The organism is Lelliottia sp. CFBP8978, from assembly GCF_034046055.2.
Lineage (GTDB): Bacteria > Pseudomonadota > Gammaproteobacteria > Enterobacterales > Enterobacteriaceae > Enterobacter.
Genome location: NZ_CM188253.1, coordinates 402,946 through 459,451, shown reverse-complemented (window position 1 = coordinate 459,451; position 56,506 = coordinate 402,946). Strand labels below are relative to the sequence as shown.

Genomic DNA, 56,506 nt, shown 5'->3' with positions numbered 1-56,506 from the left:
GCTCCAGAGTGCAAAGGCCACGGACGAAAGCAGCGTCAGATAGCCCAGAATCGCAACGGCAGCCATGCTGTGCACTTCCAGCGTTCCGCCTGTGGTGTAACCTCCTGCCATCAACACCATCCCTCCAATCGCCAGCTGCCAGCCGGTCATCACCGTCGGGTCCACCGTCTGAGAGATCCGCTTTCCATACAGCGTGGCGGCGGAGAGGATAAAGGCGGCCAGCACCACAAAACCATCGCCGTTCCAGACAAACGTAAAATCCATCAAGCCGCTGTTAACGTTCACCAGCATCACGCCGGCAAAACCCAGAATACAGCCCAGCGTTTTGTTATAGCTGAGCCTGTCGTTCTGATAGATAAAGTGCGCCAACAGGACGCTAAAGAAGGTCCCGGTCGCATTCATGATCGAGCCTTTCACGCCTGTCGTGTATGCGAGCCCCACATAGAAGAAAACATACTGAATTGACGTTTGGGTCAGGCCCAGCAGCGTCAGTTGCCCAAACTGGCGGGGAGTCAGTCTGGCAATGGGTTTACGCTGCGCCAGTGCGAACAGCAGCAGTAAAAGGCCGGCGAAAAGAAAACGATAACCCGCGAAAACCACTTTGGAGGGGATATCGTCAGTCGCTATCTGGAAGAGTTCGTAGCCACTTTTTATTGCCGGATAGGAGCTTCCCCACAGCAAACAACACAGCGTGGCGCAAGCATAAGCGACTTTTTTACGGGCAAATACGGGCGTAGGCAGAGCGGAGTCCATGGCAAATCTCAAAGATAAAATTGCGTTTCAATTTATTATCAGAGAATGCGCCAGGAATATCTACCATACAAGAAGAGATAGACCATTTTGGGTAGGGCTAAAAAACAAAACGCCGGCACAAGGCCGGCGCTTCAAACGCTAACAGAGTAAAAAATTACTCAGCTACAACGTTAACAACCAGTTTAGCGAACACTTCGCTGTGAACCTGGAAGTCCACTTCGTGCTCACCAGTGGTACGCAGAACGCCGTTCGGCATGCGAACTTCGCTCTTAGCCACTTCAACGCCAGCTGCAGTTACAGCGTCAGCGATGTCGCGAGTACCGATAGAACCGAACAGTTTACCTTCGTCGCCAGATTTAGACGCGATGGTAACGGTGCCCAGTGCATTGATTGCTTCAGCACGAGCGTTAGCAGCCGCCAGAACGTCAGCCAGTTTGGCTTCCAGTTCAGCACGACGTGTTTCGAAAAACTCAACGTTTTTCTTAGTAGCTGGAACAGCTTTACCCTGTGGAACCAGGAAGTTACGTGCGTAACCCGCTTTAACGTTAACCTGATCACCCAGGCTGCCCAGGTTTGCTACTTTATCAAGCAGAATAACTTGCATTACCTTATCCTCTTAAAGTCGTATTAATGGACCGTGCCCGATTACTGATGACGATCAGTGTACGGCAGCAGGGACAGGTAGCGAGCGCGTTTGATAGCGCGAGCCAGCTGACGCTGGTATTTTGCACGAGTACCGGTGATACGGCTTGGGACAATCTTACCGCTTTCGGTGATGTAGTTTTTCAGCGTTGCGATATCTTTATAGTCGATCTCTTGAACGCCTTCCGCGGTGAAACGGCAGAACTTGCGACGACGGAAATAACGTGCCATATGGCTAGTCTCCAGAATCTATCAAATCAATCTGCTCGGCATGCAGAACCATTTTGCTCAGGCCGTTCTTTGCCTTGTGGCAAGAAATGAACCCCTGAACGGTGACTGCACTGCCGACCGTTATACTGTGAGTAATGGCCTGGTTTTCGTGTCCGCTAATAATAACGGGCATTTGGCACCACGCCTGCCGGTGAAAACCGGCTTCCTCCTGCACAGAACGATGCTCAAGCACGAACTGGCAATGAGGAATTCCTGATGGGCTGACCTTACGAAGGGGGTTCCTGCACACGGTACCGGACAACACCAGACGGTTGGTCATCAGAAATTACTCTTCAGAATCCCCAGCATCAGAATCATCTGCGGTTTCGTTTGCGAAATCATCGCGACGCTCACGGCGCTCGTCTTTCGCTTTAACCATCGGAGATGCTTCGGTAACTGCGTTCTTAGTACGCATTACCATGCTGCGGATAACGGCGTCGTTGAAGCGGAAGTTAGTTTCCAGCTCATCGATCGCTTCCTGCGGAGCTTCAACGTTCAGCAGAACGTAGTGAGCTTTGTGCAGTTTGTTGATCGGATAAGCCAGCTGACGGCGGCCCCAGTCTTCCAGACGGTGGATCGTACCTTCTGCTGCAGTGATTGCACCAGTGTAACGTTCGATCATACCCGGAACCTGTTCGCTCTGGTCAGGATGGACCATAAAAACGATTTCGTAATGACGCATCGAATTGCTCCTTACGGATTATTCAGCCTCCTGTCTGGGTCAGCCGCGGCCCATGGAGGCAAGGAACGTGTTAAAGGGCGGCCGAAAAATTGACGCGTCATTCTAATTGCGAACCCCCAAAAACTCAAGCTGATTGCGCAATTAATTCGCACTAAGCGCAAAGCGGGTCTAAGTGGATGATTTAAAATTAGACACATCGGAAAGCGCTACTTTTTTGAACAACAGCATCAGAAATGGTCGCGATTGCCCACACTATTAGCGATTACACTTTAATCAGGCCCTATCCAGGTGAATAAGGAGAGGAAAACCGTCACACAGCACGCAGTCGTGGAGCGCATATCATGAAAAAAATCGTAATAGCCATTCTGGCTGCGCTTTTGCTCAGTGCAAACGCGATGGCAGCCATCAAGATCGACGGTCGACAGGCCAGAAATATGGATGATGTGCAGAGCTTAGGCGTAATTTACATAAACCATAACTTCGCCACCGAAAGTGAAGCAGATCAGGCGCTGAATGAAGAGACCGATGCATCGGGCGCAAAGTACTACCACGTCATTTTGACCCGTGAGCCCGGTAGCAACGGCAATATGCATGCAAGCGCAGATATCTATCGATAAGACTTTGACGCTAGCACCAGGAAAGCCAAAACGAGAACATAGCCATAGTTTGACTTGCCCCCTGCCCGGGGGCTTTTTTTTATCGTGACGCCGTGCCGCGTTCAGAGATGCTGGCGGAAGAACTCGACCGTGGCGTCCAGCGCCGTTGGCGTAATGCGATGCCTCACCCCCGCTTCCCATAAACAGGTCAGATTTTTATCCCGCGCTTCACCCACTAACGCCTGCTGTAATCGAAAAGTCTCCACGGCCGGCACGACATCATCCGCCTCGCCGTGCCACAGCAGCAGAGGCCGATCGGCCAGTTGCGGCAGCGCGCGGCTCACGTCCCACTCCGCAAGGGCTGCCTGCACAGTTTCTACGTCCTGCTCCAGCGGCGGGAACAGCGTCCGGGCCAGTGAGGTAAAGTATCCCGACCCCATCAGGCTCGCCACGCACCTCACTTCAGGGTGTCGCGCCATAATACCCAGCGCCGTCATTCCCCCCATCGAGGCCCCCGCGACCGCCAGGCGTTCGTCGGCCACCAGCCCGGCCTGAAACAGTGCATCCCGTAACCCGGCGAACTCAACCAGGTTCCCGTGCAGAATTTGCCAGAACTGCCCTAACCGCACGGATTCATCGCCCGCAAAACGCGCCCCGTGATCGGGCGCATCGGGCATCACCACGCGAAAACCCGCCTGAGCCAGCGCCACCGCAAAATAGCTGTAGACCAGTTTCGATGAGGTAAACCCATGATAAAAAACCACGACGGGCAGCGGCTGCTCACCCATTCCGCCAGGGAAAGCGTGTAGAATTTCATGGTCGCCAAACTGCTGTGTCTTAAGTTCAATCATCGTTGAGCCTCATGTCTTAAGGGTGATTCATAATGTTGAGAACTGGATTACGCTTTCACGATATTTTCATTCGAAATTTACGTCACAGATAACAGTTTGGGAACATTCCCCCAAAATGAAATTCGCAGACATCTACACTATGGCTATCAGGAAACGAGATATGGTTATGCGCAGGTTCGCTGCTTTATTGCTGGTGTCGCTGTTAGCGGGTTGTAGCGCGTTGCAAGGAACACCGCAACCGGCTCCTCCGGCCACCGATCACCCTCAGGAAATTCGTCGTAATCAGACCGAAGGATTACAGCGAATGGGTACTGTCTCCGTCTTAGTCGTCGGTTCGCCGGCGGATGCGGAGGATGCAATAAAAGCAAAAGCCGTCGCAGCCAAAGCAGATTATTACGTCATCATTTTAATTGATGAGACGGTTCTGGCAGGACAGTGGTATTCCCAGGCGATTCTGTACCACAAATAACTGTCAGCATTTAAACGACATTTACACTGCTTTGCGTCCATAGACGTTTTCCTGTCCACAATAAACTCCATGCCTGTGACAAAGGAAGTGAGTTTATTTGCGAAGGATTGCCCGGCGGATACCGGAGACATGTGAAATGGAGCTGACAATGAAACGATCTCTTGCTTTGACCTCACTGTTGCTCTCAGCAGGGCTGATGAGCACCACCGCGCAGTCAGCAGAGTTTGCCAGTGCTGATTGCGTCACAGGCTTAAATGAAATTGGCCTTATCTCCGTGAATAATATTTCAGGGAGCCCGCAAGACGTTGAACGTGTGATTGCCTTAAAAGCCGATGAGCAGGGTGCTTCGTGGTATCGCATTGTCCAGATGCAGGAGGACAGGCTTGTCGATCAATGGCGGGTACAAGCGATTCTTTACGCCTGATGCGTTCTTATAAAAGCCACTCATTTTTAGTGGCTTTTCTATTTTTACAAATTTATTATCCTTTACGTTACTGAATCGAGACAGTTTAGTAACATTTTGTTACACAAAATTGATAAACGTTAGTCCCGCTCTGCCGTTGAACAGCCATACCTTTTCGACAGTGAGCAATTTATGATCAACTTTTTCCGCCGCACAGGTCTCGGAACAAAGCTCTCCCTCCTTACCGGCGTGAGTGTCGCCACACTCTTTCTTTTATTCACGTTTCTCCTCAGTCATAAAGCCAGCCAACAGCTGGAAGCCCTGGCGTTAGAAGATCTGCAAAACCAGTCTACCGGCGTGGTGGATATGGTGCAGATGTTCAATACCAGCCTGGGTGAAGAGGTAGAAAGCTACACGAAATTGTTCACCACCTTCCTGCCCCAACCGCTGAATAGCGATCCCAGCCAGACCCGCACAATCAACGGGCAAAATGTTCCCCTGCTGAAGGGCGACGAAACCGAACTTCACGAAAATAACGCCTTTTCCGATGATTTTCTCAACCGTACTGGCGCCATTTCGACGCTGTTTGTGCGCAGTGGGAATGACTTTATCCGCGTGGCGACCTCCCTGCGCAAAGAAAATGGTGAGCGCGCGATCGGCACCGTTCTGGATAACACCAGCCCCGCGTTTAACGCCGTGACCACAGGAGATGTCTATCGCGGGCTGGCTCTGCTGTTTGGCAAGCGTTACATCACCCAATATCAGCCGGTCAAAGATGCGAGCGGTCAGGTCATCGCGATTGTCTTTGTCGGCGTCGATATCAGCCATTCCTGGAGCGTCATGCGCGATAAAATCCTCAACCGTCGCCTCGGGGAGAGTGGTCATTTCTACGTGCTGGATCGCGGCAACGGTAAAACGCGCGGACAATACTTGTTCCACCCAAGCCTGGAGGGACAGCAGCCGAAGTGGGATAGCACCCTCCAGCAGCAGCTGTTGAGCGGCCAGTCTGGCACGCTTGAGCGCATCAGTGACGATGGCCGCACGCTGCAAATGGCTTACACGCCGCTCCCGGGCTGGAACTGGACCATTATTGGTGAAATGGATAAATCCGTCTTACTGGCCGACGTCAATGCGCTGCGCGATCGCTTCCTGCTGGCGGGCGTGGTGCTCTCGGCTCTGTTCGCAGCGCTGTTTGTGGTCATCATTCGCCGCTGGCTGACCCGCCCCCTGCGCGACGTCATCCATCTGACCCGTCAATACGCCGCAGGCGATCTTCGCGCTGAACTGCCCGTCACGCGCCAGGATGAAGTCGGCCAACTGATCGCCGCGATCAACGGTGTGGGCGGCGGGCTTGAGCAAATTGTTCAGCAGGTTCGCGAGGCCGCTGGTGAGATCCACCTCGGCACCAACGCGCTGGCATCCGATGCCGGAGAAATCTCGGAGCAGATCAACAAACAGGCCAGCAGCGTGGAAGAGACGTCGGCGAGCATGGAGCAGCTGGCTGCCACTGTGAAGCAAAACGCCGCGAATATGGAACAGACGCAGCAGCTGGTCGGCGAAACCTCACGCGCAGTGCACCAGGGCGGTGAGACCGTCAGCCACGCGGTGGCGACGATGGATGATATTCGCGACGCATCGAAACGTATCGAGGCTATCACTCACGTTATTGAATCCATCGCTTTTCAGACCAATATTCTGGCCCTCAACGCGGCGGTAGAAGCCGCACGGGCAGGCGAACACGGCAAAGGCTTTGCGGTGGTGGCCCAGGAAGTGCGGGCGCTGGCAGCGCGAAGCGCCAATGCCGTCAAAGAGATCGAACAGCTGATTGGCGACACCCTGAACAAAGTAAGCGAAGGCCATCAGCTGTCAGAGCAGACGCAGCACGCGATGGACTCAATCATTGTTCACATTGATAACATCAGTCAGCTGGTGACCGAGATTAACCACGCATCGCATGAACAATCCGCCGGGATTCGTCAGGTCAATCTGGCGATGACGCATATCGGCGAAGCGTCACACATCAACGCCGACCGCGTTTCCCGCAGCGAGCAAACCGCGCAAACGCTGCGCGAGAAAGGCTCACATCTGACCGAACTGGTGAGCCTGTTCCGCTTAAAGCACTAACTACCCCACTCTGCCCGTAGCGCGCAGCAGCAGGTCATTTTTGACCTGCTCGCTCAGCAGCGTTCCGCCACGAGGATCAAGCATCATGCGGCACCACGCCTGCGCCACGGGTGGCGATGCGTGCCGCAACATCTGCGCGCCAGCGCCCAGCAAAAAGATCTGCCGGGTGATCTCCCTGCCCTGCGCCTCGTGCGGTTTGCGCAGCGTCTGCTGTAGCTGCCGCCAGCTGCGATCAAAATGGCGGTCCTGGCCTTTCACCTGAGCAAAATCGTCGTGCAGCACATCAATAATGCCAGGCTGTTTCGCCAGCACGCGCAGGACGTCCAGACACATGATATTGCCCGATCCTTCCCAGATGCTGTTCACCGGCATTTCGCGGAAAAGACGCGGTAATTCGCTCTCTTCGCAATAGCCCACACCACCGAGCACTTCCATGGCTTCTCCGACAAAAGGGATCCCCGCTTTACAGACGCTGTATTTCGCGGCCGGAGTCAGGAGGCGTGCCCATGCGGCTTCCTGCGGATCGTCACGCCGGTCCCAGGCGCGCGCCAGGCGGAAGAGCAAAGCGGTCTGCCCTTCCAGCTGAAGCGACATACGGCTCAGCACTTCACGCATCAGCGGCTGATCGATCAGGTTTTTACCAAACGTCTGCCGCTGATGGGCATGATAAAGCGCGACGGACAGCGCGCGGCGCATCAGCCCGTGGCTGCCCAGCGCGCAGTCGAAGCGCGTCAGGCCGCCCATCTTCAGAATCAAACGGACGCCTTCACCCTCTTCGCCCAACAGCCAGCCCGAGGCGCTGTGAAATTCAGCTTCGCTGCTGGCATTCGAGCGATTGCCCAACTTGTCTTTCAGACGCTCCAGCCGAACGGCATTGCGCTGCCCGTCGGGCAAAACGCGGGGCACGAAAAAGCATGACAGGCCGCCTTTGGCCTGCGCCAGCACAAGGTGCGCATCGCTTTGCGGTACCGAGAAAAACCATTTATGCCCTGTCAGCTGATAGCTGCCGTCGCTGCTCTTTTCCGCTCGGGTGGTATTGCTCAACACGTCCGAACCGCCCTGCTTTTCGGTCATGCCCATCCCGATAAGCAGCCCGCGTTTTTGCCCACCGGGCGCCAGATGCGGATCGTAGCGATCGCTCATCAGCGGCGTCAGCCACGGGTGAAAAAGTTTGGGCAGCGTCTGCTGTAGCAAAGGCGTAGCGGCAAATGTCATCGTGACAGGGCAGAGCGTGCCCGCCTCGACCTGAGCATGCAAAACAAAGCGCGCGGCGCGGGCGACAAATGCCCCTTTGCGGGCCTCGTCCTCCCAGGCAAGATTGTGCACCCGATTGGCGCAAAGCCCTTGCATCAGCAGATGCCAGGCCGGGTGAAAGCGCACGTCATCCAGCCGCTCACCGCGGGCATCGTAACGTAGCAACTCTGGCGGATTAGCGTTGGCAAGCCTGCCCAGCTCCAGCGATTCCGCCGTTCCCAGCTGCTGGCCTATGCTGGCAAGCAATTCACTATCCCATTCGGCCCCTTCCCGAATCACCGCGTCGTGTAAGGCGCAGTCAGACAGAAAGAGATTACTGTTCGACAGCGGGACAGGTTGATTGAAGACGGTGTGGGTCTGCCAGTGCATTGTGTCTCCCTCCTTCAATGGCAATGAAGGTAAGTATGGACAGCACCAGCAATCGCTGCATGGGAGTCGGGTCACACGGTGGCGATCTGGCTGAAATCATTCGTGAAACAGGTCACACAATATAAGAATAAACTATTTCACTCTGCGCAAACTGTTGAATAATTTATTCTCACCTTTTCGAAGAGAATCATTATGCAATCTTCCCACCCCGCGCCGGATGCGCATAAACGCGCTTTAATTGCAGGCTCTATTGGCAACTTCATCGAATGGTATGAGTTTGCGGTGTACGGTTTTATGGCCACCGTTATTGCGAAGAATTTTTTCCAGCTTGAGGGCGAAGCGGGGATCACCAGCCTGATCCTCACCTACGCTTCGTTTGCTATCGCCTTTTTCTTCCGTCCGCTGGGTGCCGTGGTGTTTGGGCGTATTGGCGATCGTATCGGGCGTAAGCCGACGCTGATCATTGTGCTGGTGCTGATGACGCTCGCCACCGCGGCAATTGGTATGGTTCCGGTGTATGCCAGCATCGGTATTGCCGCACCGCTGATTATCACCGGATTGCGCATCCTGCAGGGTCTGTTTGCGGGCGGCGAGTACGGCGGTGCCGTGTCGCTGATGACCGAGTTTGCCCCGCGCGGTAAACGGGGTCTTTATGGCGCCTGGCAGTCCTTTACCGTCGCTCTGGGGCTATTAGCCGGCGCTGGCATTGTCGCGCTGCTCTCCGCGGTGCTCACGCCAGAAGCGCTGCACGACTGGGGGTGGCGTATTCCGTTCTTCCTCGCGCTGCCGATGGGTGTGGTCGCTCTGTGGCTGCGCGTCAGCATGGAAGAGACGCCAAGCTTCGTCCAACAGCAGGAGAAGCCGGTTGTCGCCCGGGCGCAGACCGCTGCCACCTTCAAGGCGATCGTCATGGGGATTGGCCGCGTAATGGTGTGGTCCGCAGCGGGTTATACCTATCTGGTGATTATGCCGACCTACCTGCAATCGGCGCTGCATACCGGCTTTAACCAGGCGCTGTTGATTGCGGTTATCTCGAATATTGGCTTTGCTCTGACGATCATTCCGTCGGGGATCTTGAGCGATCGGATCGGACGCCGCACGGTGATGGTGATTGCCACCGCGCTACTGCTGATCCTTGCCCTGCCACTGCTGAAGATTTTGCAGGCTGAATCCAGCACCCTGGCGGTGAAAGCGATAGTGGTACTCATTGCGGGCGGTCTGGTGGGAATGCTGGCAGGACCTGGGCCTGCGATGCTGTCGGAGATGTTTCCAACGCGCGTGCGCTATACCGGGCTTGGACTGGCGTATTCTTTGTCGAACGCCATTTTCTCTGGCTGCGCGGGCTTAATTATTACAGGGCTGATCAAGCAGACCGGCAATCTGGATATTCCCGCTTACTACGTGATGGCAACGGCAGTGGTGAGTATGGCGGCGCTCATGACGCTCAATAAAGACGACCATTTGCGGTCTTTAGAAGAGTAGTTTTTGGCCGGGTGGCAGCTTCGCCTGACCCGGCCTGAACGTTTTTGTAGGCCCGGTAAGCGAAGCGCTACCGGGCACAAAAAATCACCCGCGCTGACGTACCGCTTCGAACAGGCAAATCCCCGTTGCCACAGAGACGTTCAGAGAAGAGACGCTCCCGGCCATCGGAATGCTGATCAGCTCGTCGCAATGCTCACGGGTCAGACGACGCATACCTTCGCCTTCTGCGCCCATGACCAGTGCCAGACGGCCAGCCAGTTTGCTCTGGTAGACCGTATGATCGGCTTCGCCAGCCGTCCCCACGATCCAGATATTCTCTTCCTGCAGCTGACGCATGGTACGCGCCAGGTTAGTCACCCGGATCAGCGGCACGTTTTCCGCTGCGCCACAGGCCACTTTTTTCGCAGTCGCATTGAGTTGCGCGGAGCGGTCGCGCGGCACAATGACTGCATGCACACCGGCGGCATCTGCGCTACGCAGACAAGCGCCGAGGTTATGCGGATCCGTAACCCCGTCAAGGATCAGCAGGAACGGGTTATCATACTGGGCGATCAGATCCGGCAGATCGTTTTCCTGATACTGACGACCCGGTTTCGCGCGAGCGATAATCCCCTGGTGTACTGCGCCCTCACTTTTCTCATCGAGGAACTGGCGGCTGGCCAGTTGGATCACCACGCCCTGAGCTTCCAGCGCATGGATCAGCGGCAGCAGACGTTTGTCCTCACGCCCTTTCAGAATAAAAACTTCCTGAAAACGCTCCGGTGCGCGCTCCAGCAGGGCCTGCACCGCGTGGATGCCGTAAATCATTTCACTCATTGATGGTACTCATTTGGGGCGGCGAGCGCCGGGTTAATAGGGCCATGACCCACTTCTTTGCGCCTATTATAACCGACACGGCGTTCAAATCGACTCTTGTCACCGTTAACCGTTCGCAACCGCACGCACCGGTGCTCCGCTCGCGGGATGCGCGGGCAAAATGGCGTTGAGTAAATAGCGCGTATAGTCATGCCCCGGTTGAGTAAAAATACGCTCCGTCTCACCCTGCTCGACAAGTTGTCCGCGATGCATCACTCCGACGCGATCGGCAATGTGCCTGACAACGTTCAAATCGTGGGAGATAAACAGATACGCCAGCCCGTACTCACGCTGGAGCGCCATCAGCAGATTGAGAATTTGCGACTGGATCGAAACGTCCAGTGCCGAAACGGGTTCATCGCAGATAATCAGTTTCGGTTTGAGAATGAGCGCTCTGGCGATGCCGATACGCTGACGCTGGCCGCCGGAAAACTCATGCGGGTAACGGCTGGCATCCTGCGGGCGCAGCCCCACCTGCTCAAGGATATCAGCAACCCGTTTTTTACGGCTGTCGATTCCGTGAATCATCAGCGGCTCTTCCAGGCTATAACCCACGCGACGTTTTGGGTCGAGCGAGGAGAGCGGATCCTGGAAAATCATCTGCATATCCCGTCGCACGCTACGCCAGCCTGCGGCATTAAGCCCGTTCAGCGAACGCCCTTCAAACTGCACGTCTCCGCCCGTCGCGGGCGTCAGCCCCAGCACTAGCCGTCCGGTGGTGCTTTTACCGCTGCCGGACTCCCCCACCAGTGCCCAGGTTTCACCCGCATTGAGACTAAAACTGACGTTATTCACCGCGCAAACGGGATGTCCACGGCGCTGAAATGTTTTCGACAGCTGATTAACTGTCAGCAGCGGTGTCGTCATCGCAAGATACCTCCTGTTTCATCGGCTCGCCAGCAGCGTACCAGGTGTGCTCCGCTACCCAGCGGGCGCAATTCTGCTGCCTGCGCCCGACAGCGCGGCTGCGCCAGCGGGCAACGATCGGCATAAGTACAGCCTTCGGGCAAAGCATGTAATGAAGGCACTTGTCCGCCAATTTCTGCCAGCGGCGTTTTTGGCGGATGGTCCGCCGAGGGGCGAGCGGCCAACAGTGCGCGGGTATACGGATGACGGGGCCGTTCAAACAGCGAATGCACGTCCGTCTCCTCGACCACCTGACCCGCGTACAGCACCACCACGCGCTGACACAGGCGCGCCACCACGCTCAAATCGTGGGTGATAATCACAATGCCCATCCCCGTCTGCTGCTTAATCTCATCAAGCAGATCGAGAATTTGCGCCTGAATCGTGGCGTCGAGCGCCGTTGTGGGTTCATCTGCGATCAGCAGCGAGGGGGACGCAGCAACGGCCATGGCGATCATCACGCGCTGTCGCATGCCGCCGGAAAGCTCATGCGGCCAGGCGCCCGCGCAACGCACCGGATCGGGGATACCGACCTGTGCCAGCAGATGCGTGATCTTGTCCTGTCGCTGAAGACGTGAAAGTGACGTATGCAGCCGGAGACTTTCGTCAATCTGTTGGCTAATCGTCATCACCGGATTCAGGCTGGCCAGCGGGTCCTGAAAGATCATCGCCATCTCTCGCCCGCTCATCTGCCGACGCGCCTTCGCCGGGAGCGAATGCAGCGCTTTCTCCGCCAGAAAAACCTCCCCTTCCACACGGCTGGTGCGCGGAGGCAGCAACCCCATCAGCGCCTGCGCCGTTACGCTTTTTCCGCAGCCCGATTCACCAATAATGCCCAGGGTTTCATGGTGATTAACCTGAAACGAGACGCCTCTTACCGGCGCTATTACGCCCTGGCGCGTGGCAAAACTGACCTCCAGATCGCGGACGCGAAGAAGTGGTTCAGCCATGTCTTCCTCCTTGTTTTAACAGACGAAGCATCCGGCGTGGCAACGGTTTAAGGCCGGGATCGGCGCTGTCGCGAAGATCGTCGCCGATAATGTTCAGCCCCAGGATCAGCAGTACAATGGCGATCCCCGGGAAAAAGGTCATCCACCAGGCGGTAAAGATCACCGCTTTGCCCTCCAGCAGCAGATTGCCAAGGCTGGGCATCGGAGCGGGAACGCCGGATCCGAGAAAACTTAGCGCCGCTTCGGTCAGGATCGCCACCGAGAAGACCCAACTCACCTGCACGATAAACGGCGAAATCACGTTGGGCAGCAGATGCAGCCAGATGATTCGTGAGGCGCTCGCCCCCTGCGCCCGCAGCGCTTCAATAAAGTTTTTCTCTTTAATGACCATCGCCGCACCGCGGATCACGCGGGCAATCGACGGGACATAGACCAGCGACAACGCCAGCACCACATTGGAAATATTCGGCCCAAGTACGCCCACAATGGCGATAGCCAACAGCAGCGAAGGGAAAGCAAACAGACCATCGCAAACGCGCATCAGAATGCGATCCACCGGGCGATACCAGGCACACAGCAGCCCAATGACCATTCCGGAGATCCCCGCAATCACCGCCACCGCCGCCCCCACCGAGAGCGATACCCGCACAGCCAGCGCCACGCGGACAAACAGATCCCGACCAAAGTTATCGGTGCCAAACCAGTGCGCGCCAGAGGGAGGCTTCAACCGGCTGAGCGGATCGATGCTGTAGGGATCGTAAGGGCTGATCGCGCTGGCAAAAAAGGAGAGCAGCACAATGGCTATCAGCACCGCGGGCCAGATCAGCAGGCCCGGATTTCGGGTTGGGATCATTTGTCACCCCCGTCAACGCTAAGACGCGGATCGGCGAGATAACTCAGCAGATCCACCGCCAGATTGATCGCGACGTAGCAGACGGTGATCAGCAGTACGACACCCTGGATCACCGTCACATCCCGGCGTTCAATGGAGTCCACGATGAGCGACCCTACGCCCGGAATACCGAACACGCTTTCAATGACAATCGTGCCGGTGACCAGCGATGCGAACGACTCGCCGCAGATGGTCAGAATGGGGATCAGGCTGTTTTTCAGGGTATGGCGCAGCAATACCTTTCGTTCCGGTACGCCTTTCGCCCGCGCGGTGCTGATAAACGGCTCTTGCATCACATCCAGCATCACCGCCCGCGTCATTCGGGCAATCAGTGCCGCAATGCGTAAGCCCAGCGCACAGGCAGGTAGCGTCAGATACCAGACGTTGAGCCAGAACGATTCGTTAGTGGAGCGATAGCCCACCACGGGGAACCAGCGCAGCTGGACGGCAAAAAAGAAGATCAGAAACAGACCGAGTAAAAAACCCGGTACCGACATGCCGAACGTGGCCAGCATCCGAATGACGCGATCTGCCAGACCGCCATGCTGCCAGGCGCTAATCACCCCACCAGCCAGGCCCAGCACCAGCGCGATGGCCTGCGCATAAAGCGCCAGCGCCAGGGTCGGCGTCAGATGCTGTAAAAACAAGGTCATCACGCTGGTATCCAGAAACAGCGAATACCCCAAATCGCCGGTAATCACCTCGCCAAACCAGCTGACGAACTGAGCCAGTAGCGGACGATCCAGCCCCATCTGCTGACGCAGCGCAGCGATATCCTGCGGGCTGGCATCATTCCCAAGAATAACCAGCGCCGGATCGCCCGGCGCCAGATGAATCAAACAGAACACCACTACCGATACCACCAGCAGCACCGGAAGCAGTGCCAGCAGGCGGTGAAACAGATATCTTTTCATCGCCTTCTCCCGTCAGGGTTGGGTTACGCTCACATTCCACAACACCGGTCCAATCAGATCCTGATAGCCTTTGATGTTTTTCTTGATCGCCACCGCATCCGGCGTAGTTCGTCCCAGCACAATCACCGGCAGATACTGCCAGCTCAGCACATTGAGTTTATCCACCAGCGGTTTCGCTTCTTGCAAAGAGGCAGCTTGTTTGATGCCATCCAGCACGGCGTCGATCTCAGGGCTATTGCTCAGTCCCGGAAACTTCGCGCGGGAATCGAGGAACGGATACTGGTGTAAGACCTGGCGCATAGAGAACTCCAGCGCGCAGAGATCGAAGTTTTTCGGATCCTGGCGACGCTGCAATACCGTCGGCCAGTCATACACATCCAGCCGCGATTTCACCCCAATCTGTTTCAGGACCTGTTGGGCCACAATCGCCAGGTTGTACAGTTCGGCATACTCTTTGGTGGCAATAATCACCACTTCTTCCCCCCGATAACCGGAGGATTTAACCAGCGCGCGCGCTTCGTCCAGCTTGTGTTGATTCCAGTAGGGTTTACCCGCTTCGCTATACCAGTCCACCTGATCCGGGAAACCGAGCGACGGATCTTCTTTGAAGAAGCGCGGATCGCTGTAGCCCGCCAGCAACGTTTGATGAACGTCGAGGGCCAGATTGAACGCCTGGCGCAGCTTCACATCGGCGAAGGGGCCCTGGTTTTTATTGAACAGGTAGGTGATGAGTGAACCGCCGCTCTGCGGCTGAAACAGCGACAGATCCGGCGCGCTGCTGAGGGTGTCAATATTGTCTTTCGGCAGCTGGAACACCAGATCGTATTCACCGGTCATCGCGCCTGCGAGACGCGTGGACTCATCGGTGATATAGCGGAACCAGATATCCTTCACGTCCGCTTTCTTCTGGCCGGATAATCCGCTCGCAGGCTCCGTGCGCGACTGATACTGGTCATAGCGCGTCAGATGCAGGTAGTCGCCAGGCTTAAACTCGGCCAGCTTATACGGCCCGGTCCCTGTCAGTTCCGTCACCGGTTTCTTACTGCTGTTAGCCTCATCAATGATTCGTTTCGGCATGATCGCCGCGATATTTTTGACGTCCGCCAGGACGTTAAGAGTAATCAGCGATGGCGCAGGCAACGTGAAAGTCACGGTTTTGTCATCCACTTTGCTGAACTGCACGCCCGGTAGATTGGCTTTACCCTGCGTTGACACCGACAGCCAGCGGTTCATGGAGGCCACCACATCATCCGCAGTCAGAAGCTGCCCGTCGTGAAAATGAATCCCGTCACGCAGCACAAAGGTGTAGGTTTTCCGGTCGTCGCTGAGGGTATAACTCTGCACCAGTTCAGGTACCGGCTCGAATTTGGCGTTAATGGTGAACAGCGTTTCGAAGATATGCCGGTCCACGTCTGAGGTGGCGTTGTTAGTGGTCAGGTAAGGGTCCAGCGTTCCCGGACGATTACCATAGGCAATATTGAGGACAGCGTTACGATCCACGCTTTCCGCCTGTACGCTTCCCAGGGGTAAAACCGCCGCCAGTAAAAGTGTGGCGGCAGAAAACAGCATTTTCATTGTAATAAGACTCCGGTTAAGGGTTAAGCGGCCCGGATGGCAGCAGTGCGCCCGGCAAACTCATCTTTGGCGTCCTGCAGCAAAGCGGTATCGGTCAGCAAACGCAGGCCCGTTCGCGCCAGCACCAGCGCCCCCGTCACCAGCGCGTCATAGCCCTGAGCTGAGTTAGCGGCTTCGCGAAACGCGACGGTATGACCGATGAGATCGTCGGGACCAATCTTGATGTACGGATGGGCAGTGGGCACGGCGTGACTGATATCCCCGGCATCGGTGGAACCCAGCCCCTCTTTCTCTTTCAGCTCAACGTGTTCGCCCGCGGCGGTGAACTCTTCCAGCAGCACGTCGTTCAGGGCGTGGTTGATATTGAAATCACGCGGTCCCACCTGGTGCTCAATTTTCACCGTTGTCCCCGTCGCCAGCGCGACCCCTTCGGCAATCGCGCGGATACGCGGTTCCAGCGCCACAACGTCTTCACGCGTATGGGCGCGAATGTAGTAATGAGCAGAGGCATACTCCGGGATCACATTCGGTGCCTGGCCGCCATTAGTGATGATGCCGTGAACGCGGATGCCGTCCGGCAACTGCTGGCGTAGCACGCTGATCCCGTTGTAGAGCAGCACCAGCGCATCCAGCGCGTTAACACCTTTATGCGGCGAACTCCCCGCATGCGACGGCTTACCGTAAAAGTGGAAATAAAGATGGTTATTGGCCAGCGACGGACCGGAAAGCCGCGTTTTGCCCGCCGGATGCACCATCAGCGCCGCGTCCACGTCTTTGAGAAAACCGTGCTCAACGAACCGGGCTTTAACGTTGCCGTTTGGCCCCCCTTTTCCGCGCAAACCGCCCTCTTCCGCAGGCGTGCCCAGCACCACTACTTTGCCACCGGTGCTCTCCAGCGTATCGCTGAGGGCGATGGCGGCCGCAATGCTGGTCACGCCGATAATGTTGTGCCCGCAGGCATGTCCGATATCGATCAGCGCATCGTATTCCGCCAGATAGGCAATAGTTGGGCCAGGCTTACCGCTCTCTTTGACGGCGAAAAAAGCCGTTTCATGTCCTGCAACATGGGAAGTGACGATAAAGCCGTGTTTTTCCAGCAGCGCGGTCAGCAGGCCGCTGGCGTAATATTCGTTATTACCGGTTTCGGGATGGGCGTGAATATCTTTGGCTATCGCCACATACTCATCCCGGTGCTGGTGAATACTCTTTTCAAGACGGTCTCGTAATTCGCTCGTGCTCATTGCTTCCACCTCAGTCATGACAGTTGATTCATTCCCGACACCGGGAATTGTGTTTACCCTAAATGCCGTTTTGCCTCCTGGCGCACCCGATGCAACACGCGATGTTTAATCTCGCTATAGCGCGGATGTTCAGCCAGGGTTTCGATATCCCTTTCGCGGCCAAAAGGCAGGACGATCTCTTCAACAATTTTTCCGGGCTTCGCCGACATGATCAGCACCCGATCGGCCAGAAACAGCGCCTCTTCCACATCGTGGGTTACAAACAGCAGCGTGGTGCGGGTCGCCAGCCAGGCTTCGCGCAGCAGCTCTTGCATCATCAGACGAGTTTGCGCATCCAGCGCCCCAAAAGGCTCGTCCAGCAGCAGGACTTCCGGCCCCGGTAGCCATGCGCGAGCCAGCGCAACACGCTGCTTCATTCCGCCAGAAAGCTGCCAGGGGGCGTGGTGTTCAAAGCCGTTCAGCCCAACGCGCGCCAGCCACTCCAGCGCCTGCGCGTTGGTTTCGTCTTTACGGTATTTCCCCAGCCGCGGGCCAAACGTGACGTTTTCAAGAACGGATAGCCACGGGAACAGATTAGGCTGCTGAAAAATCATCCCGCGATCCGGCCCCGGCTGGCGCACCGTTTTCCCGTTTGCAGCCACCCGTCCGCGATCGGGCTTAGTGAACCCGGCCACCAGGTTCAGAATCGTGGACTTCCCGCAGCCGGATGGCCCCAGTAAAACCACAAACTCCCCCGTGTTCAGCGACAGGCTGATATCCTCCAGCACCGTGAACGGCTGCGGTTTCGCTGCAAAGGAGAGCGAAACATTTTCCAGCGTGATAGCACTCATTATTCTTTCCCCGCCCACGGGACAAACAGCCGTTGCAGCCCCAGCAGTAATAGATCCAGTAAATAGCCAATCCCTCCGAGCAGCAGAATGCCAAGCATGACAATGTCTGTTCGCAGATAGGAACTGGCGTTAATGACCATCCAGCCAAGCCCGGAACTGGCCGCGACCATCTCTGCTGCAATCAGCGACGTCCAGCCAATTCCAATTGATAACCTGACGGTGGTGAAAAGATCCGGCAGCGCATCCGGTAACACCACGCGAAGGAAAATCTGCCTGCGGGATGCGCCCAGAGTTTGCGCCACACGAATGCGCGAGCGCCCGATGCGCTCAACGGCTGCAGCAGCGCCGACCACGACGCTTAAAAAGGTGGCGATAAAGATCAGGAAAAATTTAGAGGCCTCGCCAATTCCCAGCCAGACCACGGCCAGCGGGATCAGCGCGATTTTCGGCAACGGGCGCAGAAACTGGACAAACGGATTCAGCACCGCAGAAAGCCCGTCAGACAGCCCCATCAGCAATCCCAGCGGGATGCCGATGGCGATCGCCACCGAAAATGCGCTGAGCGCGCGCGCCAGGCTGACGGCGATATGCTCCCAAAGCGGAACCTGTCGATAGCCGTCGGCCAGCAGCTCTTCGGTGGTCAAGCCAATATCGGTCAGAGAGGGCAGCAGCAGCGGGTCCACCCACTGCCGCATTGCCGCCACCTGCCAGAGGATAAAGAAGACCGCCACCGAAAAAATGCTGATGGCGATGTGGTGACTCAATTTCATTGCGCTGCTACCGCCGCGTCACGAATGTAGCGCGAATCAATGGCGCTATCCCAGTTCGCCGGGATATCACGCTTGCGGATCTCACCGATGCCCGCGAGAAATTGCGACGTTTTGGTCAGGGCTTTGCCGATTCCGCTGTCGCTGGTTTGCGTCCCGTTACCCAGCCAGTCTGCCGTACCCTGCTGTGTCAACGTCGGATACTCCAGCCCGCCAAGGGTATTGGCAGCCGTAGTCACTGGGGCCCCCACCTCTTTTGCCACAATGGCGGCCGCGCGCTCCGGATCTTTCCTGAACTCATCCACCTTCTGCTGATGCACTCGCAGGAAGGCCGTTACCGCTTGCGGATACTTTTCCGCGAAGGCTTTACGCACCACATAGTTGTTGTAAATCAGATAGCCATCTTTCTGCAGATCTTTGGTGGCAAACACCTGATGCCCACCGGAGGATTCCAGCTCCTGCGCAAACGGCGCCCAGACGTAACCGGCGTCAATGTCGCCTCGTTTCCAGGCCGCGACCATTTCAGCCGGGCGCAACGGCAGTAGAGTGATTTTGCTGCGATCCAGTTTATTGACGCTAATGGCGGCTTCGAGGGCATATTGCGCCGTTGAGTTCGGCGGATAGGCGACGCGTTTGCCTTCAATATCCTTGATGCTGGTCACTCCGTCTTTTCCGATTAAACGCTCATAGCTGGCGATCACCCCGGAAACGCCAATAATTTCCACCGGCAGCTTTCTGACAATTCCGGCGGTTGCCGGGCTTGAACCGAAGTTAGCAATATCAATGGCATCACTGGCAAAATAACTTAATGCGTCAGCACCCGAAGCAAATTGCACCCAGTTCACTTTACTGTTTAAGGCTTTATCCAGAGAACCGTCCGCTTTCGCCAGCATTAATACCTGAGAGCCACCGCTGTAAGCCACGCGAACTTCCGCTGGCGAATCCGCAAAGCTGGTATTAACCCATAGACCACCCGCTGCAATTAATAAGCAGAGACTTTTCTTCATATTATTTATCCTTCGAGGAAACTATTTTCACGCCCGCTAATAAACGGACAGCGTATATTTTTTCAATCTTATCGGGCCTGCCATAATTGCGAACATCGTTCAGCCAGCGCTCGCGCCGGATCGAAAGTAAGGTCAAGGAATGGGGCATTGACAGCGTCGAGCGCAACGGGAACTTCCGTACAGGCCAGCACCAGCTTTTGCGCACCGCGCTCAAACAGGGCGTGGGCCTGACGCACCAGCAGCGCACCGCCTTCTTCCAGCGCCCCACGTTTCACCGCATAGCATCCCGGCACAAACCACCCGGTCAGTTCATCCGCTGTCGGTTCAATGACCTCGATGCCTTCTGCAGCCATCTTTTGCTGATACCATCCCGCCTCAAGCGTCCCTTTGGTGGCGATAATGCCCACCCGCTGTGGACGGTCGGCCTCCTGCTTTAGCGCGGCAAGCGTGGCATCGACAATATGCAAAATCGGCGCATCGCTCGCGGCGCTTAGCGCGTCATACCAGTGATGCGCCGTGTTGCAGGGGATCGCGATATGGCTCGCCCCTGCCCGATTCAGCATTTCAGTCGCGTGAAGTAACTGCGGCAGCGGCGACGGACCCGCGCCGGCCAGCGCTTTTTGTCGATCCGCAATTTGCGGCACATTCCAGACGACCGTGGGCAGATGCTGCTGATCGTTCTGCGCAGGCGTTGAAGCCAGGAGCAGCCGCTGAAAATCCAGCGTCGCCAGCGGCCCCATCCCGCCCAGCACCCCCAGCAAAAAAGGCTTAGCCATGGTGTGGATGAGCCTCAAAAAGCTGACGATAACCGAACAATCCCGCGGAGCCGCCGGTATGGATGAAGACGACGTTTTCGTCCTGGCGGAAATGTCCTTTACGAATCAGGTCGATAAGCCCGGCGAACCCTTTCGCGGAATAGACCGGATCGAGCAGGATGCCCTCATGGCGCGCCAGCAGCGTGAGCGCCTCCAGCGTGCCGTCGGTGGGCAGGCCGTAGCCATCGCCCACATAGTCGCTGTTGGCCACAACGGCGTCTCTTCGCAGCTCTCCCGCGACACCCAACAGGTCGAGCGTGCGTGATGCCAGATTCCAGACGTTCTCTTCCTGTTTCGCTTTTGGCGCTCGCACACTGATCCCCAGCACCGGTACATGGCTGTTGGTGGCCGTGAAGCCCGCGACAAGCCCGGCCTGCGTGCCGGTGCTCCCTGTGGCATGAACGACATGGTCAATGCGAAGCCGCCGCTGTGACGACTGATAGAGCAACTCTTCAGCGCAGGCGACATAGCCCAGCGCCCCAATCGGATTTGAGCCCCCGCCGGGGATGATATACGGGTTATGCCCCTTATCTCGCAGCGTGGCGGCGTACTCTTCCATCGCCTGCTGCATATCAGTTCCACCCGGCAGGTGAGCCACAATCTCCCCGCCCAGCAGCTTGTCGAGCAACACATTACCCGAGCGCTGATAATCGTCGCCGAAATCGTTGACGCGCTTTTCCAGCAAGGCTTTCGCCTGTAAGCCAAGACGCGCCGCTCCGGCAATCGTCTGACGTACGTGGTTAGATTGCGTTGCCCCCTGGGTAATGATCACATCGGCATTTTTGACCTGCGCATCCGCGAGCAAAAACTCCAGTTTTCGGGTTTTATTCCCGCCGCTCGCCAGGCCCGTGGCATCGTCTCGTTTGATCCATATTTTGGGTCCGCCTAATAATTTCGTTAAATTTTCCAGTGGCTCAAGCGGAGTGGGAAAATGGCCAAGAGAAACGCGGGGAAAACGGGCGAGATGCATAAACGCTCCTTGCAAATAAAGGGGTTCAATCGGTAAGTGAAATTCACTATACACATCTGCCTGACATGGCTAATCAAAAATAATAAATAACGATTACTGAAAATTCACTAAGCAGGAAATATAGGGGGAAGGGAGAAATATCTATTCTGTTCTGGAATGACTTACGGCTAAAAAGAATAACCCCCGCCGGCTGGCAGGGGTTATAAGGAGGAAATTATTCCGCCACTTTTTTCTTTGCAGCGCGCTTCGCTTTGGTCGCAGCGGCTATTTTCTGGGTCTTCGCCGACGGCTTTTTCGCGCTCTTCTCTTTCTTCGCTTTCGGTGGTTTTGGCGTTGATTTGCCCTTATCACCACGGAAAGCGCTGTCCGGTTCGAAGTTCACTTTTTTACCCGTCTGGCGGCGTTTGCCGCTGGTTTTACCGTTCGCGCCTTTTCTTGCTTTTTCGCGCTCGGTTTTCCCCACATTACGTGGCGCACGCTCGCTTGAGATCAGGCTGAAATCAATCTTACGTTCGTCCATGTTAACGGCTTCAACCTTCACTTCAACGCGATCGCCCAGACGGTAAGTCTGGCCGCCGGATTCGCCCGTCAGACGCTGTCCTACCTGATCGTAGCGGTAGTAATCGTTATCCAGCGATGAAACGTGGACCAGGCCGTCGATAAACAGCTCGTCGAGACGTACAAAGAAGCCAAAGCCGGTGACGCTGGCAATCACGCCTTTAAAGACGTTGCCTACCTGATCCAGCATGAAGTCACACTTCAGCCAGTCCGCGACATCGCGGGTGGCTTCGTCGGCGCGACGTTCCGCCATGGAACAGTGCTGACCCAGCTGGAGCATCTCTTCCATGGAGTAGTGGTAGCCGCCCGTTTCCGTAGTATTGCCTTTATGCCCCTGCTCTTGCGCCAGCAGATACTTAATGGCGCGGTGCAGCGACAGATCCGGGTAACGACGAATCGGCGAGGTAAAGTGCGCATAAGACTGCAGCGCCAGGCCGAAGTGACCGCGGTTTTCCGGATCGTAAATCGCCTGTTTCATAGAGCGAAGCAGCATGGTTTGCAGCATTTCCGCATCAGGACGATCGCCGATGGATTCGAGCAGCTCGGCGTAATCGCGCGGTTCAGGCTTGTTACCGCCCGGCAGCTCAAGCCCCAGCTCCGCCAGCACCGAACGGAAGGCGGTAATCGCTTCTGTGGTTGGCTTATCGTGAATACGGAACAGCGCAGGCTCCTTGGCTTTTTCAACGAAACGTGCCGCTGAAATATTCGCCAGGATCATGCACTCTTCAATCAGTTTGTGCGCATCATTACGCTGTGTCTGTTCGATACGCTCGATACGACGTTCAGCGTTAAAGATGAACTTCGCCTCTTCGCTCTCAAACGAGATCCCGCCGCGCTCTTCGCGCGCCTGATCCAGCACTTTGTAGAGGTTATGCAGCTCTTCGATGTGTTTAACCAGCGGCGCATATTGCTCACGCAGCTCCTGGTCGCCCTGCAACATGTGCCAGACTTTGGTGTACGTCAGGCGGGCATGCGAGCTCATCACCGCTTCATAGAATTTGTAGCCGGTTAAGCGCCCTTTGGTGGAGATGGTCATTTCACAGACCATACACAGACGATCAACCTGCGGATTGAGTGAGCACAGTCCGTTGGACAGCACTTCCGGCAGCATTGGAACGACCTGCGACGGGAAGTAGACAGACGTGCCACGACTGCGCGCTTCGTTGTCCAGCGGGGTGTTGGTGCGGACGTAATAGCTGACGTCGGCAATCGCCACCCATAAACGCCAGCCGCCGCCGCGTTTTTTCTCGCAGAAGACCGCGTCATCGAAGTCGCGGGCATCTTCGCCATCAATGGTGACCAGCGGCAGATCGCGCAGATCCACGCGGCCCACTTTGGCCTCTTCCGGAACCTGTTCTTTCAGATCTTTAATTTGTTCTTCAACGGCTGTCGGCCAGACGTAAGGAATTTCATGGGTGCGTAGCGCCATATCGACAGCCATGCTGGTGCCCATGTTATCGCCCAGCACTTCGACGATTTTACCGACCGCTTTGGTGCGACGCGTCGGGCGCTGGGTAAGTTCAACCACCACCACAAAGCCCATACGCGCGCCCATCACCTCTTCAGGCGGGATCAGGATATCGAAGCTCAGACGGCTGTCGTCCGGCACCACAAAGCCCACGCCCGCGTCGGTGAAGTAACGCCCGACGATCTGGCTGGTTTTCGGTACCAGCACGCGAACCACGCGCGCTTCGCGGCGGCCTTTACGATCGGCCCCCAGCGGCTGCGCCAGAATTTGATCGCCATGGATGCACATCTTCATCTGTTCGGACGAAAGGTAGAGATCGTCCTTACGGCCTTCAACGCGCAGGAAGCCGAAACCGTCGCGGTGACCGATAACGACGCCCTTCAGCAAATCGAGGCGCTCCGGCAGCGCATAGCACTGGCGACGGGTAAAGACCAGTTGCCCGTCACGCTCCATGGCGCGCAGACGGCGGCGAAGGGCTTCAATTTGCTCTTCACCTTCAATATTTAATTCAACGGCAAGTTCTTCACGATTGGCGGGCTTTTCGCGTTTTGTTAAGTGTTCGATGATGAACTCGCGGCTTGGGATAGGATTCGCGTACTTTTCTGCTTCGCGTTCCTGGAAAGGATCATGTGACATGTCGGTTCCTCCGTTGTCAGCTCCGGTGGAAATTTTCTTCATTCCACCAGCAATAATTTATACAGCGGTTGATTCTCTTCAACCAAATCGGCCAGCGTGTAGTTATCCAGTTCCTTGAGAAAACTTTGCACAGCCTTAGAAAGCGCCTGTTTCAGGCGGCAAGCGGGGGTGATGTGGCAGAACTCGCTGCTGCAGTTCACCAGAGTCAATGGCTCGAGTTCACGTACCACATCCCCAACACGAATACTCTGTGCTGGTTTACCGAGACGAATCCCCCCGTTTTTCCCGCGGACGGCAGTCACGTATCCCGCACGGCTAAGTTGATTGATTATTTTGACCATATGATTACGGGACACGCCGTAGACCTCTGTCACCTCAGAGATACTGGTCATCTGTCCTTGTGGCAACGACGCCATGTAGATCAGCGCACGCAAGCCGTAATCGGTGAAACTCGTTAACTGCACATCAACCTCAGGAAAAGGGAAAAAACGCGGTCAGACCGCAGAGATATTCAATAATGATGATAAACCAGCCAGATAGTTAACGGCGAATTTATTTAGACTGAAAGGAGGGAAAAGCGGGAATCAGGGGGCTATTGCCAGATGGAACGACGCTAATCTGGCCCGCAGGTTACCCCGCAGGCCAACGGTCACGAAATTATGCGTCGAACGGGTCGCGCAGAATCATCGTTTCAGTACGGTCCGGGCCGGTAGAGATAATATCAATCGGCACTTCGGTCAGTTCTTCAATGCGCTTGATATAATCCAGCGCCGCTTTCGGCAAGCCACTACGCTCTTTCACGCCAAAGGTGGTTTCTGACCAGCCTGGCATGGTTTCGTAGATTGGCTCGATGCCTTCCCAGTCGTCGGCAGCCAGTGGAGTGGTGGTCACTTCACGGCCATCCGGCATACGGTAGGCAACACAGATTTTCACTTCTTTCAGGCCGTCCAGCACGTCCAGCTTGGTCAGGCAGAAGCCAGACAGGGAGTTGATCTGCACGGCACGACGCACAGCAACGGCGTCCAGCCAGCCGGTACGACGACGACGACCGGTGGTCGCGCCAAACTCGTTACCTTGCTTGCACAGGAACTCGCCAGTTTCATCAAACAGCTCAGTCGGGAATGGACCCGCACCCACGCGCGTGGAGTAAGCTTTGATGATCCCCAGAACATAATCCACATAGCGAGGACCCAGGCCGGAACCGGTCGCTACGCCACCCGCGGTGGTGTTAGAGGAGGTGACGTACGGATAGGTACCGTGGTCGATATCCAGCAGCGTACCCTGCGCGCCTTCAAACATGACGAAATCGCCACGCTTACGCGCCTGGTCCAGCAGATCGGAAACATCCACAACCATACCGGTCAGGATGTCAGCCACCGCCATGACATCGTCCAGCACTTTCTGGTAGTCAACGGCGTCAGCTTTGTAGAAGTTCACCAGCTGGAAGTTGTGATATTCCATCACTTCTTTCAGTTTTTCAGCGAAGGTGTTTTTGTCGAACAGGTCGCCAACGCGCAGACCGCGACGGGCGACTTTATCTTCGTAAGCTGGACCGATGCCACGGCCAGTCGTGCCGATAGCTTTCGCGCCGCGCGCTTTTTCACGCGCCACGTCCAGCGCAACGTGATAGTCGAGGATCAGCGGACAGGCTTCGGAGAGCAGCAGACGCTCACGAACCGGGATACCACGGTCTTCCAGGCCTTTCATCTCTTTCATCAGCGCAGCAGGAGACAGCACAACACCGTTACCGATGATGCTGGTCACATTTTCACGAAGAATGCCTGATGGAATAAGATGGAGGACGGTTTTTTCACCGTTGATTACGAGAGTATGGCCAGCATTGTGACCACCCTGATAGCGTACAACATATTTAGCACGTTCAGTCAGAAGATCGACAATCTTCCCTTTACCTTCGTCACCCCATTGGGTGCCCAGTACGACAACGTTGTTACCCATTTTCAAAATCACCGATTGCTTAAAAATGGATTCTACCACCGCTTTTTCAGAGTTACAGCACTTTTTGCCCACATCACAAGGCAAATCCGACCAATTTTTGATCAGCCAATCGTTTTCCTCAACATGTAGTAGATCACCACTCCCGCAACCACAAGACCCCCGCCAAAACGACGTAAAATATTATCCGGCAGTTGACTCATGGTGGCGATCATTCGACGCCAGGCGCGCGGATACAGCATCGGACCCAGACCTTCCAGCACCAAAACTAACGCGAGCGCCAGCAGAATAGTTGAATTCATTTTGGTTCCTTATAAAAGAAAACCACCGCTCCGTTAAGAGCGGTGGTTTGAAAACTCAAACGGAGCTGAGTTTATCGTGTGGCGTTGCCTGGCGTCTTCATATAACGGAAGAAATCGCTGTCAGGACTCAATACCATCACATCCTGGTTGCTCTGGAAGCTGTTTTCATACGCACGCAGGCTACGGATAAAGGCATAGAAATCCGGATCCTGGCTAAATGCATCGGCAAACAGTTTCGCGGCTTCTGCATCGCCTTCACCGCGCATAATGCGGCCCTGACGTTCAGATTCTGCCAGTGTTTTCGTCACTTCGTAATCGGCAGTGGCGCGCAGTTTTTCCGCTTCTTCCTGGCCCTGTGAACGATGGCGACGGGCTACCGCTTCACGCTCAGCGCGCATACGGTTGTAGATCGCTTCGGACACTTCAGCAGGCAGGTTGATCTGCTTGATACGCACGTCAACCACTTCAATACCGAGTGCAGCCATACTGTTCGGGTTGATCACCGGCACTTTGCCGTTGGTCTCTTCCTGAACACGTTCAGCGGCTTTCGCAATCGCATCATCTGCGGCTGGCGTGGTCACTTCATCTTCTGTACCCGCAGAACCGGAGTTCAGCGCGTCACGCACTTCAAGCGTCAGACGACCACGAGAATCGGTCACGATGTCTTTCACATCCAGACGACCAATTTCAGAACGCAGACGGTCAGAGAACTTACGTTTCAGCAGTACTTCCGCCTGGGAAACGTCGCCGCCGCCCGTAGCCAGATAGTAACGGCTAAAATCGCTGATACGCCATTTGATATAAGAATCGACGATCAGGTCTTTTTTCTCTTTGGTGACGAAACGGTCAGCCTGGTTATCCATGGTCTGAATACGCGCGTCGAGCGTTTTCACTGATTCAATCATCGGCATCTTGAAGTGCAGACCTGGCTCAAAGACCAGCGGTTTGTTTTCATCGTCACGCAGTACTTTGCCAAAGCGCAGAGTAATCCCGCGTTCACCCTCTTTGACCACAAAGATCGAGGTATAAAGTACGACCAGCACGATGATGATAATCGCAATAACTGACTTACGCATCGTTATTCCCCCTGACGCTGGCTGTCGTTACGCTGCGCGTTGGCGCGGCGTTGGTCCATGATGTCACCATCGCTTGAAGAAGACGAGGTATTGGCGCTGGAGTTGCTGCCGGAAGCAGGCGGCAGGCGCAGCAGATTGTTCGCTCCGCTGTTATCCTGCTTTGCCGCAGGCGCATTACCGCCTTTCAGCATCTGGTCCAGCGGAAGCACCATCAGGTTGCCACCTTTGCTGTCATTGACCAGCACTTTACGGGTGTGGCTCAGCACTTTCTCCATGGTCTCGATATACAGACGCTCACGGGTAATTTCCGGGGCAGCTTTATATTCCGGCAGGATCTTCGCAAAGCGAGCCACTTCACCCTGGGCTTCCAGGATGGTCTGCGTTTTGTACGCACGCGCTTCTTCGAGAATACGCTGTGCCTGACCGTTCGCACGCGGCTGCACTTCGTTGGTATAGGCTTCTGCTTCACGAATGTATTGCTGTTCGTTTTCACGCGCGGCAATCGCATCATCAAACGCGGCTTTCACCTCTTCCGGCGGACGAGCAGCCTGGAAGTTGACGTCCAGCAGGGTAATACCCATGTTGTACGGACGAATAGTCTCTTCCAGCTCGCGCTGGGTATCGCTACGAATAACGGTACGACCTTCCGTCAGAATACGGTCCATGGTGTATTTACCGATCACACCGCGCAGAGCGCTGTCGGTTGCCTGACGCAGACTGTCATCCGCACTGGTCACGCTGAACAGATAGTGCTGCGGATCGGTGACGCGATACTGCACGTTCATCTCAACGCGAACCACGTTCTCATCAGAGGTCAGCATCACGCCGGACGCGGCCAGTTCGCGAACCGATTCCACGTTAACCGCGGTCACGTTATCGACAAACGTTGGCTTCCAGTTCAGACCCGGCTCAACCAGATGGCTAAATTTACCGAAGCGAGTGACCACACCGCGCTCAGCTTCTTTGATGGTATAGAACCCGCTCGCAGCCCAAATGATCACCACCGCAGCGGCAACAATCCCCACTACGCGGCCACCCATATGCGGGCGCGGCCCTTGGGTGGAATTTCCACCGGAGCCAGAACCTTTACCACCGCCAAAACCACCAAGCTTTTTGCTCAGTTTGCGGAAGATATCGTCCAGATCAGGAGGCCCCTGCTCGCGACCACCTTTGTTGCCATTTCCCCCAGAGTTGCCGCCTTGATTATTGCTGCTTCCCCACGGGTCGCGGTCTTGTCCGTTATTACCGGGCTGATTCCACGCCATGTATATGCTCCATATTTGTTATGCAAGGGCGAATTTTTTCAGGCCTTGTTTAAACCTTTTTCTGATCAGACAACGTAGTCCACCAGCGTAGGTTCTTGTTTACAGAGGCGACGCCAGTCAACGATCGGCATACGCACCTGCATCCCCACGCTGCCGTCATCCTCCATCCACTCTTTTTCTATCGCCTGAAGCTGATAAAACCGGCTACGCAGCCTGCCTTCCTGTGGCGGTAAGCGCAGCGTGTGCTGAGCGACCTCACCGGAAAGACGTTCTGTCAAAGCCTGGAAAAGCAGTGGCACACCGACTCCGGTCTGGGCAGAAAGCCAGACCCGAATTGGTTTGTTCTCTTCATCTCGATCGATACGCGGTTCAAAATCGTCCAGCATATCAATCTTGTTCATCACCAACAGCGTTGGGATCTCGTGCGCGTCGATCTCTTCGAGCACGGTATTCACAGCGTCGATGTTTTCCTGCACGCGAACATCCGCGGCATCAATGATGTGCAGTAGCAGTGTCGCCTGTCGCGTCTCCTGCAACGTCGCTTTAAATGCAGCGACCAGATCGTGAGGCAAATGACGAATAAACCCTACCGTATCCGCCAGCACCGTTTCACCAACATCCGCTACGTCGATACGACGAAGCGTGGGGTCAAGGGTCGCAAACAGCTGGTCTGCAGCATAGACGCTGGCATCAGTGATCTGGTTAAACAGGGTGGATTTACCGGCGTTGGTATACCCCACCAGCGACACCGTCGGGATGTCAGCTTTCGTTCGCGAACGACGTCCTTGCTCACGCTGTTTTTCGACTCTTGCCAGACGTGAGAGGATCTGGGTAATACGGCCACGCAGCAGTCGACGGTCGGTTTCGAGCTGGGTTTCACCAGGGCCACGCAAACCAATCCCGCCCTTTTGCCTTTCAAGGTGGGTCCAGCCGCGCACGAGGCGCGTTGCCAGATGACGCAATTGCGCCAGCTCAACCTGCAATTTCCCCTCATGGGTACGTGCACGTTGAGCAAAAATGTCTAATATCAGTCCTGTACGATCGATAACGCGGCATTCGCACAGGGCTTCCAGGTTACGCTCTTGAGCCGGAGATAGCGCGTGATCAAACAGCACGACGGACGCGCCGGTTGCTTTTACGGCTTCCGCAATTTCGACTGCTTTACCTTCACCAACAAAATACTTTGGGTGCGGCGCTTTACGGCTACCGGTAATCACCTGCATTGCTTCGACACCGGCGGAAGAGACCAGAGCTTCAAACTCCTGGAGATCTTCCATATCTTTGTCTTGCGAAAAATAGATGTGTACCAGTACCGCCTGCTCACCAGCATCATAACGGTCAAACAAGCGTAAATTCCTTAAAATAGATCAGCGGGGAACGCAGAAAACCTGGCTCCCCGTGTGGAAAAACAGCGAGTAACCTTATTCGGTTTCTTCGCTGTCCTGCGCTGGTGCAGAAGAACCCTGCGCGTTGCTGCCATGATGGTAGTTACTACCAGTGCCGCCGCCAGCGTTGTTGCTGTGATGAGATACCGGGCGAGACGGAACAACAGTAGAAATAGCGTGCTTATAGACCATCTGGCTGACCGTGTTTTTCAACAGAATCACGAACTGATCGAAAGACTCAATCTGACCTTGCAGCTTAATACCATTCACCAAATAAATAGAAACTGGAACACGTTCACGACGCAATGCGTTCAAGAACGGATCTTGTAAAGATTGCCCCTTAGCCATTCTATCTTTTCCTTATATGCTTGTTTTGTACTTAGAACCTTGCGATTCTGAAAAATTGCGCACGATACGACTTAATTGTACACATTCAGTCTGCGATATCACCCACTACCTGTAAAACTTCGTTGTAAGACTGTTCAGGCTTTTCACTGTCTAACCAGTGGATTCCGTCCCAGCCTCGCAACCAGGTCATCTGGCGCTTCGCTAACTGTCTGGTGGCGCAAACACCTCGATAAACCATTTCATCGTATGAAATCTCGCCTTCAATGTATGACCACATCTGGCGATATCCGACACAACGAATGGAAGGCATATCCGTATGCAAATCTCCGCGAGCAAATAGCGCCCGCACTTCTGCTTCAAAACCTGAAGCCAACATCTGATGAAAACGCTGCTCAATTCGTTGATGGAGCAGTTCACGGCTCGCCGGGGCGATGGCGAACTGATGCACCTGATACGGCAGAGCTTCTCCTGACGTTTGCGTCAGTTCCGTTAAAGTTTTACCCGAAATGAAAAAAACTTCCAGTGCCCGGGAAAGCCTTTGCGGATCATTTGGATGAATCCGCGCTGCGGCAACCGGATCAATCTCTTCCAGCTGCTGGTGCAACGCCACCCATCCTTGCTCTGCCGCCTGCTGCTCAATCTTTGCTCTAACTTCCGGGTCTGCCGATGGCAGGGGAGATAATCCCTCCAGCAGCGCCTTGAAATAGAGCATTGTTCCGCCAACCAACAGCGGTATTCGTCCCGCCGCGGTGATCTCGGCCATTTGCGCCAGCGCATCGCGGCGGAAATCCGCTGCCGAATAGGCCTGTGCCGGGTCGAGAATATCCAGCAACCGGTGCGGTGCCGCGCGCAGTTCTTCTGCATTTGGCTTCGCCGTACCCACATCCATCCCTTGATAAATAAGGGCGGAGTCGACGCTAATCAACTCTACTGGCAAAACTTTACGTAGCTCAATCGCTAACGCCGTTTTACCCGAGGCCGTCGGCCCCATTAAGAAAATTGCCTTAGGCAGGCTCGCCTTACTCACATCACTCATCTTTCAGGGCGTTCATCGCCGAATGTAAATCAACACGTTGTAATAAACCACCCGGCGGAGCTTTGACCAGATTTGGACAAAGACGTTCAACTTCTGCCAGCACGGTGATGGCCTGGGCCATACTCCACGGATGATGGTCGCTCGCCAGATGGCGGGCAATCCACTGCGCGGTATTGGCGGCATCAATCGTTGTTTGCTGCGCCAGGTAGCCTATCAGTTCAGGAATCAAGTTTTGTAAATTTTGTTGGCGTAAGGGTAAAGGCACCGCGCGAATAATCACATGTTGCGCCTCAAGCACAAATTCAATACCCATTTCTGCCAACAGGGCCTGAGTGCGCTTCAGAATCGCGGACTCTTGCGTCGATATTTTTATCCGTACCGGAATTAACAGCGGCTGAGCACACGCGGCGTTAGCTCCGGGGGTCAGTTGTGCTTGTTTCAGCCAGCGCTCCGCCACGGGTAAGGCCAGCAGCGCAAGATGGCCGTCGCGCTCAAGCAGCGCCGTCTCCGGCGCGATGATCGTTAATACGCGCCCAAAACTCTGGCTGTGCCCGTCCAGCGCGGGCGCGGATTGCGCGACATTCTCTTTCCGCTCCACCGCTGGAGTATCAAGCAATTTGCTGTACAACGCACCCTGTTGTTTTTGATACGCCGGGGCATGGGGATAATTCGCCCCGGTCGGACGCGGGGTGCTGGTATGCGTGGCCGTAGCGTAGCGCGGCGCATCAGGCTGGCGCGCGACCGCAGGTTCAGCAAACTGATTGCGCCCTGCGGCAATACGGTTTTCCGGGACTGTGCGCACCGCAAGCGTTTCGTCTTCCAGCGGTAGCGTCGGTTCCGCTTGCTGCTGCAACACACTCAACACGCCCTGGTAGATAAAATCGTGCACCAGCCGCGACTGGTGGAAACGCACTTCATGCTTGGCCGGATGGACGTTGACATCCACCTGATGCGGATCGATTTCAAGATAGAGCACAAATGCAGGCTGCTGATCCGCGCCAAGCTTATCTTCGCAGGCCTGGCGGATGGCATGGTTAATCAGCCGGTCGCGCATCATACGGCCATTAACGTAGCAATACTGAATATCCGCCAGCGTCGCATTCATCGCTTTAGGATCGGCCACCCAGCCGCGCATCGCTAAATCGCCATGCTGCCACTCAATCGCCAGCGCCTGTTCCAGGAACGCCGTGCCACATATCGCCCCTAATCGACGCTCTTTTTGCCCGCCTTCCGCCACCGCGCGGTACTGACGCATCACCTTGCCGTTATGGCTCAGGTTGATGGTGACGTCAAAACGCGCCAGCGCGATACGGCGAATGATCTCATCAATATGGGTAAATTCGGTCTTTTCAGTGCGCATAAACTTGCGGCGCGCCGGGGTGTTGTAGAACAGGTCCAGCACTTCAAGCGTCGTGCCCACCGGATGGGCCGCAGGTTTCACCGTCACATCCATGTCCCGCCCTTCTGCATAAGCCTGCCAGGCTTCCTGCTGTTCAGCGGTGCGGGAGGTGAGCGTCAGACGGGAAACGGAGCTGATACTGGCCAGCGCCTCGCCGCGAAAACCGAGGCTGATAATGGCTTCCAGATCGTCGAGCGAGGCAATTTTGCTGGTGGCGTGACGGGCCAGCGCCAGCGCCAGCTCGTCTTTTTTGATGCCACAACCGTTGTCACGAATACGGATAAGCTTTGCGCCACCGCGTTCGATATCAATATCAATGCGGGTGGCGCCCGCATCGAGACTGTTTTCAACCAGCTCTTTCACGACCGATGCAGGACGCTCCACCACCTCACCGGCGGCGATTTGGTTCGCAAGCTGCGGCGGCAGAACCTGAATCGGCATGATGTCTCCTTAGTGGGTTGCGCTCATTTCGCCAGGCAGAGAGGCACTGGCGGTTTGGCCCGCGCCGCCTTGCGGCGCAGACTGCAGCGGATGGGCCGCAAAGTAATTACGCAAGCCGTTATAAATGGCATCGGCGATTTCCTGCTGATAGCTGTCGCTCGCCAGTAAACGTTCTTCGCCGTTATTACTGATAAAACCGGTTTCGACCAGGATCGACGGGATATCCGGTGAGCGCAACACCCCTAAACTGGCATGTTCAGGACGGCGTTTATGTATCGCCCCCACGCGCTGGAGCTGGCCGATGACGTTAGTTGCCACATCATACCCGACGCGCTGAGAATGACCGAATTGTAAATCCAGCACCGCCTGGCTGAGATACGGGTCGGACTGGCTGTTCGCCAGCACATCACCCGCGCCGCCGAGCAGCTCGGACTGTTTCTCGTGCTCTTCGAGCCAGTTCGCCATTTCGCTGTTGGCGCGACGGTTCGACAGCACCCACACCGAGGCACCTGTCGCACTGCGATTTGGTGCAGCGTCCGCATGAATCGACACCAGGAAGTTAGCGTTTTGCTTACGGGCAACGTCAGAGCGCCCCATCACCGAGATAAAATAATCCCCGTCACGCGTCATGACGCCTTTAAACATCGGGTCGTCATTCAGCAACGCACGCAGTTTGCGCGCAATCGAGATGGTGACGTTTTTCTCACGCGTGCCGCCGGGGCCAATTGCGCCAGGATCTTGCCCACCGTGTCCGGCATCAATGGCGATGATCACTTTTTCGTCACTCGTCACCGCACGGGCGCGCGCCGCAGGACGCGTTACCGTATTGCTGCTGGTCACGCCGGTGATGCGATCATTTTGCGCTTTGAACGGATTGCGCGCCGGCTCGGAAGGACGCGGCGCAACCATCGGCTGTTCCACCCGTTTCGCCACTACCGGCGGTGGAGGCGGCGGCGGTGCATCGGCATTGATGGTAAAGACCACGGTGTAATTCGCGCCATTTTGCTGCTTCACCGCGCGCGTTTTACCGTCTTGCGTAAGGTCAACCACCAGTCGCAGAGACTGAGCGTCTTTTGCCGTTCCGGAACGAATACTTTTCACCAGGTTATTCCCGCTAAACTGCAGCGGCAGCCCCTGAATGACGCCGGTCTGTTTGATATCAAGTGCGACGCTTCGCTTGTCTTCCTGGGAGAAGGCGTAATCCGGATCGCCCATAAAACTGAAGGTGATCCGCGCCTGCGAATCACCATTGGACACCTGAATGTCCGATAAGCTCGCCGCCCCGGCCTGTGCGCACAGCAGCACCGTGGCGGCCAACAACCAACCTTTAACGCGATTAATCATCCCGTTATCCCTTAGTTCAGCTGGCTAAACGCGCCAGCAAGGAATTACCTGATGAGGAAACTGCACTGATGCGTGCCTCACGCCCTTGCGCCTGGTAATCTAAGTGAATTTCGACATCCGGGTCAGGCAACACACCCGCGCCTTGTTGCGGCCACTCCACCAGGCAAATGGCATCGTTGGCAAAATAGTCACGGATCCCCATAAATTCGAGCTCCTCCGGGTCCGCAAGACGGTAAAGATCGAAGTGATACACCATCAGGTGCTCAAGCGTGTACGGTTCCACCAGGGTGTAGGTTGGGCTTTTGACATTCCCTTTGTGGCCTAACGCCTGCAAAAATCCCCGGCTGAAGGTCGTTTTACCCGCGCCTAAATCGCCATACAGATAAATGACGGTTGCCCCCTCACAAGCCTGCGCCAGGCGCTTGCCGAGATCCAAAGTTGCCTGTTCGTCGGGTAAAGAAATCACTCGATTAGTCATTTTCTACGTCAATCACATCCGGGTTAACAACACGCCGTAGCGTGTCAAAAAGATCGGTCGCCAGCATGCCGCGCGTACCATACTGCGCGGCCAGTCTGTCGGCTGCCGCACCGTGTGCCACGCAGCCTGCAATGGCTGCATCATAAGGGGGGAGTTTCTGTCCAAGCAACGCGCTGATAATGCCGGAGAGCACATCGCCCATTCCGCCACTGGCCATTCCCGCATTGCCCGCGTCGATAATACCCAACGCGCCAGACTCACAGGCAACGATCGTGCCCGCCCCTTTCAAAACGGCAACACCTCCATAACGTTTTACCAGACGCTGCGCAGAAAGTAAGCGATCGCTTTCAATTTCTGCGACGCTGCAGTTAAGCAGCCGCGCGGCTTCACCGGGGTGTGGCGTCAGAATGCGATTGTGACGTTTATCAGGGTTGATTGCCAGAAGGTTAAGCGCGTCGGCATCCCACAGCATCGGTTTTCGACAATTTTCGACTTTCTGAAGCGCTTTTTTGCCCCACTCTTTTTGGCCGAGCCCGGGGCCTATCGCGACGACATCCGCCCAATCCAGACTCTCTTCAAGAGATTGCGGAGTCAGTTCATGCACCATCAGCTCAGGCCGGGCGGTCACAATCGGGGAGATATTTTCAATGCGAGTGAGCACTCGCACAAGGCCCGCCCCCGCCCGCAGAGCGCCCTCTCCGGTCATGCGAATCGCCCCTGCCGTGCCGTGATCGCCACCGACTATCACGAGTTTCCCGTGATCGCCTTTGTTCGACGTCGGACGGCGTGGCGGCAGCCACTGTGCAAGCCGGGAAGCATCAAAACGAGAGATTGCCGTTTGCTGGCCCGCAAGCCACTTTTCGAGTCCGAGCGCATCGTGGTGAAGCATTCCCACCACATCGCGCGCTTTGCCCGTTAACAATCCGGGTTTAAGCGCAATAAAGGTGACCGTATGCGCGGCTTGTATCACTGCGCCTGGCGTCGCCCCCGTTTGCGCCATCAACCCCGAAGGAATATCCAGAGCGATAACCGGAGCCGGATGGGCATTAGCCCGGGTAATCAGCGCAGCCACATTTTCGCGCGGAGCCTGACTGAGCCCGGTACCGAGCAATCCATCAACGATGAGATCGGTATTTTCTGGCCAGACGCTATCCGCAGCATGAATCACGCCACCGGCATTGAGCCAGGCATTGCGCGCTTCGCTGGCTTCTTCCGGGGACGGTTTCTCACTTTCCAGTGCCAGTAGGGTCACGTTAATCCCAGCGGCGATAGCCAGTCGGGCAATGACATAGCCATCACCGCCGTTATTGCCCGGCCCACAGAGGATTAGCCAGTGCGTTGCCTGAGGATAATGCTCGCGGGCGACGTTAAATGCCGCCTGACCCGCGCGCTGCATCAGTTCATACAGGGTGACTCCGAGGCTATCGGCAGCCTCTTTTTCGGCGTGACGCAGTTCGTCCGCAGGCCAAATGGAATGTGGTATACTTGTGGGGTTTTTCTTCATTGTATGGTCCGTCATGTCGCAGCCCCTCGATCTCAATCAGTTAGCGCAAAACATCAAACAGTGGGGCGCTGAGCTTGGCTTCCAGAAAGTGGGTATCACCGATACCGACCTTACCGCTAGCGAGCCAAAACTTCAGGCCTGGCTGGACAAACAGTACCACGGCGAAATGGAGTGGATGGCACGTCACGGCATGATGCGCGCGCGCCCTCATGAACTGTTGCCAGGTACTTTGCGCGTGATTAGCGTTCGCATGAACTACCTGCCGGCTAATGCGGCATTCGCCCGCACGCTGAAAAACCCGTCTTTAGGTTACGTGAGCCGTTATGCCCTTGGGCGCGATTACCATAAGCTTCTGCGTAACCGCTTAAAAAAACTCGGCGAAACCATCCAGGAGCACTGCGGCTCGCTGAATTTTAGACCGTTTGTCGACTCCGCGCCTATTCTTGAACGCCCAATAGCAGAAAAATCGGGTCTTGGCTGGACAGGTAAGCACTCACTAATCCTTAGCCGTGACGCCGGATCATTCTTCTTTCTCGGTGAATTATTGATTGATTTACCGTTACCGATAGATGGACCGGTTGAAGAAGGGTGCGGGCGCTGCGTCGCGTGTATGACCATTTGCCCCACCGGAGCCATTGTCGAGCCTTATACCGTTGATGCACGCCGCTGCATCTCTTACCTCACCATCGAACTGGAAGGCTCCATTCCGGAAGAGTTTCGCCCGCTAATGGGCAATCGCATTTACGGTTGTGATGACTGCCAGCTCATCTGCCCGTGGAACCGCTATTCGCAGCTGACGGATGAAGACGATTTCAGTCCGCGTAAAGCGTTGCATGCTCCGCAGCTCATTGAACTGTTTTCCTGGAGCGAGGCGTATTTCCTCAAAGTGACGGAAGGGTCTGCGATTCGACGTATTGGACATCTGCGCTGGCTGAGAAACATCGCCGTTGCCCTGGGGAATGCCCCCTGGGAGGAAGCCAATATTCAGGCGCTCGAAAAACGCAGAGGTGAGCACCCACTTCTCGATGAACACATAGAATGGGCGATTGCGCAGCAAATTGAGAAGCGAAATGCCTGCGTGGTTGAGGTGCAGTTACCGAAGAAACAACGTCTGGTGCGGGTGATTGAAAAAGGGCTTACGCGTGATGCCTGAACTATTCACAGCCTGTGAATAAAATTATGAAGTCAAGCTGCATCAGGCTTTGCAAACAGGTCAAGTGATCCCGATAACATTTTGAAATCAAATATTAGATAATAATTTCAATAAGTTATAGAAATTTCATTCACTATGCGAAGTTATTGCACATCGGCTTTAAGCAGACTCTTCTGTGGATAACTCTGTTTACAAGAGTTTGTCAAAGACAAAATAAAATGTCCCCAACGAACAATTTCGCTGTGGATAATCTGGAGAGAAGAAGAATTTGGAGCGGGAAACGAGACTCGAACTCGCGACCCCGACCTTGGCAAGGTCGTGCTCTACCAACTGAGCTATTCCCGCTTAATCTTTGTCTTTCAAGCCGCCTTACTGCAACCTGAAATCCTGCGATTGGGTGGTGCGTATCTTGCGATACTTTCAAATTTTGGAGCGGGAAACGAGACTCGAACTCGCGACCCCGACCTTGGCAAGGTCGTGCTCTACCAACTGAGCTATTCCCGCTTAATCTTTGTTTTTCAAGCCGCTTTGCTGCAACCTGAAATCCTGCGATTGGGTGGTGCGTATCTTGCGATACTTTCAAATTTTGGAGCGGGAAACGAGACTCGAACTCGCGACCCCGACCTTGGCAAGGTCGTGCTCTACCAACTGAGCTATTCCCGCTTAATCTTTGTCCTTCAAGTCACTTGCTGCAACCTGAAATCCTGCGATTAATTTGATGCTTCCGTAACGCGTAATTCTCTGTCGTTACGGGAGGCGCATTATACGAGAAATCCTTTTAGCTGCAACCCCCCTGAAAGCGATTTTTTTGAAATCCTGTTCAAGTGCTTAATTAATCGGCAAGCTGCACAATTTAGCGGCAAAAACCCGGCTACGCAAGCGCGCCGGGCAGCAAACTTACAACTTAATAAAATTCTCGCGGTAATACGCCAGCTCAGCCACCGATTCGCGGATATCATCCATCGCCTGGTGCGTGCCCTGCTTTTTAAAACCATCAAGAATTTCTGGCTTCCAGCGACGCGCCAGCTCCTTCAGAGTGCTCACGTCCAGATAACGGTAGTGGAAATACGCTTCCAGTTCCGGCATGTACTTAAACAGGAAACGGCGATCCTGCCCAATGCTGTTACCGCAAATAGGCGATTTACCCGCCGGGACCCACTGCTTGAGGAACTCAATCGTGGCCAGTTCCGCTTCGCGATCGCCCTGCGCACTCGCTTTTACTCGCTCCACCAGCCCGCTTCCGGTATGGGTGCGCACGTTCCAGTCATCCATCAGCGCCAGCTGTGCATCAGACTGATGAACCGCAATCGTCGGGCCTTCCGCCAGAATGTTCAGGTGAGCATCAGTCACCAGCGTCGCGATTTCGATGATGCGATCGCGCTCGGGATCGAGCCCGGTCATTTCAAGATCGATCCAAATCAGGTTGTTTTCATCCGCGCTCATGTTATTTTCCACCCTTCTCGCATAACCGGCCGTAGCTGGTTAACTAGTATTAATTAGTGTGTATCATAGAGGTTTTGCCCGACATGGGCGACCAGGAGCCAGCACGATTGAGTAAAAATAAACTCTCCAAAGGGCAACAGCGCCGTGTGAATGCCAACCATCAGCGCCGTCTTAAGACCACTTCGGAGAAACCCGATTACGACGACAACCTGTTTGGCGAGCCCACTGAAGGCATGGTGATTAGCCGCTTCGGTATGCATGCCGATGTGGAAGCCGCCGACGGTGGCGTCCACCGCTGCAACATTCGTCGCACCATCCGCTCACTGGTCACCGGTGACCGTGTGGTATGGCGTCCGGGCAAAGCGGCGGCCGAGGGTGTCACGGTAAAAGGGATCGTCGAAGCGGTTCATGAGCGGACCTCCGTCCTGACACGTCCTGATTTCTATGATGGCGTCAAACCGATCGCCGCCAATATTAATCAAATCGTGATTGTATCGGCGATCTTGCCGGAACTTTCACTCAACATTATCGATCGTTATCTCGTCGCCTGCGAAACGCTGGAGGTCGAACCGCTGATCGTTCTGAACAAGATCGATCTGCTGGACGACGAAGGCATGGCCTTTGTCAACGAGCAGATGGATATCTACCGCGCGATCGGCTATCGCGTGCTGATGGTTTCCAGCCATAAAAAAGATGGCCTTCAACCGCTCAAAGAGGCGCTGACCGACCGTATCAGCATCTTTGCGGGTCAGTCCGGGGTTGGAAAATCCAGCCTGCTGAACAACCTGCTGGGCTTGCAGAAAGAGATCCTGACCAACGATGTTTCTGATAACTCCGGTCTTGGGCAGCACACCACCACGGCCTCTCGCCTGTACCACTTCCCCCACGGCGGCGATGTGATTGACTCCCCAGGAGTACGCGAATTTGGTTTGTGGCATCTTGAACCAGAACAAATCTTCAATGGATTTGTCGAATTCCATGACTATTTAGGTGCGTGTAAATATCGCGACTGTAAACACGATAACGACCCTGGCTGCGCCATTCGCGAAGCGGTAGAAAACGGTAAAATCGCAGAAACCCGTTTCTATAACTATCACCGGATCCTCGAAAGCATGGATCAGGTAAAAACGCGTAAAAACTTTTCTGATTCTGATAACTGACAACTAAGCTAAGCGTCGCTAAAATCGTCCCCTTTTTTCAGGTTCCGGCTGTTTTCGGTCGGATCAGGAACGACAAAACAATGGCCTGGAGGCTACCTTGTTAAACTCATTTAAACTTTCGCTTCAATACATTCTGCCGAAACTATGGCTCACCCGCCTGGCGGGCTGGGGCGCGAGCAAACGAGCGGGCTGGCTGACAAAGCTGGTTATCGACCTGTTCGTTAAATACTACAAGGTCGATATGAAAGAGGCGCAGAAGCCGGATACCGCCAGCTATCGCACTTTCAACGATTTCTTTGTCCGCCCTCTGCGTGATGAAGTCCGCCCGCTGGATACCGATCCGAATATCCTGGTCATGCCAGCCGATGGTGTCATCAGCCAACTCGGAAAAATCGAAGAAGACAAAATCCTGCAGGCTAAGGGCCACAACTACAGCATGGAAGCCCTGCTGGCTGGTAACTATCAGATGGCAGATCTGTTCCGTAACGGTTCATTTGTCACCACCTACCTCTCGCCGCGCGACTATCACCGCGTGCATATGCCGTGCAACGGCATTCTGCGTGAAATGATCTACGTGCCGGGCGATCTGTTCTCTGTGAACCACCTGACCGCGCAGAATGTTCCGAACCTGTTCGCCCGTAACGAACGCGTTATCTGCCTGTTTGATACTGAATTTGGTCCAATGGCACAGATTCTGGTGGGTGCTACCATTGTAGGCAGCATTGAAACCGTCTGGGCCGGCACCATCACTCCGCCACGCGAAGGGGTTATCAAACGCTGGACCTGGCCTGCTGGCGAGAGCGAAGGCTCTGTCGCGCTGCTGAAAGGTCAGGAGATGGGTCGCTTCAAGCTGGGCTCAACGGTTATCAACCTGTTTGCGCCGGGTAAAGTGAATCTGGTGGATTCTCTGCAAAGCCTGTCCGTGACCAAAATTGGTCAGCCGCTGGCTATCTCGACGGAAACCTTCGTGACACCAGAAGCCGAGCCAGCGCCGCTGCCGGAAGAAGAGATCGCCGCTGAACATGAAGCCAGCCCGCTGGTTGAAGACAAGAAAGACGAAGGCTAACCAAAGGAATCGCTGACGTGCGCCCGATTATCATTTTTCTGATGGCCTGGTGCCTCAGTATGGGGGCGTACGCAGCGACAGCCCCCGATGCCAAACAGATAAGCCAGGAACTGGAGCAGGCCAAAGCGGCCAAACCCGCTCAGCCAGAGACCGTTGAGTTGCTCCAGTCCGCCCTGAACGCGCTTGATGAACGTAAAGGTTCTCTTGAGCGCGCGCAGCAATATCAACAAGTTATTGATAACTTCCCCAAACTCTCACAAACGCTCCGCACGCAGCTGAATAATCTGCGCGAAGAGCCACGCGATGTCCCTTCGGGGATGACCTCCGACGCCCTGAACCAGGAGATCCTGCAGGTCAGCAGCCAACTGCTGGAAAAAAGCCGTCAGGCCCAGCAGGAGCAAGATCGCGCGCGCGAAATCGCTGATTCATTAAGTCAGCTTCCTCAGCAGCAAACCGATGCCCGCCGCCAGCTCAACGAAGTGGAGCGGCGTATTGGTACGCAATCAGGTAATTCGCCACAAAATATAAGCCTGCAGGCTGAATCATCCCGGCTGAAGGCGCAGGTGGATGAACTTGAGCTGGCCCAGCTGTCGGCCAATAACCGTCAGGAGCTGGCACGCATGCGCTCGGAGCTGGCGCAGAAGCAGAGCCAGCAGCTCGACGCTTATCTGCAAGCCCTGCGTAATCAACTGAACAGCCAGCGTCAGCGGGAAGCAGAACGCGCGCTGGAGAGCACCGAACTGCTGGCGGAAAACAGCGACAACCTCCCGGCCGGAATCGTCGAACAGTTCAAAGTTAACCGCGAGTTGTCCGCAGCACTGAACCAGCAGGCTCAGCGAATGGACCTGGTCGCCTCTCAGCAGCGTCAGGCAACCAATCAGACCCTGCAGGTACGCCAGGCGCTCAACACCTTGCGTGAACAGTCGCAGTGGCTTGGCTCGTCAAATCTGTTGGGCGAAGCGTTACGTGCTCAGGTGGCGCGTTTACCAGAAATGCCTAAACCGCAGCAGCTGGATACCGAAATGGCTCAACTGCGCGTCCAGCGCCTGCGTTATGAAGATCAGCTGAACAAACAGCCGCAAATCCGCCAGCTTCATCAGGCAGACGGCCAGCCGTTGACCAGTGAGCAGAACCGCATTCTGGAGGCCCAGTTACGCACCCAACGTGAGTTACTGAACTCGCTTCTGCAGGGCGGGGATACGCTGATTCTGGAGCTGACTAAGCTGAAGGTCTCCAACAGTCAGCTGGAGGACGCGCTCAAAGAAGTCAACGAGGCGACACACCGATATCTGTTCTGGACCTCTGATGTGCGCCCAATGGGCTTCTCCTGGCCGATTGATATCGTTCAGGATCTACGCCGCCTGATTTCACTGGATACATTTGGTCAGGTAGGTAAAGCCGGTGTCATGATCCTGACCAGTAAAGAGACAATCTTCCCGCTACTGGCCGCGTTGATTCTGGTCGGGTTTAGTATTTATTCGCGCAGGCATTTTACCCGTTTCCTGGAACGTTCCAGCGCCCGGGTGGGTAAAGTCACGCAGGATCACTTTTGGCTCACGCTACGCACCGTATTCTGGTCTATCCTGGTGGCCTCTCCGCTGCCCGTACTCTGGATGACGCTGGGCTATGGTCTGCGGGAGGCGTGGCCGTATCCCCTCGCGGTGGCGATTGGCGATGGCGTGACTGCCACCGTTCCCCTGCTGTGGGTGGTGATGATTTGCGCCACCTTTGCCCGTCCTAACGGGCTGTTTATCGCCCACTTCGCCTGGCCGCGCCAGCGCGTCACACGGGCAATGCGCTATTACCTGATGAGTATCGGGCTTATTGTGCCGCTCATTATGGCGCTGATTATGTTCGATAATCTCAACGATCGTGAGTTTTCCGGCTCGCTCGGCAGGCTCTGCTTTATGCTGATCTGCGGCGCACTGGCGATGGTCACACTGAGCCTGAAACGGGCGGGAATTCCACTGTATGTCGATAAAACCGGTAGCGGCGACAACATGGTTAACCGCATGCTGTGGAACCTGCTGCTCAGCGCCCCTCTGGTGGCTATTCTGGCAGCTGCGGTTGGCTATCTGGCGACTGCGCAGGCTCTGCTGGCGCGCCTCGAAACCTCGGTCGCAATCTGGTTCCTGTTGCTGGTGGTGTATCACATTATCCGCCGCTGGATGTTAATTCAGCGCCGCCGACTGGCGTTTGATCGCGCCAAACATCGTCGCGCCGAAATCCTTGCCCAGCGTGCGCGGGGTGAAGAAGAGCCGCACAATACCAGCAGCACAGAAGGCACAACGGAAGCGGATGAGGTGGAACTGGATCTCGATGCCATCAGTACCCAGTCTCTGCGACTGGTGCGCTCCATTCTGATGCTGATTGCCCTCCTGTCCGTCATCGTGCTGTGGTCTGAAATCCACTCCGCTTTTGGCTTCCTGGAGAACATCTCTCTGTGGGATGCCACATCGACCGTTCAGGGAGTCGAAAGCCTTGAGCCGATTACACTGGGCGCTGTGTTAATCGCTATCCTGGTATTGATTATTACCACGCAGCTGGTGCGTAACTTCCCGGCGCTGCTGGAACTGGCGTTACTGCAGCACCTCGATTTAACGCCCGGGACGGGATATGCCATCACCACCATTACCAAATACCTGATCCTGCTGTTTGGCGGACTGGTGGGCTTCTCGATGATTGGTATTGAGTGGTCCAAGCTGCAATGGCTGGTCGCCGCACTGGGTGTCGGGTTGGGCTTCGGTTTACAGGAGATCTTCGCCAACTTTATCTCTGGCCTGATCATTCTGTTTGAGAAGCCAATCCGTATCGGCGATACCGTGACGATCCGCGATCTGACCGGCAGCATCACTCGTATTAACACTCGCGCCACCACAATCAGCGACTGGGATCGTAAAGAGATTATCGTGCCGAACAAGGCGTTTATCACTGAGCAGTTTATCAACTGGTCGCTGTCCGACTCCGTCACGCGTGTGGTGCTGACCGTCCCGGCTCCGTCGGACGCGAACAGCGAAGAGGTAACGCAAATTCTCTATACCGCCGCCGAACGTTGTTCTCTGGTGATCGATAATCCTGCGCCGGAAGTGTTCCTGGTCGATTTGCAGCAGGGGATTCAGATTTTCGAGCTACGTATTTACGCCGCCGAGATGGGGCATCGTATGCCGCTGCGCCATGAAATCCACCAGCTCATTCTGGCGGGCTTCCGCGAGCACGGTATCGATATGCCATTCCCGCCGTTCCAGATGCGTCTGGAAACACTGGATGGCCGTAAAACGGGCAGAACGATGACGTCAGCGGCGAAAAAGCGCCCAGCGGGAAGTTTGTAATTCATTAGGCTGGTCGCTCGTTATGACCAGCCTTTTTACATGCTTCGTTTTTGGTTACCAGAGACATATCTGATAGCGTAAAAAAAATCGCCATAGCCAAAAAGCTGTAATCAGCAATATCACGAAAGAGATAAACCAGTAATGTTTTCTTATGCAGACAAGGGTATAAATTGCAGGGAAAATTAAAGGGATGGTTAAGACAATCCCAACATCGCGGACATCATCAGTTTCAATATATTTCATCAGGTCACAGATGTTTTTTACGCTTCCCTCTCTTATCAGCCACTCTTTATCCTGTACAGATAAAAAAGTAATCCACAGTATAGAAACACAAAACCAAATAAAACCTAGTGTAAATACTTTCCAGGTCATTTATCATCCTTGCAATATTTTTATGATCGTCTGTTTTTTCTCAATGATATTTCTGCCATACTCACTGTATTCACGAGTTCCTCCACCTTGAGGGGAATGAATAGAGTTTATAATATCATCAGATTTTCTCCGCGTGCCACGATTATAACGAGAGCCAGCAAGAATAATTTGTTCATCTGTTAAATGAGATGTATCGATTCCAGGATTATCATAGAGAATCAGGTCACGTAAATGAAAAGACACTACGCGGATATTAAAACTATTCTCGAGTAAACATTGAGCGAGACGAAGCTGTTGAGCATTGTCCAAGGCATCAGGATTAATTCCTAACGTTTTCGCAGCCACTCCTAATTGTATCGCGATTGACCCCACAGATGTGGCATTTGAACTTTTATTATTTCCTTTACTGATTTTTTCTATTATTTGCCTGATCTGTAACACACTAAACACCTTGAACCTTTCCGGTGTCCCTCCAACTTCTGAAACTGCAACACCTGCAAGTAATAAAGCAGGGATTTCTGCCTCTCTTGCATACTGTTTTATTCTATCTCGATGATATATTAACCAAGATGTTTTATAAAGCCACAAATATGAATTACCCGTCATATAGTTCCAGTTTGTCGGCAATATATACCAGCGAAAAGCATCGAAACTATCCCAATGCGGAAAGCCAAATTTATCGACCTTGCAGAAAATCAAATTATTCATCTTCACTGAATCCTTGTGAGAAATGACACGACCAACTCATTCAGATTATATCTTTGCGGAAATTTTCAAAGTGATATTACTCACATAAAAAATATAAACAGCGCGAATTAAAACTGAATAATTATCTATCGAAATAATATTCTACAGGATTTGAAAAACTATTCGGCCCTTCCGCAGAAGGGCCAGGAATCAGGCGCGATCCACCGTGAAGGCAATCACGTCGCCAAGCTGTTCAGCGCCCAGCGCCAGCATCACCAGACGGTCCACGCCGAGTGCGACGCCGGAGCAGTCCGGCAGCCCGGCTTTTAATGCTTCGAGCAAATTCGTATCAATCGGCTGCTGCGGCAGGCCACGCGCTGTACGCTTGCGGTTATCCTGCTCGAAACGCTGCTGCTGTTCACGGGCATCGGTCAATTCGTGGAAACCATTCGCCAGTTCAATACCTTTGAAATAGACCTCGAAACGCTCAGCGACACGGTGATCTTCAGTACTGATCTGCGCGAGCGAAGCCTGGCTTGCCGGGAAGTGGTAAACAAAAGTAGGACGATCTTTACCGATCTGCGGCTCGACACCAAACGTGAACAGCAGTTGCAGTAAGGTATCGCGATCTTCTTCGCTGTCCGCAACATTGCTCAGATCCAGCTTCGCCGCCACTTCACGCAGCTGCGTTTTGTCCGCTGACAGCGGATCGATTTCCAGATGACGCTGGAAGGCCTGCTGATACGAGAGCGTTTCCGCTTCGGCGCACTCCAGCACCTGTTGCAGCAGATCGTCCACCTCATTCATCAGGCGGTACATATCGTAATGCGGACGATACCACTCCAGCATGGTGAATTCCGGGTTGTGGTGACGCCCCATCTCTTCATTACGGAAACTGCGACACAGCTGATATACCGGGCCACAGCCAGCCGCCAGCAGGCGTTTCATGTGATATTCCGGGCTGGTCATCAGGTACAGATTCATCCCCTGAGAGTGACCAGGACCAACAAAACGGGTTTCAAACGGGACCAGATGAATATCGGTTACCGTCGCCTGGCTCATACACGGCGTTTCCACCTCCAGTACGCCACGGTCGGCAAAGAAACGACGGATTTCCGCCATAATTGCCGCACGTTTTAACAGATTGGGGATGGTTGCGCTCGGCTGCCAGGTGGCCGTTTCGCTCATGGGAATTTCTCCAGTTTCAGACAAGGGCACGAAGTCTACTCGTTAGCCGGGAGAGAGACAAATTTTGTGCAGTAAATTTTCTCGATTCAGTAGCCCATGAGATTTCGTGACGCGGTTCATCAAACACAATGATAAATCCCCGCACAGAACAGCAAAAAAATCGAACACGTCAAATTTCCCCCTCATCCATACGGTTATACTGTTTTACCTATAAAGGAGCAGTGGAAACGCGTTCGCAACCGCCCTTAAGGCAAGTGAAAACCCGTTGGATTATCACGTTGCGAAAAAACAAAAATCTGGAGGAATGTCGTGCAAACTTTTCAAGCCGATCTTGCCGTTATAGGTGCTGGCGGTGCGGGATTACGGGCTGCGATTGCCGCAGCGCAAGCTAATCCAAACGCTAAAATCGCACTGATTTCAAAAGTCTATCCGATGCGCAGCCACACCGTTGCCGCAGAAGGAGGGTCCGCCGCCGTTGCACAGGATCATGACAGCTTCGAATATCACTTCCACGACACGGTCGCGGGTGGCGACTGGCTTTGCGAACAGGATGTCGTTGATTATTTCGTCCATCATTGCCCAACTGAAATGACACAGCTCGAACAGTGGGGTTGTCCATGGAGTCGTCGCCCTGATGGCAGCGTGAATGTGCGTCGCTTTGGTGGGATGAAAATCGAGCGCACGTGGTTTGCCGCTGACAAAACCGGTTTTCACATGCTCCACACGCTGTTCCAGACCTCTCTCCAGTTCCCTCAAATTCAACGCTTCGACGAACACTTTGTCCTCGATATTCTGGTCGATGAAGGTCAGGCTCGCGGACTGGTCGCGATGAATATGATGGAAGGCACACTGGTGCAAATCCGCTCTAATGCGGTCGTGATGGCGACCGGCGGTGCGGGTCGCGTCTATCGCTACAATACCAACGGCGGAATTGTCACCGGTGACGGTATGGGGATGGCGCTCAGTCACGGCGTTCCGCTGCGCGATATGGAGTTCGTCCAGTACCACCCTACCGGCCTGCCCGGTTCCGGCATTCTGATGACGGAAGGGTGCCGCGGCGAAGGCGGGATTCTGGTGAATAAAGATGGTTATCGCTATCTCCAGGATTACGGCATGGGTCCGGAAACCCCACTCGGCGAACCGAAAAACAAATATATGGAGCTGGGTCCGCGTGACAAAGTATCCCAGGCATTTTGGCATGAGTGGCGCAAAGGCAACACCGTCTCCACGCCGCGTGGCGATGTGGTCTGGCTCGACTTACGCCATCTGGGCGAGAAGAAATTGCTGGAACGTCTGCCGTTCATCTGTGAACTGGCAAAAGCCTATGTGGGCGTCGATCCGGTGAAAGAGCCGATTCCGGTCCGCCCAACCGCGCACTACACCATGGGCGGTATCGAAACCGATCAGCGATGCGAAACCCGTATTAAAGGGCTGTTTGCCGTCGGCGAATGCTCTTCCGTGGGTCTGCATGGCGCAAATCGCCTCGGTTCGAACTCTCTGGCAGAGCTGGTGGTGTTTGGCCGCATGGCGGGTGAACAAGCCATGGAACGTGCCGCCACCGTCGGTGAGGCCAATGGGGCCGCACTGGATGCGCAGGTGAGTGATGTCGAGAAACGACTGAAAGCGCTGGTCAACCAGGAAGGCAGCGAAAACTGGGCAAAAATTCGCGACGAAATGGGTCTCTCGATGGAAGAGGGTTGCGGTATTTACCGTACACCGGAACTGATGCAGAAAACCGTCGATAAGCTGGCGGAACTGCAGGAGCGCTTCAAGCGGGTACGCGTCACCGATACGTCCAGCGTGTTCAACACCGATCTTCTTTATACCATCGAGCTGGGCCACGGCCTGAACGTAGCCGAATGTATGGCGCACTCAGCCCTGGCGCGTAAAGAGTCACGTGGCGCGCATCAGCGTCTTGATGAAGGTTGCACCGAGCGTGATGACGTCAACTTCCTCAAGCATACCCTCGCTTATCGCGACCCGGATGGAACGACGCGTCTGGATTACAGCGACGTGAAGATCACTACGCTGCCACCAGCAAAACGCGTGTATGGGGCAGAAGCGGAAGCAGCCGATAAGAAGGAGAAGGCGAATGGCTGAGATGCAGACGTTGAAAATTGAGGTGGTGCGCTACAACCCGGAAGTGGACGCCGCACCGCACAGCGTATTCTACGAGGTGCCTTATGATGAGCAAACCTCGCTGTTGGATGCGCTCGGGTATATCAAAGACAACCTGGCTCCGGACCTGAGCTACCGCTGGTCTTGCCGTATGGCGATCTGTGGTTCCTGCGGCATGATGGTCAACAAAGTGCCGAAACTGGCCTGTAAAACCTTCCTGCGCGAGTACACAAAAGGCATTAAGGTTGAGGCGCTGGGTAACTTCCCGATCGAGCGCGATCTGGTGGTCGATATGACCCACTTTATCGAAAGCCTGGAAGCGATTAAGCCGTATATCATCGGCAACCCGCGTACACCCGATCAAGGACCGAACACGCAAACTCCGGCACAGATGGCGAAATATCATCAGTTCTCCGGCTGCATCAACTGCGGTCTTTGCTACGCCGCCTGCCCGCAGTTTGGTCTGAATCCTGAGTTCATCGGTCCGGCCGCCATTACCCTGGCGCATCGCTATAACGAAGACAGCCGCGACCACGGTAAAAAAGAACGTATGGCGCAGCTGAACAGCCAGAACGGCGTGTGGAGTTGCACCTTCGTGGGCTATTGCTCCGAAGTGTGTCCGAAGCATGTCGATCCGGCCGCCGCTATCCAGCAGGGGAAAGTGGAAAGCTCGAAAGACTTTCTTATCGCTACCCTGAAACCACGCTAAGGAGTGCATGATGACGACTAAACGCAAAGCCTACGTGCGGCCAATGCCGTCCACCTGGTGGAAGAAACTGCCGTTTTATCGCTTCTATATGCTGCGTGAAGGCACGGCGGTTCCCGCAGTCTGGTTCAGCCTGGAGCTGATGTATGGTCTTTTCGCGCTGAAGCACGGCCCGGAAACCTGGACCAGTTTTGTGGGCTTCCTGCAAAATCCGATTGTGGTCATTCTGAATATTATCGTGCTTGCCGCCGCGCTGTTACATACCAAAACCTGGTTTGAGCTGGCGCCTAAGGCCGCGAATATTATCGTTAAAGGCGAAAAAATGGGACCCGAGCCAGTCATCAAGGGGCTTTGGGCGGTGACTGCGGTGGTGACTGTGGTCGTTCTGTTTATCGCATTGTTCTGGTAAGGAGGCCCGAGTGATTAATCCAAATCCAAAGCGTTCTGACGAACCGGTATTCTGGGGACTGTTCGGTGCGGGCGGGATGTGGAGCGCTATCATCGCGCCCGTCATTATCCTGCTCGTCGGCATTCTCCTGCCGCTGGGGCTGTTTCCCGGTGATGCGCTGGGCTACGATCGCGTGCTCGCCTTTGCGAGTAGCTTTATCGGCCGCGTATTTATCTTCCTGATGATTGTTCTGCCACTGTGGCTGGGCCTGCATCGTATTCATCACGCGATGCATGATCTGAAAATTCACGTCCCTAACGGGAAATGGGTGTTTTACGGTCTGGCTACCATTCTGACGGTGGTTACCCTGGTTGCTATCGTCACGATTTGATATGGTTCATCTTCATCCGGCCCGCCTCTCCCGGCGGGCTTTTTTATGGAAGATGCACAGATGAAAAAATTACTTTGTTGCGCACTGCTGCTCAGTGCCTCCTGTTCGACCCTTGCCGCCGCCACTTCAGATAAACAAATTGCCGATCTCGTCAACCGTGCGATAACGCCTCTGATGAAAGAACAGGCGATACCGGGCATGGCCGTCGCCGTGATTTATCAGGGAAAAACCCACTACTTCACCTGGGGCAAAGCGGATCTGAAGGCCGGTCTGCCCGTCACCCGGCAAACGCTGTTTGAGCTGGGATCGGTGAGTAAAACCTTCACTGGCGTTTTAGGTGGCGACGCTATCGCGCGCGGGGAAATTAACCTGAGCGATCCCGCTGCCAAATACTGGCCGCAGCTGACGGGCAAACAGTGGCAAAACATTACCCTGCTGCATCTGGCAACCTATACGGCAGGCGGGTTACCGCTTCAGGTACCTGACGAGGTCACTGACCGGGCCGCTCTGGTGAATTTCTATCAGAACTGGCAGCCACAGTGGGCGCCGGGTACAAAACGCCTTTACGCTAACGCGAGTATTGGCCTGTTTGGTGCCATGGCGGTTCAACCCTCCGGAATGAACTTTGAAGAGGCGATGACCACACGGATATTTGAGCCGCTGAAACTCAATCACACCTGGATCACTGTCCCGGCATCTGAAGAAAAACATTACGCATGGGGCTATCGTAATGGTAAACCGGTTCACGTTTCACCGGGTCAGCTGGATGCAGAAGCGTACGGCGTCAAAACGACGATTGAAGATATGGCGAGCTGGGTGCAGGTCAATATGAACCCGACAAGCGTTAAAGATGAAAACCTGCAGCAGGGGATCGCGCTGGCGCAGTCGCGCTACTGGCGTATTGGTGAGATGTATCAGGGCTTAGGCTGGGAAATGCTGAACTGGCCGGTAAAAGAGAAAACCGTCGTTGACGGGAGTGATAATAAGGTCGCGCTCGCCCCGCTGACCGCAGTAGAAGTGAACCCACCCGCACCTTTGGTGAAAGCCTCCTGGGTGCATAAAACCGGATCCACCGGCGGATTTGGTAGCTACGTCGCCTTCATTCCTGAAAAGAAGATTGGCATCGTGATGCTGGCGAACAAGAGTTATCCCAACCCTGCCCGGGTTAAAGCCGCTTACCAAATAGTGAACGCACTGAAATAACGTTTTTATCCTCATTTTCCTTGCTGTCATCTACACTTAACAAAAAAACAGCAAGGAAATCTCTATGCGCATTTTGCCTGTTATCGCCGCGGTGACAGCCGCGTTTTTAGTTGTTGCCTGCAGTTCCCCTACCCCGCCAAATGGCGTTACCGTCGTAAACAATTTCGATGCACAGCGTTATCTCGGTACCTGGTACGAAATCGCGCGTCTGGATCATCGCTTTGAACGAGGTTTACAGCGTGTTACCGCCACTTACAGCACAATGGATGACGGTGGGATTCAGGTCATTAATCGGGGATACAATCCTGAACGCGGAATGTGGCAGCAGTCGATCGGCAAAGCATACTTTACCGGCGATCCAGACAGAGCCGCGCTAAAAGTGTCGTTCTTCGGCCCATTCTACGGGGGTTACAATGTGATCGCGCTGGACAAAGAGTATCGCCATGCGCTGGTCTGTGGGCCGAATCGCGACTATCTGTGGATCCTCTCACGCACACCGACCATTTCAGACGAAATGAAGCAGCAAATGCTGGATGTCGCGACCCGGCAGGGGTTTGATGTGTCGAAATTAATCTGGATTGAACAGCCCCATTAATGAGTGCTGAGTTTCAAACCGATAATTCCCGCCACAATTAACGCGAGGCTGGCAATACGCGCCGGGCTCGCGGATTCACCCAGCAGCAAAATGCCGGTAATGGCAGCACCCACTGCGCCAATTCCCGTCCAGACCGCATAGGCCGTCCCGACTGGCAGCGTTCGCATCGCCCAGGAGAGCAACGCAATACTGACAATCATGGCGGTTACGGTAATGATACTGGGGGTCAGCCGGGTGAAACCATGGGTATATTTCAGGCCAATGGCCCACACCACTTCCAGCAAACCGGCAATCAGAAGAATTATCCAGGACATATCAGGCTCCTTAACTTAAATAAAAGTCTGGGGCCGTCCCCGGTGGTCGAAGCGCTTACGGGTCGTCCCGCAAGGCAGAGTGAGTCACATATTTTGCTCAGAAAGAGAATTTTTTTCAATCCATTTGCGAAATGCAGGTAAAGGGCTGAAATAGCCTCAGTATGCAACGTAGTTCAGTCATTTATCACTCATCGGACTTCCCTATGATGGAGTGCTTTCTGATGGCAGCAAGCCAACCCTTTGCCTACTGCGAAAACAACATGTTTAAAATTCTCTTGATTGACCGTTGTCACTTCACCCGTACCGGGTTTGAAGCATGGCTCAATCATTCCGGTCTGTTCCCCGGCACATTCATGGTTACCGGACTGAACAACCTTTTCCTTGCCAGGGAACATATCCTGCACTGGAAACCGACGCTGGTGATCGCTGATTTAAACAGCTTTATGCAGGATATGAATGATATCCAGCAGCTCTCCTCACTGCTTATTGCCAGTGAGACGCTACCGTTTATTTTGTTGCAGTCAGGGGAAGTTGTCGATAAAGCAAACTCGATAAAACAGTATCCGCTGTGGGCTTCGTTATCTAAAAGCACCACGCTGGAAGGGCTGGCCACGGTCATTAATGACGCATTGAGTACCTGCGCCAGCTATGAAATACCGCAGGTTGCGACACCCCTTTTGACCCGGCAGGAAGAAAAAGTATTAACGCTCTGGATGGATGGAGCCAGCAATCAGGTTATCGCCGGAAAGCTCAGTATTAACAGTAAGACGGTGTATACCTATAAACGGAATATTCGGATGAAACTGCATATGGATACCCGTTTCTCACCGTTTTTGTCTCTTCAGGAAGCGGAAAGTTGACGGTACGGCGATACATCCCGTTCCGTACCGTCCAGGCAAAGCTACGTTAGTTCTGTGCTTTCGTCGCTGCACCCGAAATAGCGCTACCGCCGGTCGAGATATCTTCACCTACGCCGCGCGTGGTGTTGCATGCGGTTAATACTGAAGAAAGCACCAGAACAGAAAAGATCGCTGCAATTGTTTTCTTAACCATAATATCTTCCTTTTATAGCCAATGTTATTTGTGTATAGCCACTTAAGGATAGACAAGATCCGAGCGATTGACGGAAAAGGAAGGATTTTTAGGAAAAATAGACGCTTTTAACTGGCCGCGTGTGAAATGATATGACCCAGGTCTTGAATATCTTCGCCTACGCCACGAGCGGTGTTACAACCGGAAAGGAACGCGCCAGAAAGGGCCAGCAACAGCAGAATTTTAACGGTACGGTTCATCATCCCTGCCTGAATCAATCAGGCGCAGCAAACGCTGCGCCTGAGTCATTTACATGAATTACTTCACGCGGGACACGTATTCGCCAGAACGCGTATCCACTTTGATGACTTCGCCAATCTGGACAAACAATGGAACTTTAACCACTGCGCCAGTAGACAGGGTAGCCGGTTTGCCGCCAGTACCTGCAGTATCACCTTTCAGACCTGGATCCGTTTCGATGATTTCCAGTTCTACGAAGTTTGGCGGGGTCACAGAGATAGGCTGACCGTTCCACAGGGTAACGATACATTCAGCCTGATCCAGCAGCCATTTCGCGTTATCACCAACGGCTTTCTCATCGGCAGCCAGCTGCTCGAAAGTCTCGTTGTTCATGAAGTGATAGAATTCACCATCGTTGTACAGGAAGGTCAGGTTCATATCGACAACGTCTGCGCCTTCGGCGGAGTCGGTAGATTTGAACGTCTTCTCAACGCGGGTGCCGGTCAGCAGGCGACGCAGCTTAACGCGCGCGAACGCCTGGCCTTTACCGGGTTTAACGAATTCGCTGGCTTCAACCGCGTACGGTTCGCCGTCCATCATGATTTTAAGACCAGCACGAAAATCGTTGCTATAGTAAGTCGCCATAAGGCCCTCTAAAATTGTTAACTGGTAGCTAAGCCACAAAATGGCGCATATTGTAACCCTAAATACCCCGTCCAGAGAAGATTGGTTATCGCAACTTGCCGATGTAATCACCAGTCCTGATGAACTGCTGCGTCTGTTGAATATAGACTCTGATGAAAATTTGCTTGCTGGCCGCGAGGCTAAGCGTCTCTTTGCGCTACGCGTTCCACGCGCTTTTGTCGCGCGTATGGAGAAGGGAAACCCCGACGATCCATTGCTGAAACAGGTACTTACTTCACAGGATGAGTTCGTGACAGCACCGGGTTTTAGCACCGATCCGCTGGAAGAACAGAACAGCGTAGTGCCGGGACTGCTGCATAAATACCGTAATCGCGCGCTGCTGCTGGTGAAAGGGGGTTGCGCGGTAAATTGCCGTTATTGCTTCCGTCGCCACTTCCCGTATGCCGAAAATCAGGGCAATAAGCGCAACTGGCAGGTCGCACTGGACTATATTGCAGCCCATCCGGAGCTGGATGAGATCATTTTCTCTGGCGGCGATCCGCTGATGGCGAAAGATCATGAGCTGGACTGGCTTCTCTCGCAGCTGGAAGCGATTCCTCACATCAAACGGTTGCGTATCCACAGCCGTTTACCCATTGTGATTCCGGCGCGTATCACCGATACGCTGGTTTCCCGTTTCGAACAGTCTCGACTGCAAATCCTGCTGGTGAATCACATCAATCACGCCAGAGAGATTGATGAGGCGTTCCGCACTGCGATGACGCGTTTGCGTCGGGTGGGGGTGACATTACTCAACCAGAGCGTGCTCTTGCGCGGGGTCAACGATAATGCCCTTACCCTTGCCGATCTGAGCAACGCCCTGTTTGATGCCGGTGTGATGCCCTATTACCTGCACGTGTTGGACCGCGTTCAGGGTGCGGCGCATTTCATGGTGAGTGACGAAGAGGCGCGGCAGATCATGCGTGAGCTGTTGACGCTGGTATCGGGCTATATGGTGCCGAAACTGGCACGAGAAATTGGCGGAGAGCCGAGCAAGACACCGCTGGATTTGCAGTTACGCCAGTCGTAAAAGCCGGTGGCGTAAGGTCAAAACAGAACGGCAACGCCCGTTGCCGTTTGTAGCGTTTGCTCCCTTTCCCTGCCGGAGAGGGCCGGAGTGAGGGCATCCGCCCGCACTTAACTCAGTTCGGGCACTTATAAACCTGACCGTTCATTTTGCTGGCGGTCGGCACAAAGCTCGACAGAATGCCTTGCGTTGGGCTGCTGACACCATAAATGACGTTGCCTCCCATCGCCGCCGCCTGGTTGCGCAGCGCATTCGCTGCACCGCGCATTGAACCGCCTTCGTCACCGTGCTGACCCGACATCCAGTTGCTCTGCTCACCGCTGGCCGTGCCTAACAGCTGACACTCACTACCCGGCTTATCTTCCACAAAGCGAACGCTCTGACCACCAGCGGACAGTTCGTTACTGGAGCTACAACCCGCCAGCAGCAACGCTGCCCCTACGATCCCTGCACAGACTTTTACGCGCATGTTATTCCTCGTTTTCAATAAGCTGGACAATGTTTGTCCGTGTGTAAACCTTATACTAAAAAGATGACCAAAAGAAAAACCCCCAGACATTTCTGCCTGGGGGTTTTTCAATTCTGCGATGGATGCGCCCA

Annotated in this window: 58 protein-coding genes and 3 tRNA genes (1 of these 61 cut by a window edge); 17 read left to right on the top strand and 44 right to left on the bottom strand. The window is 54.7% G+C overall.

Annotated elements, in window-relative coordinates; genetic code table 11:
• From SOM82_RS02155 to rpsF, 5 genes are all read right to left on the bottom strand, one after another.
• Positions 1-753 carry the 5' portion of a DMT family transporter gene (locus SOM82_RS02155; RefSeq protein WP_320460754.1) on the bottom strand. The gene continues 186 nt to the left of window position 1, outside the view, so the window shows 753 of its 939 coding nt (coding positions 1-753); the start codon lies at positions 751-753; its stop codon lies beyond the left edge, outside the window.
• Between the two features lie 154 nt (positions 754-907).
• On the bottom strand, positions 908-1,357 hold the full coding sequence (gene rplI / locus SOM82_RS02150; protein WP_095280502.1) for a 50S ribosomal protein L9: 450 nt from the start codon (positions 1,355-1,357) through the stop codon (positions 908-910).
• A 41-nt stretch (positions 1,358-1,398) separates the two neighbouring features.
• Positions 1,399-1,626, bottom strand: a complete 228-nt coding sequence (gene rpsR, locus SOM82_RS02145) for a 30S ribosomal protein S18 (RefSeq protein WP_000135199.1) — start codon at positions 1,624-1,626, stop codon at positions 1,399-1,401.
• Between the two features lie 4 nt (positions 1,627-1,630).
• Complete coding sequence (priB, locus tag SOM82_RS02140) at positions 1,631-1,945, bottom strand: primosomal replication protein N (RefSeq protein WP_154126959.1); 315 nt, start codon at positions 1,943-1,945, stop codon at positions 1,631-1,633.
• A gap of 6 nt (positions 1,946-1,951) precedes the next feature.
• Positions 1,952-2,347 carry a 30S ribosomal protein S6 gene (gene rpsF, locus SOM82_RS02135; RefSeq protein ID WP_011915632.1) on the bottom strand — a complete coding sequence of 132 codons (396 nt, stop codon included), beginning with the start codon at positions 2,345-2,347 and terminating at the stop codon, positions 1,952-1,954.
• A gap of 341 nt (positions 2,348-2,688) precedes the next feature.
• Here rpsF and yjfY point away from each other — a divergent pair, with 341 nt between their 5' ends.
• Entirely contained in the window at positions 2,689-2,964 is a 276-nt protein-coding gene (gene yjfY, locus SOM82_RS02130; protein WP_100777877.1) for a DUF1471 family protein YjfY, read from the top strand.
• A gap of 101 nt (positions 2,965-3,065) precedes the next feature.
• Here yjfY and yjfP read toward each other — a convergent pair whose 3' ends face one another.
• Positions 3,066-3,794, bottom strand: coding sequence for an esterase (gene yjfP / locus SOM82_RS02125; RefSeq protein WP_320460753.1), 729 nt, complete (start codon positions 3,792-3,794; stop codon positions 3,066-3,068).
• 139 nt (positions 3,795-3,933) lie between these two features.
• On the opposite strand from yjfP, the gene bsmA reads away from it, so the two are divergent.
• From bsmA to SOM82_RS02110, 3 genes are all read left to right on the top strand, one after another.
• Positions 3,934-4,263, top strand: a complete 330-nt coding sequence (bsmA, locus tag SOM82_RS02120; RefSeq protein ID WP_154126956.1) for a biofilm peroxide resistance protein BsmA — start codon at positions 3,934-3,936, stop codon at positions 4,261-4,263.
• A 136-nt stretch (positions 4,264-4,399) separates the two neighbouring features.
• The gene (gene yjfN / locus SOM82_RS02115) at positions 4,400-4,687 is read left to right on the top strand and encodes a DUF1471 family protease activator YjfN (RefSeq protein WP_154126955.1); all 288 of its coding nucleotides are present in this window, start codon (positions 4,400-4,402) and stop codon (positions 4,685-4,687) included.
• A 171-nt stretch (positions 4,688-4,858) separates the two neighbouring features.
• Positions 4,859-6,790 carry a methyl-accepting chemotaxis protein gene (locus tag SOM82_RS02110; protein WP_320460752.1) on the top strand — a complete coding sequence of 644 codons (1,932 nt, stop codon included), beginning with the start codon at positions 4,859-4,861 and terminating at the stop codon, positions 6,788-6,790.
• Here the strand turns inward: SOM82_RS02110 and SOM82_RS02105 are convergent, their stop codons facing one another.
• Positions 6,791-8,413, bottom strand: a complete 1,623-nt coding sequence (locus SOM82_RS02105; protein WP_154126953.1) for an isovaleryl-CoA dehydrogenase — start codon at positions 8,411-8,413, stop codon at positions 6,791-6,793.
• A 192-nt stretch (positions 8,414-8,605) separates the two neighbouring features.
• Here SOM82_RS02105 and SOM82_RS02100 point away from each other — a divergent pair, with 192 nt between their 5' ends.
• Positions 8,606-9,895: an MFS transporter gene (locus tag SOM82_RS02100; protein ID WP_320460751.1), complete on the top strand. Its 1,290-nt coding sequence runs from the start codon at positions 8,606-8,608 to the stop codon at positions 9,893-9,895.
• Between the two features lie 84 nt (positions 9,896-9,979).
• Here SOM82_RS02100 and rlmB read toward each other — a convergent pair whose 3' ends face one another.
• From rlmB to nnr, 25 genes are all read right to left on the bottom strand, one after another.
• Positions 9,980-10,711, bottom strand: coding sequence for a 23S rRNA (guanosine(2251)-2'-O)-methyltransferase RlmB (rlmB, locus tag SOM82_RS02095; protein WP_320460750.1), 732 nt, complete (start codon positions 10,709-10,711; stop codon positions 9,980-9,982).
• Positions 10,712-10,816: 105 nt separating this feature from the next.
• Positions 10,817-11,617 (bottom strand): ATP-binding cassette domain-containing protein, encoded by an 801-nt coding sequence (locus SOM82_RS02090; protein WP_414672118.1) that lies wholly within the window; start codon positions 11,615-11,617, stop codon positions 10,817-10,819.
• The gene (locus SOM82_RS02085; protein WP_320460749.1) at positions 11,614-12,606 is read right to left on the bottom strand and encodes an ABC transporter ATP-binding protein; all 993 of its coding nucleotides are present in this window, start codon (positions 12,604-12,606) and stop codon (positions 11,614-11,616) included. Before SOM82_RS02085 ends, SOM82_RS02090 begins: the two co-directional genes overlap by 4 nt.
• Positions 12,599-13,459, bottom strand: a complete 861-nt coding sequence (locus tag SOM82_RS02080; RefSeq protein ID WP_320460748.1) for an ABC transporter permease — start codon at positions 13,457-13,459, stop codon at positions 12,599-12,601. The genes SOM82_RS02085 and SOM82_RS02080 overlap by 8 nt, the downstream gene beginning before the upstream one ends.
• A complete protein-coding gene (locus tag SOM82_RS02075) occupies positions 13,456-14,412 on the bottom strand; it encodes an ABC transporter permease (protein ID WP_320460747.1) in 957 nt (318 codons plus the stop codon). The genes SOM82_RS02080 and SOM82_RS02075 overlap by 4 nt, the downstream gene beginning before the upstream one ends.
• Before the next feature lie 12 nt (positions 14,413-14,424).
• Entirely contained in the window at positions 14,425-15,987 is a 1,563-nt protein-coding gene (locus SOM82_RS02070; protein WP_320460746.1) for an ABC transporter substrate-binding protein, read from the bottom strand.
• Between the two features lie 23 nt (positions 15,988-16,010).
• Positions 16,011-17,228, bottom strand: coding sequence for a M20 family metallopeptidase (locus SOM82_RS02065; RefSeq protein WP_320460745.1), 1,218 nt, complete (start codon positions 17,226-17,228; stop codon positions 16,011-16,013).
• A 53-nt stretch (positions 17,229-17,281) separates the two neighbouring features.
• Positions 17,282-18,058 carry an ABC transporter ATP-binding protein gene (locus SOM82_RS02060; RefSeq protein WP_320460744.1) on the bottom strand — a complete coding sequence of 259 codons (777 nt, stop codon included), beginning with the start codon at positions 18,056-18,058 and terminating at the stop codon, positions 17,282-17,284.
• Positions 18,058-18,828 carry an ABC transporter permease gene (locus SOM82_RS02055; RefSeq protein WP_320460743.1) on the bottom strand — a complete coding sequence of 257 codons (771 nt, stop codon included), beginning with the start codon at positions 18,826-18,828 and terminating at the stop codon, positions 18,058-18,060. The genes SOM82_RS02060 and SOM82_RS02055 overlap by 1 nt, the downstream gene beginning before the upstream one ends.
• Complete coding sequence (locus SOM82_RS02050; protein ID WP_320460742.1) at positions 18,825-19,832, bottom strand: taurine ABC transporter substrate-binding protein; 1,008 nt, start codon at positions 19,830-19,832, stop codon at positions 18,825-18,827. Before SOM82_RS02050 ends, SOM82_RS02055 begins: the two co-directional genes overlap by 4 nt.
• Positions 19,833-19,900: 68 nt before the next feature.
• Positions 19,901-20,608, bottom strand: coding sequence for a cysteate racemase (gene cuyB / locus SOM82_RS02045; protein ID WP_320460741.1), 708 nt, complete (start codon positions 20,606-20,608; stop codon positions 19,901-19,903).
• Positions 20,601-21,617 (bottom strand): D-cysteate sulfo-lyase, encoded by a 1,017-nt coding sequence (cuyA, locus tag SOM82_RS02040; RefSeq protein ID WP_320460740.1) that lies wholly within the window; start codon positions 21,615-21,617, stop codon positions 20,601-20,603. The genes cuyB and cuyA overlap by 8 nt, the downstream gene beginning before the upstream one ends.
• A gap of 214 nt (positions 21,618-21,831) precedes the next feature.
• The gene (gene rnr, locus SOM82_RS02035) at positions 21,832-24,279 is read right to left on the bottom strand and encodes a ribonuclease R (RefSeq protein WP_320460739.1); all 2,448 of its coding nucleotides are present in this window, start codon (positions 24,277-24,279) and stop codon (positions 21,832-21,834) included.
• Between the two features lie 38 nt (positions 24,280-24,317).
• Positions 24,318-24,743: a nitric oxide-sensing transcriptional repressor NsrR gene (gene nsrR, locus SOM82_RS02030; protein ID WP_095280485.1), complete on the bottom strand. Its 426-nt coding sequence runs from the start codon at positions 24,741-24,743 to the stop codon at positions 24,318-24,320.
• Between the two features lie 193 nt (positions 24,744-24,936).
• Positions 24,937-26,235, bottom strand: coding sequence for an adenylosuccinate synthase (locus SOM82_RS02025; protein WP_320460848.1), 1,299 nt, complete (start codon positions 26,233-26,235; stop codon positions 24,937-24,939).
• A 101-nt stretch (positions 26,236-26,336) separates the two neighbouring features.
• Positions 26,337-26,534: a DUF2065 domain-containing protein gene (locus SOM82_RS02020; protein ID WP_154126949.1), complete on the bottom strand. Its 198-nt coding sequence runs from the start codon at positions 26,532-26,534 to the stop codon at positions 26,337-26,339.
• Positions 26,535-26,605: 71 nt separating this feature from the next.
• Positions 26,606-27,610, bottom strand: a complete 1,005-nt coding sequence (hflC, locus tag SOM82_RS02015; RefSeq protein ID WP_154126948.1) for a protease modulator HflC — start codon at positions 27,608-27,610, stop codon at positions 26,606-26,608.
• Positions 27,611-27,612: 2 nt separating this feature from the next.
• Positions 27,613-28,875, bottom strand: a complete 1,263-nt coding sequence (hflK, locus tag SOM82_RS02010; RefSeq protein WP_154126947.1) for an FtsH protease activity modulator HflK — start codon at positions 28,873-28,875, stop codon at positions 27,613-27,615.
• A gap of 65 nt (positions 28,876-28,940) precedes the next feature.
• Positions 28,941-30,221, bottom strand: a complete 1,281-nt coding sequence (gene hflX, locus SOM82_RS02005; protein ID WP_154126946.1) for a ribosome rescue GTPase HflX — start codon at positions 30,219-30,221, stop codon at positions 28,941-28,943.
• 75 nt (positions 30,222-30,296) lie between these two features.
• Entirely contained in the window at positions 30,297-30,608 is a 312-nt protein-coding gene (hfq, locus tag SOM82_RS02000; protein WP_006810391.1) for an RNA chaperone Hfq, read from the bottom strand.
• An 85-nt stretch (positions 30,609-30,693) separates the two neighbouring features.
• Entirely contained in the window at positions 30,694-31,644 is a 951-nt protein-coding gene (miaA, locus tag SOM82_RS01995) for a tRNA (adenosine(37)-N6)-dimethylallyltransferase MiaA (RefSeq protein ID WP_154126945.1), read from the bottom strand.
• The gene (mutL, locus tag SOM82_RS01990) at positions 31,637-33,484 is read right to left on the bottom strand and encodes a DNA mismatch repair endonuclease MutL (protein WP_320460738.1); all 1,848 of its coding nucleotides are present in this window, start codon (positions 33,482-33,484) and stop codon (positions 31,637-31,639) included. Before mutL ends, miaA begins: the two co-directional genes overlap by 8 nt.
• A gap of 9 nt (positions 33,485-33,493) precedes the next feature.
• Positions 33,494-34,828, bottom strand: a complete 1,335-nt coding sequence (gene amiB / locus SOM82_RS01985) for an N-acetylmuramoyl-L-alanine amidase AmiB (protein ID WP_320460737.1) — start codon at positions 34,826-34,828, stop codon at positions 33,494-33,496.
• Between the two features lie 16 nt (positions 34,829-34,844).
• Positions 34,845-35,306, bottom strand: coding sequence for a tRNA (adenosine(37)-N6)-threonylcarbamoyltransferase complex ATPase subunit type 1 TsaE (gene tsaE / locus SOM82_RS01980; RefSeq protein WP_154126942.1), 462 nt, complete (start codon positions 35,304-35,306; stop codon positions 34,845-34,847).
• Positions 35,299-36,825 (bottom strand): bifunctional ADP-dependent NAD(P)H-hydrate dehydratase/NAD(P)H-hydrate epimerase, encoded by a 1,527-nt coding sequence (gene nnr, locus SOM82_RS01975; protein ID WP_320460736.1) that lies wholly within the window; start codon positions 36,823-36,825, stop codon positions 35,299-35,301. The genes tsaE and nnr overlap by 8 nt, the downstream gene beginning before the upstream one ends.
• Here nnr and queG point away from each other — a divergent pair.
• The gene (queG, locus tag SOM82_RS01970; protein WP_320460735.1) at positions 36,824-37,963 is read left to right on the top strand and encodes a tRNA epoxyqueuosine(34) reductase QueG; all 1,140 of its coding nucleotides are present in this window, start codon (positions 36,824-36,826) and stop codon (positions 37,961-37,963) included. The two genes, nnr and queG, sit on opposite strands and share 2 nt — an antisense overlap.
• A gap of 269 nt (positions 37,964-38,232) precedes the next feature.
• Here queG and SOM82_RS01965 read toward each other — a convergent pair.
• The 4 genes from SOM82_RS01965 to orn all read right to left on the bottom strand — a co-directional run bounded on the left by SOM82_RS01965 (position 38,233) and on the right by orn (position 39,406).
• Positions 38,233-38,308, bottom strand: a tRNA-Gly gene (locus tag SOM82_RS01965).
• Between the two features lie 83 nt (positions 38,309-38,391).
• Positions 38,392-38,467 (bottom strand) — tRNA-Gly (locus SOM82_RS01960).
• Positions 38,468-38,550: 83 nt separating this feature from the next.
• A tRNA-Gly gene (locus tag SOM82_RS01955) sits at positions 38,551-38,626 on the bottom strand.
• Between the two features lie 234 nt (positions 38,627-38,860).
• Positions 38,861-39,406 carry an oligoribonuclease gene (gene orn / locus SOM82_RS01950; RefSeq protein WP_320460734.1) on the bottom strand — a complete coding sequence of 182 codons (546 nt, stop codon included), beginning with the start codon at positions 39,404-39,406 and terminating at the stop codon, positions 38,861-38,863.
• Positions 39,407-39,513: 107 nt separating this feature from the next.
• On the opposite strand from orn, the gene rsgA reads away from it, so the two are divergent.
• The 3 genes from rsgA (at position 39,514) to mscM (ending at position 44,961) form a co-directional block, all read left to right on the top strand.
• On the top strand, positions 39,514-40,566 hold the full coding sequence (gene rsgA / locus SOM82_RS01945) for a small ribosomal subunit biogenesis GTPase RsgA (protein ID WP_320460733.1): 1,053 nt from the start codon (positions 39,514-39,516) through the stop codon (positions 40,564-40,566).
• A 97-nt stretch (positions 40,567-40,663) separates the two neighbouring features.
• On the top strand, positions 40,664-41,632 hold the full coding sequence (asd, locus tag SOM82_RS01940; protein WP_154126937.1) for an archaetidylserine decarboxylase: 969 nt from the start codon (positions 40,664-40,666) through the stop codon (positions 41,630-41,632).
• A 17-nt stretch (positions 41,633-41,649) separates the two neighbouring features.
• The gene (gene mscM / locus SOM82_RS01935; protein ID WP_320460732.1) at positions 41,650-44,961 is read left to right on the top strand and encodes a miniconductance mechanosensitive channel MscM; all 3,312 of its coding nucleotides are present in this window, start codon (positions 41,650-41,652) and stop codon (positions 44,959-44,961) included.
• Positions 44,962-45,015: 54 nt separating this feature from the next.
• Here mscM and SOM82_RS01930 read toward each other — a convergent pair whose 3' ends face one another.
• From SOM82_RS01930 to epmA, 3 genes are all read right to left on the bottom strand, one after another.
• Positions 45,016-45,333, bottom strand: a complete 318-nt coding sequence (locus tag SOM82_RS01930) for a DUF2645 family protein (RefSeq protein WP_320460731.1) — start codon at positions 45,331-45,333, stop codon at positions 45,016-45,018.
• Between the two features lie 3 nt (positions 45,334-45,336).
• Positions 45,337-46,041, bottom strand: a complete 705-nt coding sequence (locus SOM82_RS01925) for a hypothetical protein (RefSeq protein ID WP_320460730.1) — start codon at positions 46,039-46,041, stop codon at positions 45,337-45,339.
• Between the two features lie 189 nt (positions 46,042-46,230).
• Positions 46,231-47,208 carry an elongation factor P--(R)-beta-lysine ligase gene (gene epmA, locus SOM82_RS01920; RefSeq protein ID WP_320460729.1) on the bottom strand — a complete coding sequence of 326 codons (978 nt, stop codon included), beginning with the start codon at positions 47,206-47,208 and terminating at the stop codon, positions 46,231-46,233.
• Positions 47,209-47,517: 309 nt separating this feature from the next.
• Between epmA and frdA the strand changes: the two genes are divergently transcribed.
• The 6 genes from frdA to SOM82_RS01890 all read left to right on the top strand — a co-directional run bounded on the left by frdA (position 47,518) and on the right by SOM82_RS01890 (position 52,609).
• Entirely contained in the window at positions 47,518-49,308 is a 1,791-nt protein-coding gene (gene frdA, locus SOM82_RS01915) for a fumarate reductase (quinol) flavoprotein subunit (protein ID WP_320460728.1), read from the top strand.
• Complete coding sequence (locus SOM82_RS01910) at positions 49,301-50,035, top strand: succinate dehydrogenase/fumarate reductase iron-sulfur subunit (protein ID WP_154126934.1); 735 nt, start codon at positions 49,301-49,303, stop codon at positions 50,033-50,035. Before frdA ends, SOM82_RS01910 begins: the two co-directional genes overlap by 8 nt.
• Before the next feature lie 10 nt (positions 50,036-50,045).
• Entirely contained in the window at positions 50,046-50,441 is a 396-nt protein-coding gene (gene frdC / locus SOM82_RS01905) for a fumarate reductase subunit FrdC (protein ID WP_154127046.1), read from the top strand.
• A 10-nt stretch (positions 50,442-50,451) separates the two neighbouring features.
• Positions 50,452-50,811 (top strand): fumarate reductase subunit FrdD, encoded by a 360-nt coding sequence (gene frdD / locus SOM82_RS01900; protein ID WP_320460727.1) that lies wholly within the window; start codon positions 50,452-50,454, stop codon positions 50,809-50,811.
• Positions 50,812-50,871: 60 nt separating this feature from the next.
• Entirely contained in the window at positions 50,872-52,014 is a 1,143-nt protein-coding gene (gene ampC, locus SOM82_RS01895; protein WP_320460726.1) for a CMY2/MIR/ACT/EC family class C beta-lactamase, read from the top strand.
• A 64-nt stretch (positions 52,015-52,078) separates the two neighbouring features.
• Complete coding sequence (locus tag SOM82_RS01890; protein ID WP_154126931.1) at positions 52,079-52,609, top strand: lipocalin family protein; 531 nt, start codon at positions 52,079-52,081, stop codon at positions 52,607-52,609.
• Here the strand turns inward: SOM82_RS01890 and sugE are convergent.
• Entirely contained in the window at positions 52,606-52,923 is a 318-nt protein-coding gene (gene sugE, locus SOM82_RS01885) for a quaternary ammonium compound efflux SMR transporter SugE (RefSeq protein ID WP_100777912.1), read from the bottom strand. The genes SOM82_RS01890 and sugE overlap by 4 nt on opposite strands.
• 260 nt (positions 52,924-53,183) lie before the next feature.
• Between sugE and SOM82_RS01880 the strand changes: the two genes are divergently transcribed.
• A complete protein-coding gene (locus SOM82_RS01880) occupies positions 53,184-53,783 on the top strand; it encodes a LuxR C-terminal-related transcriptional regulator (protein WP_154126930.1) in 600 nt (199 codons plus the stop codon).
• A 46-nt stretch (positions 53,784-53,829) separates the two neighbouring features.
• Here SOM82_RS01880 and ecnB read toward each other — a convergent pair whose 3' ends face one another.
• The 3 genes from ecnB to efp all read right to left on the bottom strand — a co-directional run bounded on the left by ecnB (position 53,830) and on the right by efp (position 54,840).
• On the bottom strand, positions 53,830-53,976 hold the full coding sequence (gene ecnB, locus SOM82_RS01875; RefSeq protein ID WP_154126929.1) for a lipoprotein toxin entericidin B: 147 nt from the start codon (positions 53,974-53,976) through the stop codon (positions 53,830-53,832).
• A gap of 107 nt (positions 53,977-54,083) precedes the next feature.
• Positions 54,084-54,215, bottom strand: coding sequence for an entericidin A/B family lipoprotein (locus tag SOM82_RS01870; RefSeq protein WP_320460847.1), 132 nt, complete (start codon positions 54,213-54,215; stop codon positions 54,084-54,086).
• A 58-nt stretch (positions 54,216-54,273) separates the two neighbouring features.
• Positions 54,274-54,840 carry an elongation factor P gene (gene efp / locus SOM82_RS01865; RefSeq protein ID WP_095280459.1) on the bottom strand — a complete coding sequence of 189 codons (567 nt, stop codon included), beginning with the start codon at positions 54,838-54,840 and terminating at the stop codon, positions 54,274-54,276.
• 40 nt (positions 54,841-54,880) lie between these two features.
• Between efp and epmB the strand changes: the two genes are divergently transcribed.
• Positions 54,881-55,909 (top strand): EF-P beta-lysylation protein EpmB, encoded by a 1,029-nt coding sequence (gene epmB / locus SOM82_RS01860; protein ID WP_320460725.1) that lies wholly within the window; start codon positions 54,881-54,883, stop codon positions 55,907-55,909.
• A 112-nt stretch (positions 55,910-56,021) separates the two neighbouring features.
• On the opposite strand, the gene SOM82_RS01855 is transcribed toward epmB, so the two are convergent.
• Positions 56,022-56,375 (bottom strand): DUF4156 domain-containing protein, encoded by a 354-nt coding sequence (locus SOM82_RS01855; protein WP_154126926.1) that lies wholly within the window; start codon positions 56,373-56,375, stop codon positions 56,022-56,024.
• Positions 56,376-56,506 lie beyond the last annotated feature (131 nt).

Bases quoted from the DNA above. Each gene is read 5' to 3' on its own strand.
- miaA (WP_154126945.1), bottom strand. From the start codon at position 31,644: ATGAGTGATGTGAGTAAGGCGAGCCTGCCTAAGGCAATTTTCTTAATG.
- queG (WP_320460735.1), top strand. From the start codon at position 36,824: ATGTCGCAGCCCCTCGATCTCAATCAGTTAGCGCAAAACATCAAACAG.
- mutL (WP_320460738.1), bottom strand. From the start codon at position 33,484: ATGCCGATTCAGGTTCTGCCGCCGCAGCTTGCGAACCAAATCGCCGCC.
- cuyB (WP_320460741.1), bottom strand. From the start codon at position 20,608: ATGGCTAAGCCTTTTTTGCTGGGGGTGCTGGGCGGGATGGGGCCGCTG.
- SOM82_RS02090 (WP_414672118.1), bottom strand. From the start codon at position 11,617: ATGACGACACCGCTGCTGACAGTTAATCAGCTGTCGAAAACATTTCAG.
- SOM82_RS01930 (WP_320460731.1), bottom strand. From the start codon at position 45,333: ATGACCTGGAAAGTATTTACACTAGGTTTTATTTGGTTTTGTGTTTCT.
- SOM82_RS02100 (WP_320460751.1), top strand. From the start codon at position 8,606: ATGCAATCTTCCCACCCCGCGCCGGATGCGCATAAACGCGCTTTAATT.
- SOM82_RS02055 (WP_320460743.1), bottom strand. From the start codon at position 18,828: ATGAAATTGAGTCACCACATCGCCATCAGCATTTTTTCGGTGGCGGTC.
- SOM82_RS02080 (WP_320460748.1), bottom strand. From the start codon at position 13,459: ATGATCCCAACCCGAAATCCGGGCCTGCTGATCTGGCCCGCGGTGCTG.
- SOM82_RS02050 (WP_320460742.1), bottom strand. From the start codon at position 19,832: ATGAAGAAAAGTCTCTGCTTATTAATTGCAGCGGGTGGTCTATGGGTT.
- rpsF (WP_011915632.1), bottom strand. From the start codon at position 2,347: ATGCGTCATTACGAAATCGTTTTTATGGTCCATCCTGACCAGAGCGAA.
- tsaE (WP_154126942.1), bottom strand. From the start codon at position 35,306: ATGACTAATCGAGTGATTTCTTTACCCGACGAACAGGCAACTTTGGAT.
- SOM82_RS02065 (WP_320460745.1), bottom strand. From the start codon at position 17,228: ATGAGCACGAGCGAATTACGAGACCGTCTTGAAAAGAGTATTCACCAG.
- SOM82_RS02075 (WP_320460747.1), bottom strand. From the start codon at position 14,412: ATGAAAAGATATCTGTTTCACCGCCTGCTGGCACTGCTTCCGGTGCTG.
- SOM82_RS02085 (WP_320460749.1), bottom strand. From the start codon at position 12,606: ATGGCTGAACCACTTCTTCGCGTCCGCGATCTGGAGGTCAGTTTTGCC.
- SOM82_RS01855 (WP_154126926.1), bottom strand. From the start codon at position 56,375: ATGCGCGTAAAAGTCTGTGCAGGGATCGTAGGGGCAGCGTTGCTGCTG.
- SOM82_RS02110 (WP_320460752.1), top strand. From the start codon at position 4,859: ATGATCAACTTTTTCCGCCGCACAGGTCTCGGAACAAAGCTCTCCCTC.
- rplI (WP_095280502.1), bottom strand. From the start codon at position 1,357: ATGCAAGTTATTCTGCTTGATAAAGTAGCAAACCTGGGCAGCCTGGGT.
- rlmB (WP_320460750.1), bottom strand. From the start codon at position 10,711: ATGAGTGAAATGATTTACGGCATCCACGCGGTGCAGGCCCTGCTGGAG.
- cuyA (WP_320460740.1), bottom strand. From the start codon at position 21,617: ATGCATCTCGCCCGTTTTCCCCGCGTTTCTCTTGGCCATTTTCCCACT.
- SOM82_RS02105 (WP_154126953.1), bottom strand. From the start codon at position 8,413: ATGCACTGGCAGACCCACACCGTCTTCAATCAACCTGTCCCGCTGTCG.
- efp (WP_095280459.1), bottom strand. From the start codon at position 54,840: ATGGCGACTTACTATAGCAACGATTTTCGTGCTGGTCTTAAAATCATG.
- SOM82_RS01870 (WP_320460847.1), bottom strand. From the start codon at position 54,215: ATGAACCGTACCGTTAAAATTCTGCTGTTGCTGGCCCTTTCTGGCGCG.
- SOM82_RS01925 (WP_320460730.1), bottom strand. From the start codon at position 46,041: ATGAATAATTTGATTTTCTGCAAGGTCGATAAATTTGGCTTTCCGCAT.
- SOM82_RS02020 (WP_154126949.1), bottom strand. From the start codon at position 26,534: ATGAATTCAACTATTCTGCTGGCGCTCGCGTTAGTTTTGGTGCTGGAA.
- SOM82_RS02070 (WP_320460746.1), bottom strand. From the start codon at position 15,987: ATGAAAATGCTGTTTTCTGCCGCCACACTTTTACTGGCGGCGGTTTTA.
- ampC (WP_320460726.1), top strand. From the start codon at position 50,872: ATGAAAAAATTACTTTGTTGCGCACTGCTGCTCAGTGCCTCCTGTTCG.
- SOM82_RS02025 (WP_320460848.1), bottom strand. From the start codon at position 26,235: ATGGGTAACAACGTTGTCGTACTGGGCACCCAATGGGGTGACGAAGGT.
- SOM82_RS01880 (WP_154126930.1), top strand. From the start codon at position 53,184: ATGTTTAAAATTCTCTTGATTGACCGTTGTCACTTCACCCGTACCGGG.
- hfq (WP_006810391.1), bottom strand. From the start codon at position 30,608: ATGGCTAAGGGGCAATCTTTACAAGATCCGTTCTTGAACGCATTGCGT.
- epmA (WP_320460729.1), bottom strand. From the start codon at position 47,208: ATGAGCGAAACGGCCACCTGGCAGCCGAGCGCAACCATCCCCAATCTG.
- rpsR (WP_000135199.1), bottom strand. From the start codon at position 1,626: ATGGCACGTTATTTCCGTCGTCGCAAGTTCTGCCGTTTCACCGCGGAA.
- epmB (WP_320460725.1), top strand. From the start codon at position 54,881: ATGGCGCATATTGTAACCCTAAATACCCCGTCCAGAGAAGATTGGTTA.
- yjfN (WP_154126955.1), top strand. From the start codon at position 4,400: ATGGAGCTGACAATGAAACGATCTCTTGCTTTGACCTCACTGTTGCTC.
- nnr (WP_320460736.1), bottom strand. From the start codon at position 36,825: ATGACGGACCATACAATGAAGAAAAACCCCACAAGTATACCACATTCC.
- orn (WP_320460734.1), bottom strand. From the start codon at position 39,406: ATGAGCGCGGATGAAAACAACCTGATTTGGATCGATCTTGAAATGACC.
- SOM82_RS02060 (WP_320460744.1), bottom strand. From the start codon at position 18,058: ATGAGTGCTATCACGCTGGAAAATGTTTCGCTCTCCTTTGCAGCGAAA.
- rnr (WP_320460739.1), bottom strand. From the start codon at position 24,279: ATGTCACATGATCCTTTCCAGGAACGCGAAGCAGAAAAGTACGCGAAT.
- bsmA (WP_154126956.1), top strand. From the start codon at position 3,934: ATGGCTATCAGGAAACGAGATATGGTTATGCGCAGGTTCGCTGCTTTA.
- priB (WP_154126959.1), bottom strand. From the start codon at position 1,945: ATGACCAACCGTCTGGTGTTGTCCGGTACCGTGTGCAGGAACCCCCTT.
- yjfP (WP_320460753.1), bottom strand. From the start codon at position 3,794: ATGATTGAACTTAAGACACAGCAGTTTGGCGACCATGAAATTCTACAC.
- frdC (WP_154127046.1), top strand. From the start codon at position 50,046: ATGACGACTAAACGCAAAGCCTACGTGCGGCCAATGCCGTCCACCTGG.
- hflC (WP_154126948.1), bottom strand. From the start codon at position 27,610: ATGCGTAAGTCAGTTATTGCGATTATCATCATCGTGCTGGTCGTACTT.
- sugE (WP_100777912.1), bottom strand. From the start codon at position 52,923: ATGTCCTGGATAATTCTTCTGATTGCCGGTTTGCTGGAAGTGGTGTGG.
- amiB (WP_320460737.1), bottom strand. From the start codon at position 34,828: ATGATTAATCGCGTTAAAGGTTGGTTGTTGGCCGCCACGGTGCTGCTG.
- yjfY (WP_100777877.1), top strand. From the start codon at position 2,689: ATGAAAAAAATCGTAATAGCCATTCTGGCTGCGCTTTTGCTCAGTGCA.
- hflK (WP_154126947.1), bottom strand. From the start codon at position 28,875: ATGGCGTGGAATCAGCCCGGTAATAACGGACAAGACCGCGACCCGTGG.
- ecnB (WP_154126929.1), bottom strand. From the start codon at position 53,976: ATGGTTAAGAAAACAATTGCAGCGATCTTTTCTGTTCTGGTGCTTTCT.
- SOM82_RS01890 (WP_154126931.1), top strand. From the start codon at position 52,079: ATGCGCATTTTGCCTGTTATCGCCGCGGTGACAGCCGCGTTTTTAGTT.
- SOM82_RS01910 (WP_154126934.1), top strand. From the start codon at position 49,301: ATGGCTGAGATGCAGACGTTGAAAATTGAGGTGGTGCGCTACAACCCG.